At 29.5% G+C, this 57,671-nt stretch carries 49 protein-coding genes (2 of these 49 only partly in view); 44 read left to right on the top strand and 5 right to left on the bottom strand.

The window, feature by feature from the left end:
- From ACTG47_RS15735 to ACTG47_RS15575, 33 genes are all read left to right on the top strand, one after another.
- A protein-coding gene (locus ACTG47_RS15735; protein ID WP_479925246.1) for a sigma-54 interaction domain-containing protein crosses the window boundary here: on the top strand, nucleotides 1-1,519 show its 3' portion. Its footprint begins 527 nt before the window's first position; only the last 1,519 of its 2,046 coding nucleotides appear in the window; the start codon falls outside the window, past its left edge; its stop codon occupies nucleotides 1,517-1,519.
- 259 nt (nucleotides 1,520-1,778) lie between these two features.
- Nucleotides 1,779-2,978 (top strand): dipeptidase, encoded by a 1,200-nt coding sequence (locus tag ACTG47_RS15730; protein ID WP_479925245.1) that lies wholly within the window; start codon nucleotides 1,779-1,781, stop codon nucleotides 2,976-2,978.
- A gap of 55 nt (nucleotides 2,979-3,033) precedes the next feature.
- Nucleotides 3,034-3,729, top strand: a complete 696-nt coding sequence (locus ACTG47_RS15725) for a DUF5058 family protein (RefSeq protein WP_479925244.1) — start codon at nucleotides 3,034-3,036, stop codon at nucleotides 3,727-3,729.
- A 13-nt stretch (nucleotides 3,730-3,742) separates the two neighbouring features.
- Nucleotides 3,743-4,420 carry a hypothetical protein gene (locus ACTG47_RS15720; protein ID WP_169465139.1) on the top strand — a complete coding sequence of 226 codons (678 nt, stop codon included), beginning with the start codon at nucleotides 3,743-3,745 and terminating at the stop codon, nucleotides 4,418-4,420.
- Nucleotides 4,421-4,525: 105 nt separating this feature from the next.
- Nucleotides 4,526-6,127, top strand: a complete 1,602-nt coding sequence (locus ACTG47_RS15715) for an N-acyl-D-amino-acid deacylase family protein (protein ID WP_479925243.1) — start codon at nucleotides 4,526-4,528, stop codon at nucleotides 6,125-6,127.
- A 1,034-nt stretch (nucleotides 6,128-7,161) separates the two neighbouring features.
- A complete protein-coding gene (locus ACTG47_RS15710) occupies nucleotides 7,162-8,487 on the top strand; it encodes a solute carrier family 23 protein (RefSeq protein ID WP_169465135.1) in 1,326 nt (441 codons plus the stop codon).
- A gap of 385 nt (nucleotides 8,488-8,872) precedes the next feature.
- Entirely contained in the window at nucleotides 8,873-9,352 is a 480-nt protein-coding gene (locus tag ACTG47_RS15705; RefSeq protein ID WP_479925242.1) for a (2Fe-2S)-binding protein, read from the top strand.
- Entirely contained in the window at nucleotides 9,345-11,597 is a 2,253-nt protein-coding gene (locus tag ACTG47_RS15700) for a xanthine dehydrogenase family protein molybdopterin-binding subunit (protein ID WP_479925241.1), read from the top strand. The genes ACTG47_RS15705 and ACTG47_RS15700 overlap by 8 nt, the downstream gene beginning before the upstream one ends.
- Nucleotides 11,598-11,645: 48 nt before the next feature.
- Nucleotides 11,646-12,437: an SDR family NAD(P)-dependent oxidoreductase gene (locus tag ACTG47_RS15695; RefSeq protein WP_479925240.1), complete on the top strand. Its 792-nt coding sequence runs from the start codon at nucleotides 11,646-11,648 to the stop codon at nucleotides 12,435-12,437.
- A gap of 25 nt (nucleotides 12,438-12,462) precedes the next feature.
- Nucleotides 12,463-13,422 (top strand): methenyltetrahydromethanopterin cyclohydrolase, encoded by a 960-nt coding sequence (mch, locus tag ACTG47_RS15690; RefSeq protein ID WP_479925239.1) that lies wholly within the window; start codon nucleotides 12,463-12,465, stop codon nucleotides 13,420-13,422.
- Between the two features lie 35 nt (nucleotides 13,423-13,457).
- A complete protein-coding gene (locus ACTG47_RS15685; RefSeq protein ID WP_479925238.1) occupies nucleotides 13,458-14,438 on the top strand; it encodes a thiamine pyrophosphate-dependent dehydrogenase E1 component subunit alpha in 981 nt (326 codons plus the stop codon).
- Nucleotides 14,438-15,415 (top strand): alpha-ketoacid dehydrogenase subunit beta, encoded by a 978-nt coding sequence (locus tag ACTG47_RS15680; RefSeq protein WP_021385857.1) that lies wholly within the window; start codon nucleotides 14,438-14,440, stop codon nucleotides 15,413-15,415. Before ACTG47_RS15685 ends, ACTG47_RS15680 begins: the two co-directional genes overlap by 1 nt.
- A 17-nt stretch (nucleotides 15,416-15,432) precedes the next feature.
- Entirely contained in the window at nucleotides 15,433-16,698 is a 1,266-nt protein-coding gene (locus ACTG47_RS15675) for a dihydrolipoamide acetyltransferase family protein (protein ID WP_479925237.1), read from the top strand.
- Between the two features lie 123 nt (nucleotides 16,699-16,821).
- Nucleotides 16,822-18,219, top strand: coding sequence for an amidohydrolase family protein (locus ACTG47_RS15670; protein WP_479925236.1), 1,398 nt, complete (start codon nucleotides 16,822-16,824; stop codon nucleotides 18,217-18,219).
- Nucleotides 18,220-18,245: 26 nt separating this feature from the next.
- Complete coding sequence (locus tag ACTG47_RS15665; protein WP_479925235.1) at nucleotides 18,246-19,253, top strand: dihydrofolate reductase family protein; 1,008 nt, start codon at nucleotides 18,246-18,248, stop codon at nucleotides 19,251-19,253.
- A 59-nt stretch (nucleotides 19,254-19,312) separates the two neighbouring features.
- The gene (gene lpdA / locus ACTG47_RS15660) at nucleotides 19,313-20,713 is read left to right on the top strand and encodes a dihydrolipoyl dehydrogenase (protein WP_479925234.1); all 1,401 of its coding nucleotides are present in this window, start codon (nucleotides 19,313-19,315) and stop codon (nucleotides 20,711-20,713) included.
- A 108-nt stretch (nucleotides 20,714-20,821) separates the two neighbouring features.
- A complete protein-coding gene (locus tag ACTG47_RS15655) occupies nucleotides 20,822-21,172 on the top strand; it encodes a TIGR03792 family protein (RefSeq protein WP_479925233.1) in 351 nt (116 codons plus the stop codon).
- A gap of 156 nt (nucleotides 21,173-21,328) precedes the next feature.
- Nucleotides 21,329-22,672, top strand: a complete 1,344-nt coding sequence (locus ACTG47_RS15650; RefSeq protein WP_169465117.1) for a solute carrier family 23 protein — start codon at nucleotides 21,329-21,331, stop codon at nucleotides 22,670-22,672.
- Nucleotides 22,673-22,697: 25 nt separating this feature from the next.
- Nucleotides 22,698-23,372 (top strand): flavodoxin family protein, encoded by a 675-nt coding sequence (locus tag ACTG47_RS15645; protein ID WP_479925232.1) that lies wholly within the window; start codon nucleotides 22,698-22,700, stop codon nucleotides 23,370-23,372.
- 222 nt (nucleotides 23,373-23,594) lie between these two features.
- Nucleotides 23,595-24,884 (top strand): hemolysin family protein, encoded by a 1,290-nt coding sequence (locus tag ACTG47_RS15640; protein ID WP_479925231.1) that lies wholly within the window; start codon nucleotides 23,595-23,597, stop codon nucleotides 24,882-24,884.
- Nucleotides 24,885-24,912: 28 nt separating this feature from the next.
- Nucleotides 24,913-25,593: an HAD family hydrolase gene (locus ACTG47_RS15635; protein ID WP_479925230.1), complete on the top strand. Its 681-nt coding sequence runs from the start codon at nucleotides 24,913-24,915 to the stop codon at nucleotides 25,591-25,593.
- Between the two features lie 101 nt (nucleotides 25,594-25,694).
- Entirely contained in the window at nucleotides 25,695-26,234 is a 540-nt protein-coding gene (locus ACTG47_RS15630; RefSeq protein WP_479925229.1) for a putative ABC transporter permease, read from the top strand.
- A 178-nt stretch (nucleotides 26,235-26,412) separates the two neighbouring features.
- Nucleotides 26,413-27,429: a Gfo/Idh/MocA family protein gene (locus ACTG47_RS15625; protein ID WP_479925228.1), complete on the top strand. Its 1,017-nt coding sequence runs from the start codon at nucleotides 26,413-26,415 to the stop codon at nucleotides 27,427-27,429.
- Between the two features lie 48 nt (nucleotides 27,430-27,477).
- A complete protein-coding gene (locus ACTG47_RS15620) occupies nucleotides 27,478-28,449 on the top strand; it encodes a Gfo/Idh/MocA family protein (RefSeq protein WP_479925227.1) in 972 nt (323 codons plus the stop codon).
- Between the two features lie 243 nt (nucleotides 28,450-28,692).
- Nucleotides 28,693-29,883 carry a D-alanyl-lipoteichoic acid biosynthesis protein DltD gene (gene dltD / locus ACTG47_RS15615; protein ID WP_479925226.1) on the top strand — a complete coding sequence of 397 codons (1,191 nt, stop codon included), beginning with the start codon at nucleotides 28,693-28,695 and terminating at the stop codon, nucleotides 29,881-29,883.
- Nucleotides 29,884-30,003: 120 nt separating this feature from the next.
- A complete protein-coding gene (locus ACTG47_RS15610) occupies nucleotides 30,004-31,518 on the top strand; it encodes a D-alanine--poly(phosphoribitol) ligase (RefSeq protein WP_479925225.1) in 1,515 nt (504 codons plus the stop codon).
- Nucleotides 31,518-32,666 (top strand): D-alanyl-lipoteichoic acid biosynthesis protein DltB, encoded by a 1,149-nt coding sequence (dltB, locus tag ACTG47_RS15605; protein ID WP_479925224.1) that lies wholly within the window; start codon nucleotides 31,518-31,520, stop codon nucleotides 32,664-32,666. Before ACTG47_RS15610 ends, dltB begins: the two co-directional genes overlap by 1 nt.
- A gap of 18 nt (nucleotides 32,667-32,684) precedes the next feature.
- Nucleotides 32,685-32,915 (top strand): D-alanine--poly(phosphoribitol) ligase subunit DltC, encoded by a 231-nt coding sequence (dltC, locus tag ACTG47_RS15600; RefSeq protein ID WP_003422749.1) that lies wholly within the window; start codon nucleotides 32,685-32,687, stop codon nucleotides 32,913-32,915.
- Between the two features lie 215 nt (nucleotides 32,916-33,130).
- Complete coding sequence (locus tag ACTG47_RS15595) at nucleotides 33,131-33,916, top strand: DeoR/GlpR family DNA-binding transcription regulator (protein WP_479925223.1); 786 nt, start codon at nucleotides 33,131-33,133, stop codon at nucleotides 33,914-33,916.
- Nucleotides 33,917-34,165: 249 nt separating this feature from the next.
- Entirely contained in the window at nucleotides 34,166-36,076 is a 1,911-nt protein-coding gene (gene phnW, locus ACTG47_RS15590; RefSeq protein WP_479925222.1) for a 2-aminoethylphosphonate--pyruvate transaminase, read from the top strand.
- Between the two features lie 292 nt (nucleotides 36,077-36,368).
- The gene (locus ACTG47_RS15585) at nucleotides 36,369-37,190 is read left to right on the top strand and encodes a hypothetical protein (protein ID WP_479925221.1); all 822 of its coding nucleotides are present in this window, start codon (nucleotides 36,369-36,371) and stop codon (nucleotides 37,188-37,190) included.
- 40 nt (nucleotides 37,191-37,230) lie between these two features.
- Complete coding sequence (locus ACTG47_RS15580; RefSeq protein WP_479925220.1) at nucleotides 37,231-37,998, top strand: polymer-forming cytoskeletal protein; 768 nt, start codon at nucleotides 37,231-37,233, stop codon at nucleotides 37,996-37,998.
- Between the two features lie 7 nt (nucleotides 37,999-38,005).
- Nucleotides 38,006-38,626 (top strand): YhbD family protein, encoded by a 621-nt coding sequence (locus tag ACTG47_RS15575; RefSeq protein WP_169465090.1) that lies wholly within the window; start codon nucleotides 38,006-38,008, stop codon nucleotides 38,624-38,626.
- A 201-nt stretch (nucleotides 38,627-38,827) separates the two neighbouring features.
- Here the strand turns inward: ACTG47_RS15575 and ACTG47_RS15570 are convergent, their stop codons facing one another.
- The 3 genes from ACTG47_RS15570 to ACTG47_RS15560 form a co-directional block, all read right to left on the bottom strand.
- On the bottom strand, nucleotides 38,828-39,040 hold the full coding sequence (locus ACTG47_RS15570; RefSeq protein ID WP_479925219.1) for a nucleotidyltransferase domain-containing protein: 213 nt from the start codon (nucleotides 39,038-39,040) through the stop codon (nucleotides 38,828-38,830).
- Between the two features lie 179 nt (nucleotides 39,041-39,219).
- On the bottom strand, nucleotides 39,220-39,807 hold the full coding sequence (gene rbr, locus ACTG47_RS15565; RefSeq protein WP_479925218.1) for a rubrerythrin: 588 nt from the start codon (nucleotides 39,805-39,807) through the stop codon (nucleotides 39,220-39,222).
- Nucleotides 39,808-39,886: 79 nt separating this feature from the next.
- Nucleotides 39,887-40,330, bottom strand: a complete 444-nt coding sequence (locus ACTG47_RS15560) for a MarR family winged helix-turn-helix transcriptional regulator (RefSeq protein ID WP_479925217.1) — start codon at nucleotides 40,328-40,330, stop codon at nucleotides 39,887-39,889.
- A 103-nt stretch (nucleotides 40,331-40,433) separates the two neighbouring features.
- On the opposite strand from ACTG47_RS15560, the gene ACTG47_RS15555 reads away from it, so the two are divergent.
- The gene (locus ACTG47_RS15555) at nucleotides 40,434-41,432 is read left to right on the top strand and encodes a YhdH/YhfP family quinone oxidoreductase (RefSeq protein ID WP_479925216.1); all 999 of its coding nucleotides are present in this window, start codon (nucleotides 40,434-40,436) and stop codon (nucleotides 41,430-41,432) included.
- Nucleotides 41,433-41,534: 102 nt separating this feature from the next.
- On the opposite strand, the gene ACTG47_RS15550 is transcribed toward ACTG47_RS15555, so the two are convergent.
- The gene (locus ACTG47_RS15550) at nucleotides 41,535-42,461 is read right to left on the bottom strand and encodes a carbon-nitrogen hydrolase family protein (protein WP_169465079.1); all 927 of its coding nucleotides are present in this window, start codon (nucleotides 42,459-42,461) and stop codon (nucleotides 41,535-41,537) included.
- Between the two features lie 381 nt (nucleotides 42,462-42,842).
- Between ACTG47_RS15550 and ACTG47_RS15545 the strand changes: the two genes are divergently transcribed.
- Nucleotides 42,843-44,447: an amidohydrolase gene (locus ACTG47_RS15545; RefSeq protein WP_479925215.1), complete on the top strand. Its 1,605-nt coding sequence runs from the start codon at nucleotides 42,843-42,845 to the stop codon at nucleotides 44,445-44,447.
- A gap of 200 nt (nucleotides 44,448-44,647) precedes the next feature.
- On the opposite strand, the gene ACTG47_RS15540 is transcribed toward ACTG47_RS15545, so the two are convergent.
- Nucleotides 44,648-45,190 (bottom strand): helix-turn-helix domain-containing protein, encoded by a 543-nt coding sequence (locus tag ACTG47_RS15540; protein ID WP_479925214.1) that lies wholly within the window; start codon nucleotides 45,188-45,190, stop codon nucleotides 44,648-44,650.
- A 369-nt stretch (nucleotides 45,191-45,559) separates the two neighbouring features.
- On the opposite strand from ACTG47_RS15540, the gene serS reads away from it, so the two are divergent.
- The 9 genes from serS to ACTG47_RS15495 all read left to right on the top strand — a co-directional run.
- Nucleotides 45,560-46,831, top strand: a complete 1,272-nt coding sequence (gene serS, locus ACTG47_RS15535) for a serine--tRNA ligase (protein WP_479925213.1) — start codon at nucleotides 45,560-45,562, stop codon at nucleotides 46,829-46,831.
- Nucleotides 46,832-47,025: 194 nt separating this feature from the next.
- Nucleotides 47,026-48,531, top strand: coding sequence for a histidine kinase (locus ACTG47_RS15530; RefSeq protein WP_479925212.1), 1,506 nt, complete (start codon nucleotides 47,026-47,028; stop codon nucleotides 48,529-48,531).
- Nucleotides 48,532-48,644: 113 nt separating this feature from the next.
- Nucleotides 48,645-49,343 carry a response regulator transcription factor gene (locus ACTG47_RS15525; RefSeq protein WP_479925211.1) on the top strand — a complete coding sequence of 233 codons (699 nt, stop codon included), beginning with the start codon at nucleotides 48,645-48,647 and terminating at the stop codon, nucleotides 49,341-49,343.
- A gap of 283 nt (nucleotides 49,344-49,626) precedes the next feature.
- Entirely contained in the window at nucleotides 49,627-50,715 is a 1,089-nt protein-coding gene (locus ACTG47_RS15520) for a YkvI family membrane protein (RefSeq protein ID WP_479925210.1), read from the top strand.
- Nucleotides 50,716-50,960: 245 nt separating this feature from the next.
- Complete coding sequence (locus ACTG47_RS15515) at nucleotides 50,961-52,145, top strand: M20 family metallopeptidase (protein WP_479925209.1); 1,185 nt, start codon at nucleotides 50,961-50,963, stop codon at nucleotides 52,143-52,145.
- 40 nt (nucleotides 52,146-52,185) lie between these two features.
- Nucleotides 52,186-53,745, top strand: a complete 1,560-nt coding sequence (locus tag ACTG47_RS15510) for an AbgT family transporter (RefSeq protein ID WP_479927092.1) — start codon at nucleotides 52,186-52,188, stop codon at nucleotides 53,743-53,745.
- 71 nt (nucleotides 53,746-53,816) lie between these two features.
- The gene (locus ACTG47_RS15505) at nucleotides 53,817-55,073 is read left to right on the top strand and encodes a serine hydroxymethyltransferase (protein WP_479925208.1); all 1,257 of its coding nucleotides are present in this window, start codon (nucleotides 53,817-53,819) and stop codon (nucleotides 55,071-55,073) included.
- Between the two features lie 338 nt (nucleotides 55,074-55,411).
- A complete protein-coding gene (locus ACTG47_RS15500; protein ID WP_479925207.1) occupies nucleotides 55,412-57,013 on the top strand; it encodes a GGDEF domain-containing protein in 1,602 nt (533 codons plus the stop codon).
- On the top strand, nucleotides 57,006-57,671 hold the beginning of the coding sequence (locus tag ACTG47_RS15495) for a tetratricopeptide repeat-containing diguanylate cyclase (RefSeq protein ID WP_479925206.1). It continues 909 nt past the right edge of the window; the window shows 666 of its 1,575 coding nt (coding positions 1-666); the start codon lies at nucleotides 57,006-57,008; its stop codon lies off the right edge, out of view. Before ACTG47_RS15500 ends, ACTG47_RS15495 begins: the two co-directional genes overlap by 8 nt.

The raw sequence follows: 57,671 nt of genomic DNA, 5'->3' as shown, positions 1-57,671 counted from the left end.
CATATCTATAGATAAACTACATATCATTAAAGAAAAATATAATGAAGATACAGTAAGTGGATATAGGTATTATACAACTATGAATAAAACTATGAAAAGTTTTTTGGAGATTATTGATGAAGGTATTGCTTCTATTGATAAATTAGGTAAATTTATATATTGCAATAAAGTATTTTCTAATCTAGTTGGGATAGACCAAAATGAGATTATATCTAATAATTTTATGGATTTATTTAGTGATAAAACTATCAAAAAAATATTTTTTCAAGAGGATGAAGTTAGCGATGAAGTAGTGAGTTTAAATAATAAAAAACTCATAATTAATAAAGTAAATGTGTATGAAAATAATGAGCGTATAAAAAGCATTATAAGTATTAAAGATATAAGTGCAATTCAGATGCTTGAAGATAAGATTCAAAATAAATTTCAGACAAAAGGATTTGTATCAAAGTACACATTTGATAATGTTGTAGGAGAAAGTAAGATAATAAAAGAAAAGATTAATATTGCAAGAAAAATAGCATCTACAAATTTTTCGGTGTTGATACTTGGAGAAAATGGAACAGGAAAGGAAATATTTGCTCAGGCAATACATAATGAATCTCTAAGAAAAGACAAGCCGTTTGTTGCAGTAAATCTATCTTCTTTATCAGATACACTCATTGAAAGTGAACTTTTTGGTTATGAAGAGGGAAGTTTTACAGGAGCTATAAAAGGTGGAAAAATAGGGATATTTGAAAGAGCACATACAGGAACAATTTTTTTGGATGAGATAGGTGATATCTCCTTGGATGTACAGCAAAGATTGTTAAGAGTTTTACAAGAAAAAGAAGTCATGAGAATGGGTGGAAGTAAAATTATACCTGTGGATGTTAGAATTATAGCTGCAACAAATAAGGATTTAAAGAAAAAAATCAAAGAAGGTTCCTTTAGAGAAGATTTGTATTATAGGATTAATGTATTGAATATAGAAATACCTAGGCTTAGGGCACGTAAGGAAGATATACCCCTTATAAGTAAGTATTTCCTGGATGAAATAAATAGTAATAAATGTTTTACAGAAAAGTCGATGCAGGTATTAAAACTGTATAAGTGGCCAGGTAATGTAAGAGAACTTAAAAATTTGATTTATTATATAGACACCATAGTAGAGGAAGACATGGTAGACTATGAGCATTTGCCAGAACAATTCAAATTTGAAAATAACAATACTTTAGTTAATGAAAATTTTGATTCAATTATACTAGATTTCAAACAATCAAATTTCTTTAATGAGAGTATTTGTATATTGATGAGTATAGAAACTTGGAATAATAAAAATATATCTTTAGGAAGAAATAAATTACAAGAAATTTTAAAAGAAAAAAGTATAAAATTAAGTGTAGACCAAATTAGAAAAAGAATAGATAAGTTAAAAAATCATGGATTACTATCTTCTGGAGTAAAAAAACAAGGGAGCTTTATAACTGATGAAGGAAAGAATTTTATATCATATGCAAAATTTAAGGGGGAAATATAGGGGACTAGAAATAGATACTCCCCTAAAAACTCCCTATAATAGTCTTAAATAAATAAAATTATTTTAAATATTAAGATAATTTTAAAAATATTGAATTATAAACAAAAAATATTATTTCTAATAAACAGTAGTAAATCGTCATTTTACTACCGTTTTTATTTTTTGAAAGATTTAATGTGCAATTAAAACTTATATTTTGGCATATCAATTGCTATATAGTGAAAATATAAAAAAATTGTAAAATTTGGAGGATGTTGTTATGAAGTCAGCTTATAAAGGATATGAAGCTTATAGTTATTTAGAAAAGGGAAAAGATATCTCATCTATTGAGATGTGTAAAGGAGATAAGAGAGTAGAAGAGTATCTTATCGAATTAGATGATGTTCAAGAAGCTAAAGTTAAAAATATAGTAGATGAAAAAGTATTTATATCTCTACATGAACATCCAGTTTTATTTCCAGAGCACTTAGAAAGAGATATATTTGAATACAACAGAGAAGGTAAACAAAGATGTGCTTATGAAGCACTATCAAGAGGATATTACGATGCTATATTTGATAACCTAATGGATGGTGTGTGCACAATAACATCAAATGCAGGATGGAAATGGGATGACATATTAATTGATTTAGGCATGAGGTTATGTGATTTAGCACACCAAGATTTTGTTATAAAGTGTGAAAAAGTGGAAGACATATATAGAGCTAAAAGTGAAGGTAAAGTGGCATTGATACCAACACTAGAAGGAGCAGCACCAATAGAGAATGAACTTGATAGAATAGATATATTATATGGATTTGGTATAAGGTTAATGGGTATCACATACAGTGAATCCAACGCGTTAGGTTCTGGGTTAAAAGAAGAAAAAGACGGAGGTCTTACTAATTTTGGTAGAAAAGCTGTTGAAAGAATGAATAAGATTGGTATGGCAATAGATTGTTCTCATGTTGGAGCACAAACAACACTTGATGTTATAGAGTATAGTAAAGACCCAATAATATTAAGTCATGTTGGGGCAAGAGGCTTGTGGGATACGAAAAGATTGACTCCAGACGAAGTGCTAATAGCATGTGCTAAAAAAGGAGGCGTTATAGGTGTAGAAGCTGCACCTCATACGACAATAACTGAGAAAAATAAAGAACATTCAATAGATTCATTTATGGAGCATTTTGAGTATATCAAAAACTTAGTAGGAATAGACCATGTAGCATTTGGACCAGATACAGTATATGGTGACCATGTAAAATTACACTCAGTATTAGCTGCTAAATTTGATATAAAAAAAATAACAGGTACAAAAGAACATCCTAAAGTAGAATATGTAAAAGGGCTTGAGAATCCAACTGAGACTTCAAAAAATATTGTTAGATATTTAGTGAAAAATGGATACAGTGATGAGGAAATAGAAAAGGTACTGGGAGGAAATATACTTAGAGTATTAAAGCAGATATGGAAATAAGTAAATAGAGTAGAAGTATTAATAAAAGTTGAGGATTTATAGGGAGGTTTTATAAATGGATTATTTAAAATTAGCCAATCACCCACTCTTGTGGATAGCAAGTACAGTAGCAGTATCAATAGTAGTGGTACAATCTCTTATATTTGCTATAAAATCATGTAAAGTTGGTAAAACAATGGGAATAACAGATAAACAAATAAAATCGGCTGTTAAAAGTAGTGCTATTTCAGCTATAGGACCTTCAATGACTATATTTGCTGGAATGGTATCACTTATAGTCACTATGGGTGGACCCATAGCATGGATGAGATTATCGTTTATAGGTTCTGTAATTTTTGAATCTATGTCAGCAGGGTTTGGAACAGATGCGTTAGGTATAACTTTGGGTTCTTCTGAAATGACAAAATTGGCATTTACAAATGCGGTTTGGACTATGATACTTGGTTCTTTAGGATGGATAATATTCACGTTACTGTTTGGACATAAATTGGATAAGATAACTAATGTCATATCTAGTGGTAAGAAATCATTTATACCAATAATATCTTTAGGAGCTATGCTAGGTTCATTTGCATATCTAAATGCTGATAGGGTGTTACGTTTTGATAATGGAACAATTGCATGTATAAGTGGGATGGCTATAATGATAATATTATGTATGATTGAAAAGAAGAAAAATATAAAATGGTTAAGAGAGTGGGGGCTTACAATATCAATGTTCAGTGGAATGATAATAGCTTCAGTAATATAAAGGGGGAAGTTTTATGAGTAAAGTAAAATCTATATACAATGAAGAGTACTTACCTTTTATGATAAGGTATGGAAGATTGACTTTATCTTTGGGTATTATAGCAGCTTTGGTTCCTGGAATAATTTTGAGTTTTGGATTTGGTCTTATGCCTCCAATATCAGCATTATTGGCAAGTACGATGGCAATTGTTAGTATGAGTGCTCCAAACTACATAATAGAGCCAGTTTCTTATTCTCCAATTTTAGGTATACCAGGAACTTATATGAGTTTTCTTTCTGGAAATATATCTAATATGAGACTACCATGTTCAATAGCAGCTCAAAAGGCAGCAGAAGTTGAATCAGGGACAGAAGAAGGTTCAATAATATCTACAATAGGTATAGCTGTATCTATTTTAGTGAATATAAGTATATTAACTATAGGAGTAATTCTAGGAGGAAGTGTATTATCTAAGATTCCAGCTGAAGTAGTAGAAAAACTAAATTTAATATTACCAGCTCTATTTGGGTCAGTATTTGGACAAGTATTTTTACAGGATAAAAAATTAGGTATAGTAGCAATCGTAATATCTGTATTAACGATTACACTATCAAAGCAAGGTATAATACCACAATCTTTAGTAGTTCTTATATGTGTATTTGGGACTATATTAATTGCAAGAGCTATGTATAAAGATAAACTTAGTGATTAATAACATTGAAATAATAATAAACTCTTAAGTATTATAATTTAGTTTTAATGTACAAAAAATTGCAGAAAAAATTACTTAAAAGTACGATTTTAGGGAGGGAATATCTTGATATACGATTTAATATTAAAAAATGGATTTATAGTAGATGGGACTGGAGATGTTGGTTTTTATGGAGACATAGCAGTTAAAGATAATTTAATAGTTAAAATAGATTCTGAGATAAATGACGACACAAATAAAAAAATTGATTGCCTTGGGAAAGCTATAACCCCTGGATTTATTGACCCTCATGTTCATGAAGAGATAGTGGCAATACTAGATGGTAAATTTGAAAAATTCCTAAAACAAGGAGTTACAACAACTATAAATGGTAATTGTGGACATTCTATAACACCATATTCTTCTGAAAATGTATATGAATATATGTATAAAAATGGTTTATTACTTGAAGAAGAAAAAAAGTATCTTATAGATAAAAATAAATATTGGAATAATTTAACAGAATATTGTGACCTTATATCTAAAAGTGGTATTTCTATTAATATGGGATTTTTGTTGGGGCATGGGACTATAAGATGGAGTGTTATGGGAGGGTCAAAAGATAGACCACCTACAGAAGACGAAAAAAAAGAAATTACAAATATAATAAATGATGGTATGAAAAGTGGGGCTTTTGGAATATCTACTGGATTAGCATATATACCAAGTAAGTATGCTGATATTGAGGAACTGGTTGACATTGCAAAGTTGATTAAAGAACATGATGGTATATATACATCTCATATTAGAGATTATATAGGGAGATATAATGCAGTAAAAGAAACTATAGAGGTTGGTCAAAAAAGTGGGGCTAGAGTACAAGTATCTCACTTAAGTCCAGTTGAAATAGAAGCCTTTGATGAGATATTAAAAGCTAGATACAATGGTGTTGATATAATGGTTGATACAGTACCTAGAAGTTCTGGGCATTGTATGAAAAAGAAAAGAGTAATTCAGTTTATTATGGCAATATCGTCTAGCCTATTTGAATTAGGTATGGATGGAGTGATGGATGCTCTTAGAAATGAAGAGGGAAGAGCACTTATATTAAAAGAGGCATTTATACTTGGAGATAGAGGAAGTATAATACTTTTAAATACTAAAGATATTGATATGGAAAAAAAATCAATACGTGAAATAGCTATTCAAAAAGGTGTGGATGAGGATACATTATTACTTGATTTACTTTTATATGGAGATGAAGAGCTTATCTTTTGTTTAGGGGGGATGTATAGAGCTGATTTCCCAGATAAATTGCATGACAATAAAATAATTGATAATCCATTTGTTATGGTTGGTTCAGATTGTTTGTTTAGTGTAGGTGGAGATATGTCATGGTTTGAACTACAAAGAAGAGGAGCCTTTCCAATTTTCTTCAGTATGTACAGAAAATCAGGTGTAAGGTTAGAAGAAATTGTAAGAAGAGTTACTTCGTTGCCAGCCAGACAATTTAAAATAAAAAATAGAGGTATTCTTAAAGAAGGAAAAATAGCTGATATAGCTGTTATTGATATAGAAAACTATAGTTATCCTAGGTCAGAAGATATTGATTTCTCAAAACCACAATTATTAGCTAAAGGTGTTGAGTATGTAATTGTAAATGGGAAAATCGCATTGGAGGAGGGCAAAGTTACTGAGACTCAATGTGGTGAAGTATTAAAAAAATAAATGCCAAATAAGTAAAGACGGAATATGAAATTTATTTATATAAAAATCAGATTTCGTTTTTACTAATAGTAATAAAATCATATTTATTTTAATAATAGTGAATATGTATATAAAAAAGATAAAAAAATATTTTCGTTTTATGGTAAAAAAATAATATTTTTAATCGTTAAATTATGTAGAAAAATTGGATAAATAAGAAATTATATAGTTTTGGAAAAAATATTTTATAAACAAAAAATGATAAAATTATAACAAATATATAAAAATTATATTAAAGAAAAGATTATATATTTCATTACTTAAAAGTCATAGAAATAATTTAAATTAGGTTATATATATTAAAATGATATAACATATAATTACGATTCTAAATATATTCTATTATTGGTTGTGAGTATATGAAAAATATAGTCTTTATCATCATATGACAGTCGTTTAATAAAGAAAAATTCTAACTGTTCAAGAAGAAGTTTTCTATATATTAGTTAATATAATTTACTTACATGAAATATGATAAATGTAATATAGATGAGCATTATATATTATGGTTGTTATAAGAAGATAACATGTAAAATTACTTTAGATTGACTTGTAATTCTTTATATATATCTTATAAAGTTAAATAAAAATGATAAAAAAATAACTATAATTTAAACATTAAAGAATTTTAATGCTGACTTTATTCTACAAAACAAGTACTATTTTTATTTTAAGAAATTCGAATAAAGGCGAAATTAAATTGTCAGAATAATCTTGACAGTCTAAAATCGTGACTGTATAATACAATTAAAAATCGGATTAATTACCTAGTTTACAAAAAATAAAAATAATGCAAAAGCAAACGTTTTATTTTTTTAGTAAGTAATCCTCCGCCACTCCTTAAATTAGAGCTTTTCTAATTTCAAAATGTATCACTAAAACTTCATAATTTAACTGTGCAATATTTATTAGGCTCTAACTTTTAAGGTTACTAATAATTTATTACATAGCTCCATACATTTGGCGGCAATGGCGGGAGCGATAAGGGGTAAGATATGGAAAATTACAAGTATGGATTCAATGACAAGCCAAAGTTTCTAACAGCAATACCGCTTAGTATGCAACACGTTTTTTCTGCTTTTGCGGGTACTATGTCGGGCGCTATTTTAGTAGCTGTTGGCATGGGTCTCTCACTAAGTGAGACTGCATTTTTGATTCAATGTTCGATGTTGATTGCAGGAGTGAGCACCATACTGCAATCTATGGGGATTGGGCCAGTAGGGTCACGGTTGCCGATTGTTACTGGTGGTAGTTTCACCTTTGTAGCACCATTAATTGCCTTAAGTACGAATAATGATGTTGGTATTGCTGGAGCTTTTGGGGCAGTACTTGTAGGAAGTTTAGTTTTAACTTTAGTAGGACCTTATGCAGTAAAATATTTGCATAGATATTTTACACCTACAGTTACAGGAAGTGTTGTTTTAGCAGTTGGTTTATCACTTATGAGTTCTTCATTTGACTATGCAGTATCATTTGACGTTCATAGCCCTGATGTAGTTGCTAATTTTTCTTTAGCTGTATTTACATTATTGTTGACACTCATTTTAAATCAGTTTGGAAAAGGTTTTCTAAAGGTAGCATCCATAATAATTTCAATAGTGATAGGGTATATAGTAGCAGTGATATTTGGTATGGTTGACTTTTCTAGTATGGCACAAGCAAATTGGTTTGCAATGCCGAAACCTGTGTTTTGGGGACTGGAGTTTAACTTAGGGGCTATTATAACCATATGTACAATTCATATTGTAACAGTTATGGAGATAATAGGAGATACTACAGGTGTTGTCAGTTCTGTTGAAAATAGACTGCCTACACAAAAAGAATTGATGAGGGCAGTAAGAGCAGATGGAGTTGGAAGTTGCTTTGCAGCTTTGTTCAATGGACTTCCAGTCATATCAGGTAGCCCAAACATAGGAATAATTTGTATGACAGGTGTTGCAAGTAGGTACATAGTAGCACTTGGAGGAGTAATATTAGGTATTTTAGCATTTTTCCCAAAGTTTGCACAAATATTAGCTTTAACACCAAATCCAGTTATTGGAGGAACATTAGTTATGATGTTTGGAACAATTGCATCATCAGGTATTAAAGTTATTGGAATGGGTAAAATGACAAATCGTAACATAACAATTTTAGCAGTTTCATTAGGTATTGGTATGGGTGGTTATTTTAATCAAGCTGCATTAGCATTTTTGCCAAGTATAGTAGTCACTTTAATGACTGGTATATCTGGAACAGCTTTATTATCTTTAATACTAAATGTCATATTACCTAAGGAAAAAGAAGATGTAGTTGAGAGTGAAGGAAGTTGTAAAGCTTAGAGAACGTAATTCTAAAGGATATCCAAGAAGGAGCGCCTTGCTTCTATTTTTTTTACCAAAAATAGGATTGAACTTTGAAGGAAACCTAATAGCTTATAAATACAATCTGAAAGGATATCCAAGAAGGAGCGCCTTGCTTCTATTTTTTTTACCCAAAAACCTTAAAAACTTGAATAATCAAAAGATATGATACTCATTTTAATAAAAGTATAATCTGAAAGGATATCCAAGAGGAGCGCCTTGCTCCTCTTTTTTTATCTATAATTAGAGGATTTTGTGTAAAAAAGAGTTGAAAAAAGAACTTAAATAATACAGACAAATTAATTAAATTTTAAATTTCATAGAGATATACATAATTAAATTCTGTAGGTGGAAGGTGAAGGTTATGGAGGTTATTGAACTTGATATAAATGGCAGAGTGAGAGAGGTAGCCATAGAAAATAAGTGGACTTTACTTTATGTCTTAAGAGAAAAATTCAATCTAACTGGAAGTAAATGTGGATGTAGTACAGGTGATTGTGGAGCTTGTAAAATAATTTTAAATGGAGAAGCAGTGAATTCATGTTTGATTTTAGCAAGAAACGCAGTGGGTAAAAAAATCCTGACAATTGAAGGATTATCAGATGGAATCAATATACATCCAATCCAACAGGCCTTTATTGATTGTGGAGCTGTACAATGTGGATATTGTACTCCAGGTATGATAATGTCAGCAAAAGCTTTACTGGATAAAAATCCAAATCCTTCTGAAATGGATGTTAGAAAGTCCATAGACAATAATCTTTGTAGATGTACAGGATATGTAAAAATTGTCGAGGCTATACTTTTATCAGCAAAAAGAATGGGAGGTGCAGTATATGAGTAGTGAACTGAATGTTATAGGTGAAAGAGTTCCAATAAGGGATGCTGTGCTTAAAGCTACTGGTCAACTTAAATATACTGCAGATATGAAAATCCCAAATATGCTATATGCCAAGGTATTATTTAGCCCTGTAGCACATGCAAAGATTAAGAGAATAGACACATCAAAAGCAGAAAAATTAGAAGGAGTAAAAGCTATAGCTACATATAAAAATTCACCAAGAATAGCTTTTAACAGCGCAATGAGGTTTTATGAACATGAATTGCCTGAAGTTGAATACATTTTTGATGATATTGTTCGTTTTGTGGGGGATAAAGTTGCAGCGGTTGCAGCTGAAGATTTAAAAACAGCTGAAAAGGCGTTGAAACTTATTGAGGTTGAGTATGAAGAGTTACCTTCAGTATTCGACCCAGAAGAAGCAATAAAAGAAAATGCTTATCCAATACATAAAGGTGGTAATAAACTTCCAAAAAATGTGCAAGAATGTGGAAATGTAGAAGAAGCCATGAAAAAAGCTGATTATATTTTTAAAGATAAATATACGCTCCCAGCTATACATCATGGGGCTATAGAAACTCATGTTGCTATTGCAGACTATGATTATAGTGGAAAACTTACAGTTTATAGTCCTAACCAAAATACTTTTGCTTTTAGGGTAATATTATCTAAAATATTTGAATTACCAATGAATAAGGTAAGACTGGTAAGTCCAGCTATTGGAGGTGCTTTTGGAGGAAAATTGGAAATTACCATTGAGCCAATAGTGGCTTTACTGGCAAAACTATCAGGTAGACCTGTAAAACTAGAGCTTAACAGGAGAGAAACTATGGCTTCAACAAGAACTAGACATGGTGCAGTTGTATACCTAAAAACAGGTGTTATGAAAAATGGCAAAATTATAGCACAAGATATGAAAGTTATTACAAATACAGGGGCATACACCTCAAGTGCTCTAAATGTAATAGGAGCTATGAGCCATAAGGTTTTTAAAGCATATAAAATTGAAAATATGAGATACACTGGGATTCCAGTGTATACAAATACTCCAATTGCGGGAGCTATGAGAGGATATGGTTCTCCACAAGCTTTCTTTGGTCAACAATCACAATTAAATAAGATTGCGAAGAAACTCAACATGGATATTTTAGATTTGCAACTTAAGAACTTAGTTGAGCCTGATGGAATAGACCAAAGATTTAAAAGTCCTCATGGTAATCCAAGACCAATAGACTGTATCAAAAAAGGGATGGAAATATTTGAATGGAAAAAACAGGTTAAACAACAAAATGATTCAAGTGGGAGATTCTTAATCGGTATAGGCATGGCAGTTGGCTCACATGGAAATGGATGTTTTGGAGCACATAGAGATATAACCGCTTTGATGCTTAAGATGAATGAAGATGGTTCAGCTGTATTATATACAGGTACTCATGATATGGGAAATGCATCTGTAAGTGTTCAAGTGCAGATTATATCTGAAATACTTGGAATAAGCCAAGAAAAAATAGAGTGTATACAAGCAGATACAGAAGCATCACCATGGAATCTAGGTGACTATGCAAGTAGAGGAGTATTCGTATCTGGAAATGCAGCTTTAAAAGTTGCTAACTCAGTAAAAAAACAACTTTTAAAAGAAGCATCGCAACTTCTCGAAGAGGATGAAGAATGGATAGAATTAAAAAAAGATAGAGTTTATTCTATTAAAAATGCTGATAAACATGCTACATTGTGTGATGTTATGATACATGCACAAAGAGTAAATTTAAGAGAAATTATTGGAGTCGAGACATTTGCTTCAGACACTGGCGCAAGTTCATATGGTGCACATTTTGCTAAAGTTGAAGTTGATACAAAATTAGGTGATGTAAAGGTACTAGAATATGTGGCAGTACATGATGTAGGAAAAGCACTAAATCCAATGTCTGTAGAAGGTCAGATTGAAGGGGCAATTCAGATGGGAATCGGATATGCTTTGACAGAGGCACTTGAATTTGATGATAGAGGAAGAATAAAGACTAATTCATTTCGCTCATACCATATGATAAAAGCAAGTGAAATGCCTAAGGTAAAAGTAGGCATGATAGAATGTGGAGAACCTGGTGGTCCATTTGGTGCGAAGAGTATAGGGGAGTGTTCAGTGGTACCCTCAGCACCAGCTGTTTCAAATGCTGTAGCTAATGCACTAAATTGTGATTTTTATAGTTTACCATTAAAGAGAGATATTTTACTAGAAAATATAAGTATTTAATCTTTTCTTACGAGAAAGAACTATTTAAGAAATTTTAGATACTGTAGTGTGGCACTTTTTCTAGATGTAAGTATAAATTCTGTGAATGTAAAGGGTGTGGTGGTTATGGATTTAAGATTTAGAGATAAGGTTGTTGTGATAACAGGAGCAGGTCAAGGATTAGGAGCAGGTTTTGCTTTAGATTTTGGAATAGAAGGTGCAATTGTAATTTTGATTGGAAGAACTAAAAATAAGTTGGATAATATTGCGAACAAAATTATCAAATCAGGAGGGAGAGCATTCGTTGCAGTTTGTGATGTAAGTAAATCGGAAGATGTGGATAATTGCTTTAAAAACTTAATAGAAAAATTTGGGACTGTAGATGTCTTGATTAATAATGTTGCTATTCATAAATCATGTCCAGTAATTGATACTACAATTGAAGAATGGGATGCTCAGATAAAGACAAATTTGAGTGGAACTTTCTATTGTACTAAGGCTGTTCTACAAACAATGATAGATAAGAAATATGGAAAAATAATAAATATTAGTTCAACAGCAGCAAAACATTTTTTTCCAGGATTTGGTGCATATGCTGCTTCTAAAGGAGGTGTGGTAAGTTTTACTCAAACTCTATCTGAAGAAGTGAAAGAATATGGGATTAATGTAAATGCAATATATTTAGGAATGACAAATACAGAATATACAAGAAAAAGATTCGATTATGATGATGCAGTTACAATACCACTTGAAGAAATGTTGCAAGTAGAAGAAGTATCAAAAATTGTGACTTTTCTAGCATCTGATGAAGCTAGTCCAATAATGGGAGCGGCAATTGATGTCTGTGGAAAAAAGGCATAAATAAAATATATTGAGAGGTATAAAAATGATAAGTTTAAATAAAAAGGCGATGGTAGTAGTAAGAGAAATACTGGAAGATGCAGAATCTTTAGGATGTGAGGTTATTAAGACAAATTGTGGAGCAACTATAATTGATATGGGTCTAAATTGTAGTGGAAGTTGGAAAGCAGGTGTTTTGTTTACCAGAGCTTCTATAGGTGATTTAGGAATAGTGACACTGGGAGATTTTAAATTAAATGAAGAATATTCTTTTTCATCTGTTGAAGTATTCATAGATAAGCCTTTAATCGCATGTATGGGTTCACAGATTGCAGGGTGGAAACTAGGTGAAGGAGAGTTTGCGACTATAGGGTCAGGTCCAGCAAGAGCTTTAGCAAGGGTTAAATCAGATTGGTATTTTGAAATGACTCCATATAAAGATGATTATCATGAAGCAGTCTTATGCATTCAAGATATAAAATACCCTGATGATAAAACTATTTTAGAAGTTGCAAATGCTTGTAAAGTAAAACCTGAAGACACATATATATTGATTTCACCTAGTACGTGTATCGTAGCATCAATGCAGGTATCAGCAAGAATCATTGAGCAAGTATGCCATAAAATGTTTGAAAAAAATTTTGATGCAAGTCAAATCGTACTTGCAAGAGGGAAAGCGCCAATAGCGCCAATAGTAAAAGATGAAATTAAGACTATGGGAAGAATAAACGATGCATTAATTTATGGAAGTGAAACTGAGTTTTGGGTAGATTCAACTGATACTGCTATTGCCAAGACTATACATCAATTGGCAGGGAAAACTTCGTCTCCAAATTATGGAGAATTATTTGAGGATGTATTTGAAAAAGCAGGAAGAGATTTTTTCTATGTAGACCATGATGTACATTCAATTGGAAAAATACAGATACACAATATAAATACTGGAAAATCATTTTCATCAGGAGAGATAAATTATTCAGCTCTTGAAAGAAGTTTTTTAAAATAAATGATTTAAATTCTATTAATTTAGGGGGATACAAAATGGTGTTAGATAAAACAAGATTAGAAAAATTATACCGTGATATGGTTATGATTCGAAGATTTGAAGAAGTAATAGAAGAGTATGCTGCAAATGGAACTATACCAGGATTTGTACATTTAAGTATAGGGCAGGAGGCTTGTCAAGCAGGTGTAGTAGATGCACTTAGAAAAACAGATTATAAATTTCCAGACCATAGAGGACATGGAACTATAGCACTTTGTGGAACCGACCCAAAACTTGTAATGGCTGAAATATTTGCTAAAGCTACAGGTATAAATGGTGGCAGAGGTGGTTCAATGCATATAAACGATATTGAATGTAGAAATATGGGATTCAATGGAATACAAGGTTCTACTATGGTAACTTGCTTAGGTACAGCTTTTGCATCTGTATATAAAGAAACTGATGATGTAACAGCAGTATTTTTAGGGGATGGAACTTTAGGAGAAGGTACTTGTCATGAAAGTCTCAATATGTCAGCTACATGGAAATTACCAATAATATACTGTTTACTTAATAATCAGTATGCTATATCTACACACTATACAGATTCTCATCCTCAAAAAGAATTAAAAACATGGGGTGAAGGATACGAGATTCCAAGTTATAGAGTGGATGGGAATGATGTAGAAGCAGTAATTGAGATAGTAGAAAAAGCAGCAGATAGAGCAAGAAAAGGTGAAGGTCCAACATTAATAGAGTTTCTTACTTATCGTTGGCAAGGTCATTTTGCAGGAGACCCTGCAGCGTATAGACCAGAGGAAGAAGTTAAGTATTGGAAAGACAGAGACCCAATAAAGCTAACTAGAAAAGTACTTATTGAGAGAGAATGTATGTCAGAAAATGTACTTAAAAATATTGAAGAAGAAATAGAGGCTGATGTTCAAGAAATGCTAAGATTCTCATTGGAGAGTCCATCACCAGATGTTAAAGATGCAGTTACACACACATATGTTGATAGAGAGGTGGAAATAAGATAATGGGAAGAAAACTTTCGTATGGAATGGCAATAAATGAAGCACTTCATCAAGCTATGGAAAATGATGATAGAGTTTTTATATTAGGTGAAGATGTTGCTAAGATGGGTGGAGATTTTGGAATTACTAAGGGGATAATGGCTAAATGGCCAAATAGAATCAAGGATACAGCTTTATCAGAGTCAGCTATATTAGGATTATCAAATGGAGCAGCTCTTTGTGGATTAAGACCCGTACCTGAGATAATGTTTGCAGATTTTTTAGGTGTTTGTTTTGACCAACTTGTAAATAATGCAGCAAAGCTTAATTTTATGTTTCAAGGGAAAGCTCATTGTCCAATTACTGTCCGTGCAGTGCAGGGGGCTGGTATACGCTGTGCATATCATCACTCAGTTTGTGCAGAATCATGGTTTATGAATACTCCAGGACTTGTAGTGGTTTCACCAACAACACCTTATGAAGCTAAGGGGATGTTATTATCAGCTATAAAGAACGATAATCCAGTGTTATTTTTGGAACATAAAATGCTGTATAACGTTAAGGGCGAAGTACCAGTTGAACCATATGAGATACCTTTGTATGAGGCTGAGATTGAGAGAGTTGGTAGTGATGTTACAATAGTAGCTACTCAAATGATGTTAGGTCTAGCACATAAAGCTGCAAATGAACTTCAAAAAGAAGGAATTAATGTAGAAATAATTGACCTTAGAACTGTTTTTCCTTATGACAAAAAAACCATAGTAGAATCAGTAGCAAAAACTAGCAGATTGGTTATTGCTCAAGAAGGACCAAGAGTAGGAGGATGGGCGGCTGAAATATCTGCCATGATAAATGAAGATGTATTTGAGTATCTAAGTGCACCAATAAAAAGAGTTACATCAATTGATGCTCCAGTGGCATATGCACCAGTTTTAGAAGACTTTGTTTTGCCAAAATTAGAAAATCTAATTAAAGCTTGTAGAGAAGTTATGCAATATTAATCAAGGGAGGATAAGTCATGATTACAGAGGTTAAAATGCCAAAGTTTGGTCTTTCTATGGAAGATGGGACAATTGGTACATGGTTGATTGAAGAAGGTGCCATTGTAAATAAGGGAGATGAACTCTTAGAAATTGAAACGGATAAGATAACTAATACAGTTGAAGCAACAGAAGGTGGAGTACTAAGAAAGATACTGTTTGAAGAGGGTGAAGTCGTAAATTGTGGGGAAATAATCTGTATAATTGCAGATGCAAATGAAGATATTAGTGGACTTAATCTAACAGTTAAAACAGATATAGAAAAAGAAGAAGATACTCCAAGTTTAGAGCAGATAACAGAGGAGAAAAATTTGGAGAAGGAGAAGAAAATAACTCCAAGAGCTAAAAAAATAGCTGAAGAGAAAGGTATTAACTATTCAAATATAGATGGGACAGGAATACATGGAGCAATAACAATTGATGATTTGAAAAACTTCATGAATAAAAATCTAGAAGAAAAGGTAATGGAAACTAATCAAAGCAAAGTATCTGAAAAGAGTGTACGGCAAGATGCTACATCTATTCCTCAAATTAAGAACACTAAAACAACTATAGGGGAAAATGATGTGGTAATTAAAATGACTCAAATGCAAAATGTTATAGCAAAAAAAATGCATGAAAGTTTATTGACAACAGCTCAAACGACGATTGCTACTGAACTAGAAATTACAAATCTAACTAAAGTATATAAAAGTTTAAAAGAAAAATATAAAAACGCAGGTATTAAACTGAGTTATACAGCTCTTATAATAAAAGCTGTAGCCCAGGCTCTTGAAAATCATCCTAAACTTAGAACACAAGTATTTGATGAAAATCATTTTAAAATAAATGATGAGATTAATGTAGGTGTGGCTGTAGACATTCCAAATGGATTAGTAGTTCCTGTAATAAAGAATGTAAATTTAAAAGACTTAAGAACTATATGTATAGAGTTGAGTGATTTAAGTGAAAGAGCTAAAAATAATCAATTAAATCAAGATGAAATGAGTAATGGAACTATTACTATAACTAATTTAGGTATGTTTGGAATAACTTATTTTACTCCAGTATTAAATACACCAGAAAGTGCCATTTTAGGTATTGGAAGTATAATAGAGAAGGTTCTTGTAAAAGATGGCGCATTTTATGCGGGTTCTGTAATGAATATGAGCTTGACTCATGACCATAGAGTTGTGGATGGAGCTCCTGGAGCACGTTTTCTTCAAGAAGTCACTCAAAACCTTTTAGATTTTAGATGGATGTAAAATAATTTTATAGAACCACAGTAATCTGGCAGATAGTTTGTTATGCGTTTCTCGAAAGATTTTTTCTCTCCAAACTATCTGTCAAAATTAAAGTATGGCGAAAATTTATATGGAGGTTACTGCATGAGAAAAGTAGATTTGATAATTAAAAACGCTTATCTAATTTCAATGAATACTGAGAGGGAAATATTAAAAGATGCTTGTATAATAATTGAAAAGAGCAAGATAATTGATATAGGAAAGGCTACTTTACTAGAAAAATATGTTTCAGAAAAAACTATAGATGCTAAAGATAAAGTTGTTTTTCCTGGATTTATAAGTACTCATTCTCACCTATTTCAGACTTTATTAAAGGGATTAGGAAGAGATAAATTATTACTAGACTGGCTTGATAGTTCTGTTAGAAGAACTATCCATAAGATAGATGAGGAGTGTTGCTATTATGCAGCATTAACAGGGTGTATAGAAGCAATTAAAACAGGTACAACTACCATACTCGATTATATGTATTGCCATGGAAAAGAAGGACTTGATGATAGCATAATACAAGCATTTGAAGACTTAGGAATAAGAGGGATACTTGGCAGAGGTTTTACAGATACAAGTAAATTTCCTGAGGAATTTGGTTGTACTTATCATGATACAGAACAAAAATTCTTTGATGATGTTAGAAGATTAGATAAAAAATATAAGAATCATTCAAGAATTAGTATGGCATTGGCACCTGGGATTATATGGGATAACACAGAAGATGGTTATAAAGAGATAAGAAAGATAGCTGATGAACTTAATATACCAATAACAATGCATTTACTTGAAACTGAAGATGATGATAAATATTGTTTAGATGATAGAGGTATGAGAACTGTACCATATCTTGAAAAGATGGGGATTTTAGGTCCTGATTTTATTGCAGTTCATTGTATACACATGTCAGATGAAGACATAGAGCTATTTAAAAAGTATGATGTTAAAATATCTCACAACCCTGTATCTAATATGGTTCTAGCAGCAGGAGTGGCACCAATTCCAAGATTTATAGAAGAAGGTTTAACTATAAGTCTTGCATGCGATGGCTCTGCTAGTAATGATACTCAAAATATGCTAGAAGTGATGAAAATGACTACATTATTACAAAAGGTTACTCATAGAGATGCAAAACTTTTACCTTCATCAAGTGTACTTGAAATGGCAACCTTGGGGGGAGCAAAATCTATAAATAAATTGGACTCACTAGGTTCAATAGAGGTAGGAAAAAACGCCGATATTGTAATTTATAACCCATACAAAAGTTCAATTTCTATACCAATTCACGATCCAATTAGTTCACTAATATATTCATCTACTCCAAATAATATAGAAACATCTATTATAGATGGGAAAGTGGTTATGGAGAATAATCAGATAACTACTATAGATGAAGAAAAGGTTCTATATAAAACTCAACAAATAGCAAATAAATTAATATCTGACGTTGGTCTAGGTAATGTACAGTGGGGAAAAAGAATTTATGGATTGTAAAACAATTAAGAGAGGGTGGTAAGAGTATGAATAACCTTGAATTTTTTAGTATACCAAGAGGTAATTTAAAAATAGATGTATTGAATAGAAATGAAAAGCTATTAAGTGCAATAAAAGCAAATTCTAAAGAAGATGTATGTATACCAGATGTTGTAGAGTATTATACAGAATTATTTTTTCCTCAAGCAAGTGAAAAAAGACCATATACATTTTCTTCTATGGTTTTATCTTCTGATGGAAAGATGGCATATGAAGATAATAAGGCAGGTCCTTTAATTGGAAAAAATAATTTTATAGACCCAGATGGTGCTCTAGCAGATTTTTGGGTTTTAAATGTATTAAGAACATGTTCAGATGCTGTGATTATTGGAGCTAAAACTTTACAAAATGAACCTGGAATAACATGTCATGTATATGATGAAGGTCTGACACAACAAAGAAAAGATTGTTTAAATAAAAAATATCAACCATGTGGAGTAGTAGTTTCCTTTGATGCTACAGATATTCCATTTAATCACTACACATTTAAAGTTGATAAAAGCCAAGAATACAAAATGGTCATAGCTACATCTCCAAATGGTTGGGAATATATAAAAGAAAACTCTCCTCTGAAACATGTGTGTATAGGAAGTTTTAGTTCAATTGAAGATGTTGATGATTGTACATTTGAAGAATTATATAAAGATTTTGATGTTTTTCCTGTAATAGTCACTGGAAAAGATAGTATGCCAGATTCTGAGGTATTACTTTATGTACTTAAAAATTTAGGAATAGAGAAAGTCTGTGTAGAATCTCCTTCATATTGCACACACTTGATAGAAAATAAGTTATTGGATGAATATTTTATAAATTATTCGATGGTATTTGTAGGTGGAAGGATGACTCCGGGTTGTACAATAGCTTATAGCCATTTAGAACATCCACATTCAGAATTATTGACAATAGGAATTCATAAAAATAATTTTATTTTTACACGTCAAAAACTCCATTATGATATTAAAAGTCAAATAGATTTAACTGGATATAAATATTGATAGCAAAATTTTGGTCATAGTGAATTAACCATTATGATTTAAAAGGGGGAATAGTGAAGATGAACATTGACTTAATAGTAATTGGTGGTGGACCAGGTGGATATGTCGCAGCAATTAGAGGAGCTCAACTTGGATTAAATGTTGTAATTATAGAAAAAAATGAACTTGGAGGTACTTGCTTGAATACAGGTTGTATTCCTACAAAGACATTGTTTAAGGATGCCCAAGTTTTAAATTATTTTAATCATGCTGAAGAATATGGTATAAAAGTTGAACAATATAGGCTGGACTTAGAAAAAGTACAAGAAAGAAAGAAAAAGGTAGTAAAGACTTTAACTAGTGGTGTAAAAGGATTGTTGAAGGCTAATAAAGTAGTAATAGAAAAGGGTGAAGCAAAACTAATAAGTAAAGATTCTGTAGAAATAAAATTGGAGGATGGGTCTAAGAAAATAATTAAAGGTAAAAATATTTTAATTGCATCTGGCTCAAAATCTTCTAAGCCACCGATAAAAGGAGCTAATTTAGAAGGAGTAATAACGAGTAAAGAAGCCTTAGAAATAGACACTTTGCCTAAGCAAATTGTAATCGTTGGAGGAGGAGTTATAGGAATTGAGTTTGCAGGAATCTTAAACGAATTTGGTTCAGATGTGACTATTGTTGAATTTTTGGATACTATAATTCCTATGGTTGATAAAGAGGTATCTTCTAGATTAAGTAAATTACTAAATAAAAGAGGGATAAAAATAATAATTTCATCAAAAGTAGAAGAAATATATAAGAATGGTGAAGGATTAGTTGCAAAGGTAAGTAAGGATGGAGAAAAAATAAAGCTACCTTGTGACAATGTACTTATATCTACAGGAAGAGAGCTTGATGTAGATGGGTTAAACCTAGAAGGTCTAGGTATAAGCTATGACAAAAAAGGAATAAAAGTTGATGAAAATTATTGCACTTCTGTACCAGGAATATATGCAATTGGAGATGTGATTGGAGGAGTAATGCTTGCACATGTCGCATCTGAAGAAGGTAAAGTTGCTGTTGAACGAATGGTAGGAGAAAAAACGAGTGTAGATTATAATCTAGTGCCAAATTCAATTTTTACTTTCCCAGAGGTGTCTACAGTTGGATTATCTGAGGAAGAAGTTAAGGATAAAAAATTAGATTATGTTGTCAGTAAGTTTCAGTTTTCTGGTAACGGGAAAGCACTTACAATGAATGATTCAGAGGGCATGGTCAAGATAATTGCCTCAAAGGATAAAACTACAATATATGGGGTTCATATTATAGGGCCTAATGCTAGTGATTTAATCCATGAGGCTGTGGTTGCAATGAAAGCTATGTTGACAGTTGAAGAAGTTGCAAGTGTTATGCATGGACATCCAACCTTATCAGAAGCTTTTTTAGAAGCATCTATGGGAATATTAGATAAATCAATACATATGCCACCTGTCAGAAAATGATATTGTAAGAAATAAATATAAGAATAAGAAGTGGTTATATATAGGTGGATTAAGTTGAAAACAATTGTATAGAAAAGTAGTTAAATATTAAAAAAGGAAGTATATAATATGAAATTAAAAGTATTTGAAAAACCTTTATTTGTTGAAGAATTAACTTTTAGGGTAGATACTGAATTAATAGAAAAGTACTTACAATTAGACTATGAAATTTGGGTTAAAGGTCTTGAATTATTAGAGGGGTTTGCTGGTTCTGAGATATGGATTAGTGAAAGTAATCCAGGAGAAATAACATCAATAATATATTGGACTGATTATAAGTACTATAAAAATATTGATAAAAACTGGCTCTATGATAGAAAGAAAAAAATGTCTGAATTGATGGGTGAGGGAAACTTAGAATTCATAAAGGCAGAGCATGAAATCAATAAAAGATATAAGCTTAGAGAGTACAAGGAATAAGATTTAGTATTACTAACTATACATAAATAATATTGTGGTCAAAATAAATAGCATTCAAGTTATAAATTAACTATATTAAGGTGTGTATAGCTCAAAATTGATTGTTAATAAATTCATGGTCGTAAAGAAAATAAAATTTATGGGAGGATTTATTTTATGAAAGAGCACGATACATCAAAATTTCATTTAGAGGGAAGACCACCATTAAAAGAAGCATTACCTTTAGGATTACAGCATTTTGTTTCAATGATAGCAGGTAATATGGTTCCAGCTATGCTTATATCAAGTATAGTAGGACTTGATAAACAGATGTCAACTATGCTTATGCAAGGAGCTATGTTGGTAGCTGGAATAGCAACCTTACTACAATTGTATCCAATACCATTATTTAAAGGATATAGGTTGGGTTCAAAGCTTCCTGTAATAATGGGTACCAATTATGTATTTTTAGGAGCCTGTCTTTCGGTAGCTGGAAAATATGGACTTAAAGCTCTTTTTGGAGCACAAATTGGTGGAGCAATAGTAGTGTTTTTTATAGCTTTTGGAATTAAGAAGATAAGACATTTATTTACTCCAATTATAGCAGGTACAATGATTGCCTGTATGGGTATTAGCCTATTTCCAACTGCTGTAAAAAATTTAGCTGGAGGAGAAGGTTCAGCAACATTTGGAGAACCTATAAATTTCATGATAGGGCTTATAGTCGTTATAGCAATAATTTTGCTTATGAAATTTGGTAAGGGATTGGTTCAAGATGCTGCCATTTTAATAGGTATAATATTTGGCTATTTAGTGTCACTTGTATTTGGATTGGTTGATTTTTCAGCAATTCAAGGAACTCCAATATTTTCATTTCCAAAGCCATTAGCATTTGGTTTAGAATTTAGACTTGATTTAGTATTGATGTTTGCTATTTTATTTATGGTAGCCATAGCTGATATGATGGGAGCTGCAACAATTGCTACTATGGGAGCTATGAATAGAGAAGTTACAGATAAAGAATTAGAGTCTGCTACTATGGGAAATGCCTTGACATCTATAATAGCATCTATATTTAGTTCAATACCGACTGGAGTATTTGGTCAAAATGCTGCAATTGTGGCTATAAACAAGGTTACTAGTAGATTTGTATTGGCAATTACAGGTGTTGTATTGATTTTAGTTGGATTTTCGCCACTATTGGGAGCAATAATAACAACTATACCTTCGTGCATAATAGGAGGAGTTACTTTAATAGTATTTTCATCAATTGCTATGGCTGGTTATGATATGATAAGTCAATCTGGGTTCACATCAGATAACAATCTTATAGCTGGAGTATCAATTACCTTAAGTATAGGTATAACTTCAGTTCCTCAGACTTTGGAAAAGTTTCCAGAGATTATTAGAACTTTAGTTGGAAACTCTTGTATAGTATCAGTATTCATTGTAGCAATGATAATTAAGTATATATTATCAATAAAATCGAATAAGTCTAATGATATAAAAATAGAGGCTTAAATTAAAATTTATAGGAGGTATAGTTATGGCTAAAATATTGGGAATATGTGGAAGTCCAAGAAAGGGAGCAACTGAATATGCAATACTCCAAGCATTAGAAGAAGCTAAAAAGATACCAGGTATAGAAATTGATTTTTGGACTGTAAGAGGGAAAAATATAGGTCCATGTATACATTGTGATGCTTGTATGAGAAAAGCAGAAAAATGTACAATACAAGATGACATGGGAGAACTAGAAAAAAAATTACTAGAGGCAGATGGATTTATAATTGGTTCTCCTGTTTATGATATGGGTATAACTGCTCAACTGACTGCTGTATTAAATAGATTGAGACACATGTATTTAGTACATGGATGTAATTTACAAAACAAAGTAGGTGCAGCCATAACTACTGGAGGGACTAGATATGGTGGTCAAGAAATGGCTAGGTTACCAATTATAAATTTCTTTTTAATGCATGAAGTATTGGTAACAGGAGGTCTTATTGGAGGATATACTGGTGCTAGTATTTGGAGTAAGGATGCAAAGGAACAAGGTGCAAAAGAAGATGAGGTAGGTATGAATACTATAAAAAGACTTGGCAGAGGCATAGCTGAAGCTGTTAAGGTATCTAAATATGGACTTGAAAAGTGGAATACAGAAAAAGAAGAATTAGGAATATTAAGTGAAGATGAAAAGAGTCCAGTGAAAGATCACTAGAATCTATTTGATGATGTATAATTTAAATAACCCCTTTCAATATTTATTAGATAGCGTATCATAAATATTAAAAGGGGTTATTTGGTATATAAAAATTATTTGTAATAAAGTAAGATATATTAATAAATATGATAGAATATATATTATAAATTAAATTTTAGAAATATAAGGGGGGAACTTTGAGTTCTTATAAATTTCCTATATTATAAGAACCAATACTTTATGCGGGATTTATTAAATGTAACACTTATAGCAATACTTGTTTTGATAAATGCTTTTTTTGTGGCTTGTGAATTTGCTATGGTAAAGCTTCGTAGTTCTAGAATAGATACTATGATAGCTGAAGGCAATAATAATGCAATAAGATGTAAAACAATAAAAGATAATTTAAATTCCTATCTTTCTGCATGTCAACTTGGGATAACACTCTGTTCACTTGCATTAGGTTGGATGGGAGAATCTACAGTTAAAGAGTTAATTTTACCAATAATAAGTATCTTTAATCTTAGTGAAAGTATTATATATACTATATCAATTTCTATTTCCTTTTTAATTATAACGATGGTAGAAGTTGTAATAGGAGAATTGGTTCCTAAAGCTTTAGCGCTTTATAATACAGAAAAGATAATGTTAAGTACATCTTTTTTATTAACAGGATTTTATAAGTTAACATATCCAGTAATATATTTTTTCAACCTAAGTACTGATTTATTTCTTAAACCATTTGGATATTCACAAGGTGATGAGGTTGATGAGCCACATACAGGTGATGAAATAAGGTTATTGGTAGAAGAAAGTTATAAAAGTGGTCTTATAGATGAATCAGAACAAAGATTTGTTGATAATATTTTTGAATTTGAGGAAAAGAAAATTAGAGAGATAATGGTACCTAGAACTGATATGGTATGTATATATGAAAGTGATTCAGAAGAAAAGATATTATCTATTTTAAAAGAAGAAGGTGTAACAAGATACCCAGTATGTAGAAAAAATAAAGATGATATATTAGGTTTTGTACATATAAGAGATTTATATAATCAAAAGATAAATGAAAATAAAATTGAACTAGAACAGATATTGAGAGATATTATATACATATCTGAAAACTTGACTATAGATAAGGCTCTTGAGAGAATAAGAAAAGAGAAGCTTCAACTTGCGATAGTAGTGGATGAATATGGTGGTACATCTGGAGTGGTTACAATAGAAGATATATTAGAAGAGATAGTTGGAGAAATTCAAGATGAATTTGACAAAGAAGAGACTCATATTAAGAAAATAGGAGCAGGTTCTTATTTGGTTGATGGAACAGAGTCGATTAACTATATTAACAAGTATTTTGGGCTTGATATAGAACATGATGGATTTGACAGTATAGGTGGATGGATATCCTATATGCTTGGTTCAAATATTAAAGTAAATCAAAGTGTTACTTTTGAAAACTATAATTTTACAATATTAGAATTGGATAAATTGAGGGTTGTAAAATTAATCATAAAAAGTGTAATATAATTATATCAAAAAATGTTGGAGGAATTGTATGCAAAAAGTAGAAGGAATTATTTTTGATATGGATGGAGTTTTATTTGATTCAGAGAGAATATCTCTTGAATTTTGGATAGAGACATTTGAAAAGTATGGATATACTATGACTAAAGAAATATACACATCGGTTATGGGAAGAAATCGTAAGGGGATAATAGAAGGTCTTACAAATATATACGATAAGTCTGTGCCAATAATAGATTTGTATGATGAAAAAACTAAAAATATGATTGAATTTATGGATAGAGAAGGAGCCCCTATTAAATTAGGAGTCAATGAATTAATCTCTTTCTTAAAGGAAAGTGGATATAAAATGGCTGTTGCAACATCTACGAAAAGAGAAAGAGCTGTAAAGAGATTAGCTAAAGCAAACTTAAAAGAGTACTTTGATGCTATAGTATGTGGGGATGATGTTGTAAATTCTAAGCCAAATCCAGAAATATTCTTAAAAGCAGCTAAAAAAATAAATATAGAACCACAAAATTGTATTGTTATAGAGGATTCCCCTATGGGTGTGGAAGCTGCATATAATGGTGGTATAAGATGTATAAATGTACCAGATTTAAAAGAACCAGATGAACAGATTAAAGCACAATCACATAAGATACTTGAAAATTTATTAGAAGTTAGAGAATACCTAAAAAGTTTGAATTCTAAAACATGTAATAACCTATAATATAAAATATTAAATTAAATAAATTAAATATAATTTCTTTGATTTAGAATAAATCCATGAATATGAGAAAAAATAATTATAAACAACTAGGAGGAATATTCATGGATAATGTAGGTTCTCTATTATATTTTTTATTTAATTTTTTCTTGTATGGTTTTATAGGTTGGATAATTGAAAACTTATATAGTTATTATACACAAGGGCATTTTCAAGAGGATGGATTTTTAAATGGTCCCTTTAAGCCAATGTATGCAATTGCAATGTCGATTATAATAGAGGTCTCAAGATTTATTGACCCAAATAATATATTTGCATTGCTTTTATTATGTTTAGTAGTACCAACAACAGTAGAATATATTACAGGTATACTTATGAAAATATATTTTAATAAGGTATATTGGGATTATTCTGATTACAAGTACAATCGTAGTGGAATAGTATGTCTAAAGTTTTCTATGTACTGGACTATACTGACTTTTATTGGAGTAAGATATTTTCAAGTATATATAGTTGATAATTTGTATCAACTTATAATTCCTTATTGGCCAATTCTTGTAACTGTATTGTTGATAGCACTATTTGTAGATGAAGTTTTTACTATAAAACTATTGAGAGGAAATAGAGATATAGTGGAAAGGTAACTTAAAAAGTATAGATTAAACTTAGATTGTAGTAGAAAGAAAGCTATGTTAAAATGATGAAATCATTTAAAATTAGCTTTCTTTTTTATTTGATGAATTTATTTGAGAATATTATAATAGGTTATAAAGTTTTCTATTTAAATCAAAATAAAATATAGAAAATAGGGAGTGATTGATAATGGGTAAAGTAAGATTTGGTATTATTGGGACTAGTAATATATCAAAGATATTTCTAAAAGCTGCTTCTAGGATTCAAGAATTTGAATTGATTGCTGTATATTCGAGGGATTTAGAAAAAGCTAAGGAATTTGGAGAACCATATGGAGCAAGTATTTTTTTTGATAATTTAGAACAAATGGCTAAATCAAATGATATAGATGCTATATACATAGCTTCTCCAAATGCTATACATTCAAAACAAGCTCTTACTTGTTTAAAATACAAAAAACATGTACTTTGTGAGAAATCATTAGCATCTAATTTAAGAGAATTAAGACTAATGATAGAAACAGCTAGAGATAATAATGTACTTCTTATGGAAGCTATGAGGATTACATGTGTTCCAAACTTTAAGGCAGTTAAAGAAAACTTATATAAAATAGGAAAGATAAGAAGATACTTTGGAAGTTATTGTCAGTATTCTTCGAGATATGATAAATATAAGAATGGAATTATAGAAAATGCTTTTAAAAAAGAGTTATCGAATGGTGCATTGATGGACATAGGAGTGTATTGTATACATCCAATGGTAAATCTATTTGGAGCTCCAAAATCAGTAAAGGCAATTTCTCATATACTTCAAACTGGCGTTGATGGAGAAGGTTCAGCTATATTTCAATATGATGACATGGATGCAATAATTCAGTATTCAAAAATAGCTGATTCTCATATACCATCTGAGATACAAGGAGAAGAGGGGAGTATAATAATTGAAAGGCTTAATCTATTTGAAAAAGCTATTATAAAGTATAGAGATGGAAGAGAAGAAGATATATCTATTTTAAAAGAAAAAGAAGAGGAAAAACCTAGAGAAATAGAAGGTATGTATTATGAACTTATGGAGTTTATAAGTCTTATAAATAATAATAAAATGGAATCTAGTATAAACTCTCATGAAAATTCAACAATCGTAATGGAACTTATGGATGAAATAAGAAGACAATGTAATATTGTTTATCCAGCTGATAGTATATAATTTATGTTATAAAATATATAGTAATATAACAAGTATGAGGTGATGTGTATGTGTAATATAAAGTGGGCTATATTGGGACCTGGAACTATTGCGTCAGAGTTTGCACAAGCTATGACTGAGTTAAGCTGTAATGTGTATGCAGTTGCTTCAAGAAGTTTTGAAAGAGCTGAGAACTTTGCGAATAAGTTTGGAATAAAAAAAGTATATGATGATTATGATAAAATGTTAAAGAATAAGGAAATAGATGTAGTGTATATATCTACTCCACATTGTAATCATTATGAATATATAATGAAAAGCTTAGAAAATGGAAAACATGTTTTTTGTGAAAAAGCTATAACAGTAAATGGAAGACAACTAAAAAAGATTGTAACTTTAGCTAATGAAAAAAACTTAATAGTGGCAGAGGCAATGACTATTTATTATATGCCTTTATATAAAAAATTAAAAGATATATTAGAGTCTGGAAGTTTAGGAAAAATTAAAATGATACAAGTATCTTTTGGAAGTTGTAAAGAGTATGATGTTAATAATAGATTTTTTAGTCAAGATTTAGCTGGAGGAGCATTGCTTGATATTGGTACATATGCGCTTTCTTTTACTAGATACTTTATGTCAACTCAACCAAGTGAGATTTTAACAACTGTTAAAAACTTTGAAACAGGTGTGGATGAACAATCTGGAATAATTTTAAAAAATTCCAATGATGAGATGGCTGTAATATCATTAACTATGAGGGCAAAAATGCCTAAAAAAGGTGTTGTTGCAGGTGAATTAGGATTTATAACCATAGAGAATTTTCCACGAGCATCAAAAGCTACAATAACTTATACAGATGATGGAAGAGTTGAAGATATAGAGTGTGGATATACAGAAAAAGCTTTAAAATATGAAATTGAATATATTAATAATTGTATCTTAAATAAAATAAAAGCTGATACCATAGAATTGTCTATAGATGTCATGACTTTAATGGATGAGATAAGAAAACAATGGGGATTAAGGTATACTTTTGAATAAATTTAATTTTATATTAAGTTAAAATGTATACATAGTTAAGTATTAAAATGTCAAATTATAAGTATAAAAAGGTACTAAGAAGAAACTCTATTTTAGTACTTTTTTTCTATTTTTTTTACAATTTTGTAACAGTATTAAAAAAAGTTTTGGCGATTTTATTACAATTTTGTAGTTGAATATATACATCAAAACTAATATGATTAATAATAACATAAATTTGAATATTTTTAGAGGAGAGAAAATATGAGAAAATTGGTATACTTTATTACTCCGTTTATAATAGGCGTAGTATTTTTATTTGGGCTAGACAAATTTCTTGATTCTAAAACTGATGAACTTTTGAGGGAGAAAAATCTGCTTCCAATTATGGATGATACTTTAAGTGATATAAAGGACAAAGGTGTTACAGCAAATAATCATTTTTTGAGAGAAAAAGATATTATGATTTTGGGGTCATCAGAACTTGGTAATTCAACAAAACAACATCCGAAGTACTATTTTAATACGGATAGGAGTAAAAACAAGGTTTTTGCAATTGGGAGAGCTTATACTCAGACATTACAAGATGCTGCAATATTAGGAAGTATGAATCCTAATGTTGATAACAAAAAGGTTGTCTTGTTAGTTTCTATGCAATGGTTTATGGAGAAAGATGGGGTAACAAGCCATCATTATCAGTCCAGATTTTCACCAATACAATTTTATAGATTTTTAGATAATCCAAAAATATCTAAAGAAAATAAGAGTGAATATGCAAAAAAATCAAGCAAACTATTATGGGGAAGTGACGAGTATAAAGCAGAAGCACTATATGCAAAGCTATATGAACCTAAGACCTTGTCGGAAAAAGCTGAGAAGGCGATTTTAGAGCCTTATTTTCAAGGAAGAAAGTATTGTATAGCTCTTAAAGAAAAAGGGATACTTTATAAAAAATTAATTAGACTAGATGAAAAAAGAAAAGAAAAAAGAAAAAGACCAATAAATTGGTCACATGAGAGAAAGAAAGCTATTGAAGATGCTAAAAAAAGAGTTGGTAAAAATCCACTAAATATTGATAAGTATTATTATCAAATGCATTTTAAGGATGGTATAGAACAATTTAAAGGAAGAGATAAAGACATAGATTTGTTAACTTCTAAGGAGTTTGAAAGTTACAAACTTATGTTAAATGTCTGTACTGACTTAGATATTAAGCCAGTTGTTGTACTAATCCCAAGTATGGGTAAATTTTATGATTTGACTGGGATATCTGAAAAGGAAAGAGACCAATACTATGATAAAGCACAAAAAATAGCAGAAAGTAAGGGCTTTGAAGTTTTAAATCTTAAAGATAAAGGGTCAGATAAATATTATTTAAGAGATGTAATGCATCTTGGTACGAAAGGATGGGTAGATGTCTGTGAGAGATTATTTAAGATATTTAAAGAGCAATAAGGAATTGGTAACTAGCATTTGTTTAACTATGGTTATAATATTGGCGATAGGAGTTCTAACATTTATTCCATTTAAAGAATTGCCATTTATTTATAACGGATTTTAAAGGAGCATTTTTATATGAAGATTATTGAAGGAATAAAAAAATATTCAAATACAGATAGAATAGCATTAATGTGTAATGGAAATAAACTTTCTTATAAAGATTTAAATCAGTACTCTGATGCTATATCAGTTTTTCTAAAAGATGTATACAAAGAAGAAGACACTCCGATAGTGATTTATGGAAATAAAGAAAATATGATAATGGCATGTATGATAGGAGCTTTAAAATCAGGAAGAGCATATGTACCTCTTGACATTAGTTTTCCAATAGATAGAGTTTTTGAAGTTACTAAAGAAATAAAACCAAAAGTACTATTTAATTTTAGTGATGAAAAAGATTTTGGAGATATCAATGTAATTGATATGAACAAACTAAATGACATAATAAATGAATATCAAGGAAAATCATTACATAAAGAAAACTGGGTAAAAGATGATGAAAATGCATATGTACTATTTACTTCAGGAAGTACAGGAAAACCAAAAGGAGTTCAAATAAGTTCAAACAATTTAGATAGTTTTTCAGATTGGATAAGTCCGTATCTAAATATAGATGGAAGTGAAAAAGTAATAATGAATCAAGCAGCATATTCTTTTGACCTTTCAGTTACAACAATATATCCTGGTCTTATTCATGGAGCGACATTATTTTCAATATCAAAAGATGTATTGGCAGATTATAAAGAACTATTTAGACAGTTTAGTATGTCAGATATAGCTGTATGGGTGTCAACTCCTTCTTTTGCAGGTGTATGTGTGACAGAAAAAGAATTTAATAGTAAAATGCTTCCTAAACTTGAATCAATGATATTCATAGGAGAAGCACTTTCAAAAAATCTTACTAGAGAACTCATGAGTAGATTTCCAAATACAAGAGTCATCAATGGTTATGGTCCAACTGAAGCAACTGTTGGTGTGAGTGTAAATGATATGACTCAAGAAGCTATCAATGATGAAAAAAGTCTTCCAGTTGGATATCCTATGCCAAACTGTAAAATAAAAATACTTGATGAAGATGGAAATGAGCTTAAAGAAAATGAAAAAGGTGAAATTATAATAATTGGACCATCAGTTTCTAAAGGTTACTTTAATAATAAAGAAAAAACTGATGAAGTATTCTTCTATGATGAAATAGATGGTGTAAAATGGAGAGCTTATAAAACTGGAGATATGGGATATCTTCTAGATGGAAATATATACTATTGTGGAAGAAAAGACTTCCAAATAAAACTAAATGGATTTAGAATTGAAATAGAAGATATAGAGAATAACTTAAGAAAAGTACATAATGTAAAAAATGCAGTAGTTTTACCAATATATAAGGACGAAAAAATTGCTTACTTAAAAGGTATTGTTGAGTTAAATGAAAAGAATGATTTAAGCAATATTAAAAATGGGATGATAATAAAAAAGGAATTGGGAAAATATATACCTTCATATATGATTCCAAGAAATATTTCAATAATATCTGAGTTTCCAACAAATATCAATGGTAAAATAGACAGAAAGAAACTTATGGAGGAAATTTAATGATTTTTTCACAGTATGGAGATTATTTTTATCTTTATATATTATTATTAACATCAATACCAGCAGTGATTTTAGGTCTAATGGGTAAGAATATAAAATATTATGGTATGTTGGCAAGTTTATTTATGATATTCTTAATTGTAGGTATGGATGTCCAACTAAAATATCTAGTAATATTTATTATTCTTGAAGTGATAATAGTTAAGGGATATGAATATGTAAGAAGAAAAACTAAAAATAAATACATATATTGGGGATTCTTGTTTGCATCAATGCTCCCAATAATAATCAATAAAATATCTCCAGTTACTTCTTTTGGAATAATTGGATTTATTGGAATATCATACTTAAATTTCAGAACTATACAAATGGTTATTGAAATTTATGATGGAGCTATAAAAGAAGTTAAAATTTCAAAAATGCTTTATTTTATGCTATTTTTTCCAACATTAAGTTCTGGTCCTATTGATAGGTCAAGACGTTTTGAGCAAGATTTGGAAAAACAAATATCTAGAAAAGAGTATCTAGAAGAATACTTACTGCCTGGAATAAAAAATATTGTTATGGGTGTAGGTTATAAGTTTGTTATAGCGTTTTTGATAAATACATATTGGGTATCAAGAATACCTAAAGATATGAGTTTTATAAATATTTTAAGTTACATGTATGCATACAGTTTGTATTTATTCTTTGACTTTGCAGGTTATAGTTTGTTTGCTATAGGTACAGGATATATCTTTGGAATACAAGTACCTATAAACTTTGACAAGCCATTTATAAGTAAAGATATGAAGGAATTCTGGACAAGATGGCATATAAGTCTTTCAAGATGGTTTGGAGATTATATTTTTTCAAGATTTGTTATGTCATCAATGAGAAAGAAAAGATTTAAGAAAAGAACTACTGCTGCTCATGTAGCTCAAATGATAACCATGATAACGATGGGATTTTGGCATGGTCTAACTTGGTATTACGTTGCTTATGGCGTATATCAGGGGTTGGCACTTGTTTTAACTGATATATACCAGAGAAAATCTAAGTTTTATAAAAAACATAAAAAAGAAAAATGGTTCGAGAGAGTTCAAATTTTCATTACATTCCATATTGTATGTTTTGGATTACTGATATTCTCAGGTTATTTAGCTTAATTTTAAGGAGGCAAATTTATGCAAGAAACAGTTATAGAAATATTTGAAGATGTATTAGGAACTGATGAGATAAGAGAAGATTTAGACCTTAATTTATTTGAGACAGAGCTTTTAGACTCATTAGCTATAATTGAAGTTTTACTTGAAATTGAAAATAGACTAGGAATAGAACTTCAACCAACTGATTTAGAGAGAAAAGATATGTCTACTGTAAATAATTTAGTAAAATTCTTGGAAACAAGAAAATAAATTAATAATTAAGTTTTAAATATTAATTTATAAAACAAAGCTTTACAAAGTCCATCTGATATTAATATTTGATGGACTTTTTTTATTATAATATAAGTTATTTTAAATTGAATTTCAATTTAGTGAAAATGTTTAGTTTGTAATAATAATTTTGTAAAAGTAGGTATTATTGTAATATTATAGGAGCAAAATATACATATTTAGGAGGAAAAGCGATGTCTTTAAATTCAATAGATAGAAAAAAAGAAATACTTAAATTATTAGATTCAAAAGGTAAGGTAAATACAAAAGAGTTAGTGAAGAAACTAGAGGTCTCATCAGAGACAATAAGAAGATATTTAGAAGAATTAGAAAATGAAAATAAATTAAAAAAGGTCTATGGTGGTGCTATAAAAATAAATTATGGAGTGATTGAACCAGCACATATAAAGAGAAATAGTACTAATTTGGATAAAAAACAAAGTATTGCTAAATATGCAGCTAAATTTGTGAATGACAATGAGTCAATAGCAATAGATGAAGGGACTACTAATTTACAGATTGTGGATTATATAGTATCTGTAAAAAACTTGAAAGTAATTACAAACTCTTATCCTGTACTGTCAAAATTGATTTCTTATGAAAATCAAGGATTATTTGATGGAGAGGTTATCTTTATTGGGGGAAAAGTAAATTTAAAGCATCAAAGAACAGCATGCCCAATGTCAATAGATACTATGAAAAACTTATATGTAGATAAAGCTTTTATATCTAGTGAAGGTATACTTGATAGTTTTGGAATCAGCAGTATAGACCAAAACAAAGCATTATTATCAAAAGAATATATAAAAAATTCAAAAGAGAGCTTTGTATTGTGTGATAGTTCTAAAATTGGAATTGTCAGTATGTATAAAATAGCAGATTTAGAAGAATTAGACTTTGTAATTTGTGATACAGAACCTCCAAACGAATGGAGAGATAAATTAAACGAAATAAACATAACATGGATAGAAGCAAAATAAATACAATAAAATATAACTAGCTCATAGATTTAGATGAAAAAATGAATTTTAACTTATAATTTAGAGTTTTGTGAAGTTTTGTTATAGAATAGTAAAAACAAGTATAGCCAATTAAAAACAACTAAAAGCATAAATTTAATATACATTTAACCTAAATATGATGTATAATTAACATGTAAAAGCTATACTTTAAAAGTAAAAACAAATAAAAACACAAAAATTCTAAAAGAATCTATGGAGGCTATAAATATGAAAAAGATATATGGAGAAAAAATAAAGGCAGTAGTATTTGATTGGGCTGGAACAACAGTTGATTATGGATGTTTTGCACCTCTTAATGTATTTATAGAGATATTTAAAAGAAGAGGCATAGATGTAACAATGGAAGAAGCAAGAAAACCTATGGGAAAATTAAAGATAGACCATATAAGAGAAATGTGTGAAATGGATAGAATAAAAAACCTTTGGTCAGAAAAATTTGGTAAAGCACCAACTGAAGAAGATGTAAATGAGCTTTATGCTGAATTTGAGCCAATGTTATTTGAAACATTAGAAGAATATACAACTCCAATTCCTCATGTTGTTGAAACTGTTGAGAAATTAAGAAAAAATGGATTAAAAATAGGCTCTACAACAGGTTATACAAGAGAAATGATGAACATAGTTGAACCAAACGCAGCAAAAAAAGGATATTCACCAGATTTTCTTGTAACTCCATCAGAAGTATCTCAAGGAAGACCATATCCTTGGATGTGTTATAAAAATGCTGAAGCTCTAGGAGTATCTCCTATGAGTTCTATGGTAAAGGTAGGAGATACAATCAGTGATGTAAAAGAAGGCGTAAATGCAGGAATGTGGAGTGTTGCTGTAATAAAAGGTTCAAGCGAATTAGGACTTACACAAGAAGAAGTAGATAACATGGATAAAGAAGAACTAAAAGTTAAGATGGATATTGTTTCAAAGAAATTTAAAGAAGCAGGTGCACATTTTGTAATAGAAACTATGGCTCAATTAGAAGATGTTTTAGTAAAAATAGAAAATGAAACTATTAAGTCAGACTTTGTACCAGAAAATGATTACATATTGCTTACACCAGGACCACTATCTACCACTAAATCAGTAAGAGCATCTATGTTAAAGGACTGGTGTACTTGGGATGTTGAATATAATGACTTAGTTCAAGATGTTAGAAGAAGATTAGTATCTCTAGGAACAAAAAATACAGATAAATACACAAGTGTATTAATGCAAGGAAGTGGAACTTTCTCAGTAGAGGCTACAATAGGAAGTGCTATTCCAAAAGATGGTAAACTTCTTGTAATTGCAAATGGGGCATACGGAAAGAGAATGAAAGATATATGTAATTATTTAAATATAGAATTTGTTGATTGTACATTTAAAGATGTAGAGGCAGTTGATTTAAATGTAGTAGAAAATTTATTGAAAGAAAATAAAGATATAACACATATATCAATGGTTCACTGTGAAACTACTACAGGTAGATTAAATCCTATACAAGAAGTAGGAAAACTTGCAAAAGAATATAATAAGATTTATATAGTTGATGCTATGAGTAGTTTTGGAGGAATTGAGATTGATGTTGAAGACTTTAATATAGATTTTCTAGTTAGTAGTTCTAATAAGTGTATACAAGGAGTACCTGGATTTGGTTTTATAATAGCTAATAAAGAAGAATTGGCTAAATGTAAAGGTATATCTAAGTCATTATCTCTTGATGTATATGCACAATGGGATACTATGGAGAAGAATAATGGTAAATGGAGATTTACTTCACCTACACATGTTGTAAGAGCTTTTTATCAAGCGTTATTGGAGTTAGAAGAAGAAGGGTCTGTTGAAAAAAGATACGCTAGATATAAAGAAAATCAGTTTACAATAGCGTCAAGATTAAAATCTTTAGGCTTTGACACTTTGGTAAATGATGGTGCTCAATCACCTGTAATAACAACTTTCTTATATCCTAAAAATGCAAATTTCGAATTTATGGAATTCTATACTCATCTAAAAGAGAATGGATTTGTTATTTATCCAGGTAAATTGACTGATATAGATACATTTAGAATAGGTAGTATAGGAGAAGTTTATCCAACTGATATGGAGAGATTGGCTGATGTAATCGAAAAATTCATCAATATGTAGAAGCTGTCAGATTGTAAATTATTATAGAGTTTAGAGACTAATATTTTAGAAGTTTATATAACAAATATATATTGAGTAATAGGGATGTATTTTACTTAATCTATAAATCTAAGAAAATTGGATTTATAGTTTGGATATAATATTTCCCTATTATTTTTTTATTACTTATATAAATTAAAATAGAGATTAAATGAGGAGTGTTTTATTGAATATAATTATTATGCTTGACAACGTAACAATGTTTTGTTATATTATTTTCAAGGATAAAATACGTTAAAGAAAGGATACCATTATGAATGAAGGATTAAATTCACTAAGCTTTAATGGAGTTGGGAAGTGTAAAGGTGGGATTTTTGATAATGTTAATATAGCAGGAACAGGAAAGATAGAAGGAAGTATAAAATGTAGTAAATTTGATTCTTCTGGTTCAGCAAAGGTGTTTGGGACAACAGAATGTAATGAATTTTTTACATCAGGTCTAAGTAAAGTAGAAGGAAATATATTGGCTTCAAAAGTGGATATATCTGGACTTCTTAAATGTACAGGAAATATTAATTCTATTGAAATTGATACTGGTGGAATTATTAATGTTGAGGGAAATATAAAGTCAGATACTATTCATGGAAACGGATATTTAAAAGCCAGTAATAATATAGATTGTGAAAATATCAATTTAAGTGGAATTTTAAATTGTAATGGATTTTTAAACTGTGAAGAAATTAATATTAGTTTGAATGGAATTTCTAATTTTAATGAAGTTGGAGCAAGTAGGATAAATATAAAAAAAGGTCATGGAGATTATTGCAAAAAGTTTCGTATGTTGGAAAAAAAACCTATAAATTTTGAAAAAGTATCTTCAAATTTAATAGGTCTAGGTCTATTGTCAATTAGAACATATACAGAAAGTAAGTTATTTGCAAATATTATAGAGGCAGATGAAATAAGTTTAGAAAATAGTGAAATCAAAGTTGTAAGAGGCAAAAACATTAAAGTAGGTAAAGGATGTTATATAGAAAGTTTGGAGTACAGTGAAAGTATAGAGATTGATGAAGATTCAATAGTTGCTGAAATAAAGAATATAAATGAGACAGTAAACTTAAAGAAAGATAAGTAATAAATAGTTTTAAAAATAAAATTTAAAATGAGGTAATAGTATGGAAAAAGCGTCTATAAAAATACTTGGAGAAGGATTTATAAGTAGTGGAGAATATGAAAGCATAAAAATCATGGGAAGTGCTAAATCAAAAGGAAATGTAACAAGTGATGAAGTAAAAGTGTTTGGAGATGCAAAGTTTGAAGGTGATATAAATATAAAAAACTTTGTTGTAAATGGAAAAGCTGTTATAAGAGGGAATCTTAAAGCCGAACGTGTAAGGGTAAATGGGCAACTTAGTATAGATGGAGATGCAGAAATAGATGACTTGGTTATAACTGCACAACAGAAAGTCGATGGTAAACTGAAATGCAATAATGTTACAATAAAAGGACAATTAAGTGTAAATGAAAATATGTATGCACAAGATATAAAAATATATGGTGAAATGAGAAATAAAGCAAATATAGAATGTGAAGATATAAAGGTATACGGAGCTATAAAATGTGATGGTCTTTTAAATGGAGAAAATATATATGTTTATTCAGGAGGAGGCTCTTATTGTAAGGAGATAGGTGCAACTAATATAAAAATAGGAAGAAGTAAAAATGCTTTTCAACTGATTAAAATTATTAATATTTTTTCTGGAAAATTTAAATGTGATTTGATAGAGGGAGATACTATTGAATTAGAAGATGCATCAATAAAAGATATACGTGGGAAAAATATATCTTTAGTAGATAATTGTGATGTTGGAAATATTGAATACAGTGATAATTTATCAGTTTCAGATAATTCTACTGTAAAAAACAGTATAAAGGTGGGCTAGAGAAGTTATGGAAGAATTAATATCTAAGAAAGATTTACTGAGTAAAACTAATATATCTTATGGACAATTATATAGATGGAAAAGAAAAAATATTATACCAGAAGAATGGTTTATAAAAAAATCAGCTTTTACAGGTCAAGAAACTTTCTTTCCAAGAGATAAAATACTAGAGAGAATAGAACTAATATTATCTATGAAAGAAGAGACTTCTCTTGATGATATTGCAAATATGTTTATGAAAAAAGATACTAATAAAGAGTTTGATATTGATTTTATTCTCAGTAAAGAAGTTATATGTAATTATACAAAGGAAATATTTCAAAACTTATATAAGAAAGAGCAGAGTATAGGTAAAAAAGAACTACTTATATTAAATATAATAGAGAAATTTTTAGTTAAATCTACAATAACTTTTGAAGAATTAAAACTGATAGTGAACATAATAGAAGAGAACTTTACAGTAATATATAATGAAAATGGTAAAATTTATTTATTTAGAAAGTTTGGAGTTCCATTTGTAGTAGGTTGTTTAGATTATAAAAAAGTAAGATTTGAAAAAGATGTAGTCAAAATTATTGAAATCGATTTGATGAAAGAAATAAACGATATCAGTATAAGATTGTCATAGTAGATTATCTTATCTAAATTATCTCAGATAAATTTAGCTGGTGTATAGTTTTAAGGGAATAATAAAATGAACCATAATGAATTACTATAAATTATATTCAAAGGATATTTTATATCTATAGTAATCTTTATGGTTTATTTTAATGTTATAAATACACTTTTTTATTCATGTTAATCTTGAAATCTAGGATTTAAAGATTATCTAAAGTTTACTTATAATATTTGCTGTAAAGCCTTTACCAAGTATATAGTCGATGAGATGTTTTCTATCTTCAGAAAATAAGGTTATATCTACATCTGAATGAGTACGTGTTTTTATGTTTGTAAATAATTCGATTGCATATCCACCACAAAAAGCATAAGTCAAGTTACAATCTTTTATAAATTCATAACATTCGGTTATAAGGTGTTTCATAATTCCACCTCCAAATTCTAATAAATTGATTTGTATCTTTATTATCAATATCTATGTACAGATTATGAGTAAAATTATATCATTTAAGATTACCCAATACAATTGATTATATGAGAGTATGAAAAAAGCAGCGTTCCTATCTTCCCGCGCGGAGATTAGTAAACGCCACTTATATTGTCTTATTCAAATAATGAGTTTTTAAAATCTAAGAAATATCCTTGTGGATGAAGACATACAGGACAAGCTTTTGGAGCTTCCTTACCTACATGTATATGTCCACAATTTGTACATATCCATTGAATATCTTCATTTCTTCTGAATAAAGTACCTTCTTCTAAATCAGTAGCATATCTACCAAATCTATCACCATGAACTTTTTCTATTTCAGCTATGTTTTCAAATAATTTTGCTATAGCTTCAAATCCTTCTTCACGTGCTGTCTTTCCAAAGTTTTTATATACATCATCCCATTCTTGAAGTTCATTATGTTGTGCAGCTTTAAGATGTTGTTCTGTTTTGTCATATAAATCTACAGGGTATGCTCCTGATATACTTATATTTTCACCAGAAAATTCTTTTAATTTAGTAAAGAATTGTTTTGCATGTGATTTTTCTTGGTCAGCAGTATAATTAAATAAAGATTCTATTATATACAACCCTTCTTTTTTTGCTACAGATGCAGAAATATTATATCTATTTCTGGCTTGACTCTCTCCTGCGAAAGCTCTCAATAAATTTTCTTTAGTTTTACTATCTTTTAAATTCATATTCTACCTCTCTATCACAATAAATTTTTACAATATTTAAATCTTTTTATTTATTATTCCAATAGAAGATATAATTATGCTAAATTTGGTCAGCATTTTTAAAATTATCGTTGATTTTTTTTAAAATTCTAAGAAATTCTTGTTTCTCATTTTCTGTAACATTATGGTATGCTGTTTCTTTCACTTGTGTTGAAATACTGTTAAAAGTATCTTCTATAAGTAATGCTTTTTTTGTAAGGTTTATATATGTAATACGCTTGTCATTGGCACATTTTTGTCTTTCTATATATCCTAGATTTATGAGTTTATTAACTAACACTGTAACAGTGGATTTATCCTTTCCTATTTTAGTTGCAATTTCCTTCATTGTAAGTATTCCATTGTTTTCATAAAGTGCAGTTAAAATATTTCCATGAGTAGGTATCAATTCATCCAGACCATTTTGACTAAGTTTATTTTCAATGAATTTAACCATATTAGCTTTTGTTTTACTTATGAAATGTATAATATATTTATCTTCCATAAATTAATCTCCAATCTTTAATTTATTTAAATTAGTTTGACATAAAACTATTTATAAACTATAATTAGTTTAACATAAAACTAATTGTATTGGGAGGAAATTTATGAATAAAAAATTTAAATCATTATATATTACAGAAGAAGAAGGCAGTTTTAAGAGAAATATAATTGAAAGAGAAATAGATTCATTACCAGAAGGAGAAGTTATAATAAAGGTAAAATATTCTTCTCTAAATTATAAAGATGCACTTTCTGCAAATGGAAATAAAGGTGTTACTAGAAAATATCCTCATACACCAGGAATTGACGCATCTGGAATAGTAGAATCTAGTAGCTGTGATGATTTTAAAATTGGAGATGAAGTTTTAGTAACAGGTTATGATTTAGGTATGAATACTTCTGGCGGTTTTTCAGAATATATAAGAGTTCCCTCTAATTGGGTAGTGAAACTTCCAAAAAATCTTTCATTGAAAGAAGCAATGGATTATGGTACAGCAGGATTTACAGCAGCTTTATCTGTATACAAATTTATAAACTCTGTAGATAAGGATATGGGAGATGTATTAGTTACTGGTGGTACAGGAGGAGTTGCAGTAATTGCAGCTAAAATATTGATTAAATTAGGTTATTCAGTTGTAGTTTCAACAGGAAAATTAGAAGAACAAAAAGAAGTATTATTGAATTTAGGTGTTAAAGATGTTATACATAGAACAGAAGCGGATGATAACTCAGGTAGACCTCTACTTAGACCGAGATGGGCTGGAGTAATAGATACAGTAGGAGGTAATACTTTATCAACAGCAATAAAGACAACTAAGTATTGTGGAGCAGTGACAACTTGTGGTAATGCAGGTGGAATTGAGTTTACAAGTTCAGTGTATCCATTTATTTTAAAGGGAGTTACTTTATATGGTATAGATTCTGTAGAATGCCCAATGGATGTAAGATTAAAGATATGGGATTTATTATCTAATGAATGGAAATTAGATGATTTAGAAGATATGGTAAATGTAGTATCATTAGAGGAATTAAATAATAGTATAGATTTAATAATGGCAGGAAAGCATGTAGGAAGAACAGTAGTTGATTTAGAAAAAATGTAGATAGTTAAATTAAATTTATAAATTTAATTTTAGAATATTAGGAAAAAATGAGATACCTTAAATTTATTTAAGGGTATCTCATTTTGATTTTTATGTAAAAGATTATTCATGAACAATTAATTCAAATACATCAGGTCTTGAATAGTGGCCTTCTGAGTCAAAATCTAGTCTACTAAGAACTATCTTTTCTAGGTCTAAATCAGCTATTAACATATCTTCCTTATTGAAAATAGGTCCTGCTACATATTTTCCAAATGGGTCAACTATACAGCTTCCTCCTGGACACATAATTTCTGGTTCTACATCTAATTCTTTATAGTAATTAAGGTCAGTTGGATACATATTTTTTTCAACATATTGATTACATCCAATAACATAACATCTTCCTTCTAAAGCAATATGTTTCATAGTTGATTGCCATTCTTCTCTTGAGTCTGCAGTAGGAGCTATATAAAGTTTTACTCCCTTAGCATAAAGAGCTGTTCTAGCTAATGGCATATAGTTTTCCCAACAAATCAAGCCCCCCATTTTTCCATATGGAGTATCAACTACTGTAAGAGTACTTCCATCTCCTTCGCCCCAAATACATCTTTCTGTTCCTGTAGGTTTAAGTTTTCTATGTCTACCGATAAGTTTACCTTCTGGAGAGAAAAATAAGTTTGTGCAATAAAGAGTACAGTTTATATCATTGCCATCTCTTTCTGTTATACCCATTGATAAGTATACTCCTGCTTCTTGAGCTGCTTTTCCTAATAAATCTGTTGTAGCACTGGGAACTGGCACAGAATTATCATAGTATCTTTTCCAATCTTCTCTACCTTCCATTGTTCTACTTCCAACAACAAATCCAAATGAAAGACCTCTTGGATATGCAGGTATGAATGCTTCTGGAAAAACTACAATATTTGCCCCTTTTTTACCAGCTTCTTTAATTAATCCCAATGCTTTTTCAACTGTTTTTTCTAAATCCATTATGACTGGTGATGCTTGAACTACAGCAATTCTTACATTTTTATTTTCTTTGTTCATAAAAAACCTCCTGAGAATATTTAAATTTATTGATTTGAACAGACTACATCAAATGATTTTGATAAATAAAGTATTTATATTCTGAATAATGATGTAACTGTATACTTAAAATGATACATCATGATTTGAAAAATTACAATTGTGCAAAAACAATCAAGTGCAAATATTTAATCTCACTATTTTATAAAGCTTTTTAGCAATATAAAGACTGTTGAATTGTCTTATTTATAATGAATAGTATTTATTTCTTAGCGAACAATAATTAAAAATAAAACTTTTGAGTGAATAAAGTCTAAAGAAACAAATTTAATACAACATAATATAATTAAAAAGAAAACAATGAAGAAAATTTATAAAAATAGATAGCTTAAGGAGAATTTTATGAAAGAAAAAATTTATTACAATGGAAATATAATCACAATGGAAGATTCAATATGTGGAGATGCTATTCTCATAAAAGATAAAATAATAAAAAAGATAGGAACAAAGGAAGATATACTTGCTTTAAAAAATAAAGATACAGAAGTTATAGATTTAAAAGGTAAGACATTGATGCCTTCTTTTATTGATTCACACAGTCACTTGATAGCTTTTGCTACTACACTAAAGTTAATTCCTTTAGAAGATGCAACTAGTTTTAAAGACATAATAAAAAAAATACAGGATTTCAAAGAGAAAAATAATATAAAAAAAGGTGAATGGATAATTGGATTTTCATATGATAATAATTTTTTAGAAGAAAATAGACATCCAGACAAAGATGTACTTGATAGTGCATCTTCGGAAAATCCAATACTAATTTCACATGCTTCTGGTCACATGGGAGTTGCAAACACTCTAGGATTAAAGCAACTTGGTGTTACTCATGAAACACTGGACCCAGAAGGTGGACATATTGGAAGAGTAGAAGGAAGTAAAGAACCAAATGGATATTTAGAGGAAAATGCCTTTTTTAATGTATCATCTAAAATAAAACAACCATCACCAGATGAGATTTTTAAATCAATTGAAAAAGCTCAGGACATATATCTAAGCTATGGTATTACAACAGCCCAAGAAGGTTTAATGGCAGAGAATCAATTTAACCTTCTAAAAGCAATGGCGAGTCAAAAAAAATTAAAGATGGATATTGTAGGATATGTGGATTTGAAAAAAAGTAAGTCTGTAGCAGATGAAAATAGAGGTTTTATAAAAAAATATACGAATAGATTTAAAATAGGTGGATATAAGATATTTTTAGATGGTTCTCCACAAGGTAAGACAGCATGGTTAACTAGACCATATGAAAATTCAGATGATGATTATTGTGGATATCCTATATATAAAAATGAAGAAGTAGAGAAATTTATAAATACTTCATTAGAAGAAAAAATGCAACTTTTAACTCATTGTAATGGAGATGCAGCAGCAGACCAGTTGATAGATTCATTTGAAAAGGTTTTAAGCTTAAAAGAAGAAAATAGTAAAAATGATGTAAGACCAGTTATGATACATGCTCAAACAGTAAGAGAAGACCAAATTGATGATATGAAGAGAATAAATATGATACCTTCATACTTTGTAGCTCACACATACTACTGGGGTGATATCCATATCAAAAACCTTGGAGAAGATAGAGCTTTTAAGATTAGTCCACTTAAAACAACTATAGAAAAAGGTTTAATTTACACTCTACATCAAGATACACCAGTGATAGCTCCTAATATGCTTGAAACAGTATGGTGTGCTGTTAATAGAATTACAAAAAGAGGTGTGCAAATAGGAGAAAATGAAAAGATAAGTCCATTAGATGCTTTGAAGGGTATTACTATAAATGCAGCATATCAATATTTTGAAGAAGATAAAAAAGGTTCAATTAAAGAAGGTAAATTAGCTAATTTGATAATATTAGATGAAAATCCACTTACAATCGACCCTACGAAAATAAAAGATATTAAAGTACTAAAGACTATAAGAGAAGGAGAAGTATTATATTCTTTAGAATAGAGGAAATTCATATGAGATTGTTACTATATAAAAATAGACTTAAATAATAAAGAGGTAGAACTAAATAAAATTATGGTTAAATCAACGATTTATTAGATTAAAAATTTAGCAGTGTAATTTTATTAATTCTACCTTCTTAAACAAATATCAATCTATTGAGCTATCTATGTAGTAGGTCAGATAATCAAGTAAATAATAGTTTATGAAACAACTATGTATATTACTTTACTTTCAATTTCATTAGGATTTCCCCATTGATGTCTCATGCCAAAGGGAATTTTGACACTATCCCCTTCATTTAGCTGGAATATATCATCTTCTAAGCTAAGTTGGACACTTCCTTTAAGAATATATGCAACTTCATCTCCATCATGGCCATTTTTTTCTTTACAATAAGATTTAGGAGCTAAGTTCATAATGGCAAACTCAAATTCATTAAGTGGATTGTTTGACAACATTTCATATAAAATATCTTTTGAGTCTGGCATAATTAATATTCTTCTTTGATTATTTCTCACAATTAGCTCTAAATTATCTATAGAAGGAATAAAAAAATTGACTAATGGTACATCTAAAGCATTTGAAATTGATTTTAAAAAACTTATAGATGGATTTACACTTCCTTTTTCAATTTGACTTATTAATGAAGGTGTAACTTTAATTAGTTTAGACAAGTCTTTTATACTGAGATTCTTTTTTTTTCTACATAAAGTCAATTTATTACCTATACTTGAATCGTTCATTTAAATCCTCCTATCAAAATAAATGATATATAGAAAATTATATCATAAGGCAAAAAAATTTATATAAAAGCGAATAATTATATAAGATTGATAAATAAAAAGTCAAAATAGATAATTGATTAGCAAAATTGATATAATTATAATGAAGTTAATTATAGAAATGGTGAATAAAAGTTAAATTATATTAATTTAATTAAATATAATTTGACAATGTATAAAAAAGTGAGTAAAATATAACTAAATAAATGAAAAAAATAAATAGGTTCGGATAAAACAAAAAAAGATTTCTTAACCTCAGACAGAAATATATTATCAAAGTTATTTGAGATTAAGAGACAACATCCAATCTTAAGTACTGAGGAGGAAAAAATGCTTGATATAAAAAGAATAAGAGAAAATTTAGATTGTATAAAAAAAGCTATGGAAAGAAGAGGTGAAAAAGCCTTTAGTCTTGATGAAGTAGTTAAGTTAGATGATGAAAGAAGAAAAATACTTCAAGAAGTTGAAGTCATGAAAAATGAATTAAATACATCATCTAAAAATATACCAAATCTTATAAAAGAAGGTAAAGATGTAGAAAACGAAAAGGCTAAGTTAAAAGAGTTATCTGATAAGATTAAAGTTATAGACCAAAATCTCAAAGAAGTAGAAGATAAGATGGAATATCTATTGATGAGAATCCCAAATGTGCCACATCCAGAAGTTCCACAAGGTGAAACTGATGAAGATAATGTTGAGGTAAGAACTTGGGGAGATACTACTAATTTTGACTTTAAATCTAAAGCTCATTGGGAAATAGGAACAGAACTAGGTATACTTGACTTTGAAACAGCAGGTAAAATAACTGGTTCAAGATTTACTCTTTATAGAGGATTAGGAGCTAGATTAGAAAGAGCTTTATTAAATTTTTATTTAGATACAAATACAACCGTTAATGGATATACAGAAGTTATTCCACCATTTATGGCAAATAGAAATAGTTTTCTAGGTACAGGACAATTACCTAAGTTTGAAGAAGATATGTTTAAAATAGAAGGACTTGACTATTTTCTAATTCCAACATCAGAAGTTCCTTTGACCAATATACATGCTAATGAGATACTTAGATTTGAACAATTACCAATAAATTATACAGCCTATACTCCATGCTTTAGGTCAGAAGCTGGTTCTGCTGGAAGAGATACAAGAGGATTGGTAAGACAACATCAATTTAACAAAGTAGAAATGGTTAAAATAGTAGCACCAGAAGAATCTTACAATGAGTTAGAAAAGCTTACTAATAATGCCGAAACAATGCTACAATTGTTGAAATTACCATATAGAGTAGTGAAGATATGTACAGGTGATTTAGGATTTACGGCTTCTTTTAAATATGATGTAGAAGTTTGGATGCCAAGCTATAATAGATATGTTGAGATTTCATCTTGTTCAAACTGTGAAGATTTTCAAGCTAGAAGAGCAGGAATAAGATTTAAAAGAGATAAAGATTCTAAAGCTGAATATGCACATACATTAAATGGATCTGGATTAGCTATTGGAAGAAGTGTCGCAGCTATATTGGAAAATTATCAACAAGAAGATGGCTCTGTAGTTGTTCCAGAAGTTTTGAGAACATATATGGGAGTTTCTATTATTAGATAAGGGTCAAATTATGTACTTTTGAATAATACAATAAACTAGAATCAATTAAAAAATAATAATGAATATAAAAAAGTGTACAAACTAATGAATATTGATATAGTAAGCTATCATATGAAAGAGTATGTACACTTTTTTATTTACTATATTTATTGAGAAATAAATATAAATAATTTACAAGCAGAAAGGAATCTTTTATGAAAATTCAAAAGACAGAGTGGGGATATATTGAATGGAAACATACTTATGATGAAAATAATCCGAAGCAGGCTATGAATATATATATTGCAGTAACTATGCAAGGGAAAAAACACTTTAATCATGTTCATTATGGTCAAGAACAGATGATATATATTTTAGAAGGGGAAGGTTTGTATATCATAAATGGAGTATGGAAGCCATTTTATCAAGGGATGATTTTTTATATAGAATCTGGTAGTACACATGAAACTATAAATACAGGTGATAGACCAATAAAAGAACTTATTGTTTCAAATAATGTAAATGATGTAGGAGAAAGTGAAGTTATAGATATTAATCCTAATAATTATCTGAAGAAAACTTTAATAAATTATAGCGAAAGCACTTTAAATTTATATGCAGCAATAGAATCAATTCGTGGTCAATTTATAGACCCATTCAAAATTCCATTAATTATATATGATGACTCATGGAATATAGTTTTAAAAAATCCTTATTTCCCTCTATTTTGTTTTGAAAAATGTAATCCTATGAAATTTCCTCAAAACTGTGATTGTATGAATCAAAAAAGTAGTAACCAATTTGTATGTAAATATGGGATAACAATATATAATATTCCAATACTATATAAAAATAATAGTATAGGTGTTATAAGGGGTGGTTATGTATTATTATCTGATTTAAATTTAGATACAACACATAGTAATTTATATGATATACCAGAGGGTGCTGCTAGAAGTATAAAGCGTCTCTTAAAGCAAATATCTAAAAATATAATAAATTTTTGTTCATTCAATGACATAAGAAAGGATTTACAAGAAAAAGAGAAGACTATTGCAAGAACATATCATTATGGAGAGCAACTTGAAATGAATTTAAAGGTAGCTCAAGACATGGTTACTAACTTAAGAATAAATCATCATTTTTTATTTAATACCCTAAATTCAATGGCAAGTATAGCACTTGATGATGGTAGTTATGATTTATATAGTGCAATAATAGATTTATCTAAAATGTTTAGATATACAATGAGGTCTGATTTACGCTTTGTGGAACTAGAATCAGAAATATTATATATTAAAAATTATTTAAACTTACAGAAATTACGCTATGGAGATGCACTTAAAGTAAATTATCTTATTCCTAAGGAGTTATATAATATTTCTGTACCTTTTAACTTTATTCAGCCTATTGTAGAAAATGCCTTTACACATGGATTTAGAGATATTGATACAGAAAAAAGAGTCGAAATAATTGCAAGACTAGATTCTGATTATGCTATTATAGAAATTCATAATAATGGAACTATTTTAGATGAAAATAGTATAGACAAAATAAAGGCGGGTATTCATAGTAATAATGGTCATGGATTGTCTTTAATATATACAAAATTTATGTCTGCGTATGGGAATGATTTTGACATGGATATAAAATCAAGTGATAAAGAGGGGATTTACATAATGATTAAAATTCCTATTGAAAATTGTAAGGAATATGTATAGAGCTTATTTAAAATTAATAAGTTTTATAAATGTTAAGAAATATATTAGATATTTTTATGTTGTTTTATATATCTTACTTTTTTATATTATTAAGCTAAAAGGGAGGAATTCTCATGAGAAGAGCACTAATAATAGATGATGAAGAAGCTGTTTTAAAAATAATAACACACTTTATAGAAATGAAAGATATGCCAATAAAGATTGTTGGTAAAGCAACATCTGGTGACGAAGCAGTAGATAAAATAATTGATTTAGAGCCAGACATAGTGTTTATAGATATTCAAATGCCAATATATAATGGGTTAGAAGTGATAGAAAAAACATCTCATCTATCTAAAAAAATAAACTTTGTGGTAATAACTGCTTTTAATTATTTTGAATATGCACAAAAAGCCTTGAGATTAAATGTGAAAGATATACTCCTTAAACCATTAGACATGAACGAGTTTAATAAGTCTGTAGAAAATATTATTGGTTATCAATATACGAATAATAATTTATTGAATGAAATCCTAGAGTATATAAACTTAAATTATAGTAAGGATTTAAAGCTAAATGATTGTGCCAAATTGTTTTTAACTAATCCATCCAATATATCTAGGATTTTTAAAAGTAATTTGAATACAACTTTTATATCATATTTAAATCATATAAGAATAGAAAAATCAATTGAGTTACTTGAAAATACTACAAAAAGTATAAATGAGATTGCAGAAATGGTTGGTTACAATAGTCTAAATAATTTTTACAAAAACTTTAAGATAGAAAAAGGAATGACTCCCAAAGTATATAAATTGAATACTAAAAATTGAAATTGATAAATAAAAAGTCAATATAGATAATTGTTTGAGTGTGTCTGAATAAGTATACTTTAATTATAGAAAAAATTAAAGCGCTTTAAACATATTTAATAACATTAAACCTTATAAAAGCTGTACCTATTTATATAAAAAAATATATATAAATAAAAATAAAAAGATATACAAAATAAAAAAAGTAAATCAAATACTATTCAAAAAAGACAGAATTTTCATTTAATTTACTGGGAATTTATATTTGTTAAGGAAGGTAACTTTATAATGGAGGTAATTTAATATGTCAGACAAAGTGAATGTGAAAAATATTATCTATATTGCAGGGGCTTATTTAGCAACAGCAATTGGTTCTGGCTTTGCTACAGGTCAAGAAATACTCCAATTTTTCGCCTCCCAAGGTTATATGGGTCTAGTTGGAGCATTAATATCAATGGTGTTATTTTCATTTCTTGGTGCTGAAGTTATAACTAGAGGTAGAGAATTAAAACTTAAAGAACCAACAAGAATTTATACCTTTTATTGTGGAAAGATTTTAGGAAAATTTTATGAATGGTTTAGCCCAATCTTTTTATTTGGAATTCTTATAGTAATGATTTCAGGAGCAGGCTCAACTTTAACTGAATATTATGGCATAAATCCTTATTTGGGAAGAGTTTTAATGGCTATTGCTACACTAATTACAGTGTCTATGGGTCTAGAAAAATTAGTAGGTATACTTGGGCGTATTGGACCAGTAATAGCAGTATTTACAATTGCTGTTGGGTTAATAAGCTTATTCAAGCATTTAGATGGATTATCCATGGTTGGAGAAGCTATGAAGAATATTGAAGTTACAAAAGCATCAGGAAGTCCAATAGTTTCAGGTGTAATATACAATACATTAAATATTATTGTAATGATTGTCTTTTTAACAGGTATGGGAGCTTCGATTGAAAGTAAAAAGGATGCTTTCTGGGGAGGCCTATTAGGTGGAGTAGTATTTATGACTGCTGGAATAGTTATGTATCTGGCTATGATTTCAGATATAGGAAATCTATATATGAAAGAAATACCATCACTTTATTTAGCAGATAATATAGCTCCTATTGTAGGTGTATTTTTCTCAGTTGCACTTATATTAGGTATTTATACAACAGCTGTTCCACTTTTATGGTCTGTAACTAATAGAATAGTTGAAGATGAACACCCTAAATTTAAACTTGTAACAACAGTAATAGCTATTTTGGCTTGTATAGGTGGCTTTTTACCATTTGGTAAACTAGTAAATGTTTTATATCCATATACAGGTTATATGGGACTTTTAATTTTAGTTTGTATGGTGTATAAAGCAATTACATGTAGAGAAAAATCAACACAAAGTCAGGAATAGAGGAACTCATTAATAGTTTCTAGTTAAAGAAATTTTTCATATAATCTTAATTGAAAAAGTCAAAATAGTTAAATAAATTGCAAGATATGATAATATATTTAATTAAAATAATGTAGTAAAATATAAATATAAACAAAGTTAAATTAAATTTATAAAAAATATCTTTATAAATATTAGTAACTTATATAATTTGTAGTTAAATTAACAAAAAAATTAAAAAAATAAAATTTTGGAGAGGTGTTAGTATGCATGAACTTATTTTAATCTCAGAAAAGTATAAAGAAGATATTTTAGATTTTTTTACAGATATTCATATGCACCCCGAATTAAGTTTTAAAGAATTTAGGACTACAAAAGCTATAAAAGATTTGTTAGTAAGTTTAGGTATAGAGATATTAGACCTAGGAATGGAGACAGGAGTAGTAGGATTATTAAAAGGAAAATATGATGGTCCTACAGTAGCATTAAGAGGAGATATTGATGCTTTACCAATATATGAAGAGGTTGATATTGGATACAAATCAAAATATGATGGTATAATGCATGCTTGTGGACATGATATACATACGTCTTGTCTTGTAGGATGTGCATATGTATTGTCTCACATTAAAGATAGTCTTCATGGAAATGTAAAGTTTATATTTCAACCAGCAGAAGAAGTCAATAAAGGTGCGAAGATGCTAGTTGAAAGAGGAGTAATGGAAAATCCAAAAGTTGATGCTATATTTGGTCTTCATAATCACCCAGATATACCTTGTGGAAAAGTAGGAGTTAAGTTAGGTGGATTAATGGCAGCAGTAGATACTATTAGGATAGAAGTAAATGGCTTTGGAGGTCATGGAGGTATACCAAATAGAACAATAGATCCTATAGTAGCATCAAGTGCAATTATAATGGGTATTCAAACTATAGTAAGCAGAAACATAAGTCCATTAGAATCAGCTGTTATATCAATAGGTACTATAAATGGAGGAACTGCAAATAATGTAATTTCAGAAAAAGTAGATATGACAGGTACATGTAGAAGCTTTAGTAATGAAGTACGAAAGAAAATATCTGAAAATTTGGAAAATATAGTTTGTGAGATAGCTCGTGGATATCAAGCAACTGCAAAGTTAGATTATTTATTTGATCTACCAGCTGTTATAAACAGTAAAGAGATGTACACAATAGCTTATAAGTCTGTATGTGATTTGTATTCAGAAGATGCTATAGTTGATCCAATACCTTCCACAGGAGGAGAAGATTTTTCTATATTTATGGAAAAAGCACCAGGATTTTTTTACTGGTTAGGAGTAGGTAACAAAGAACAAGATTGTATGTATCAATGGCATAATCCTAAATTTAAAGCTGATAAAAATTCTATATTAGTAGGTACAAATGTACTATGTCAGTCTGTTATAAATTATATGGATAAATTTAAAAAATAAAATTTAAGATAGAATGTTTCTGGAGATAAAGTTTATGGGGGTGATTAGTTTGAGTAAAATTAATTCACAGGAAAAAAACAAAGATAGTGGATTATTGATGAGAGCATTAAATGTTGTAGAGAGAGCAGGAAATAAACTTCCAGACCCAGTAACCATATTTTTATTACTATGCATAATTGTTTTAATATTGTCAGCGGTTATATCTAATTTAGGAGTAGAAGAAATACATCCTTCTACAAAAGAAGTTGTAAAAGTAGTAAATCTATTAGAAAAAGAGCAGATTCAATCCTATTTAGGTAGTATAGTTACAAACTTCCAGTCATTTGCTCCATTAGGATTAGTATTAGTTACAATGCTTGGAGCAGGTGTTGCTGAGAAATCTGGATTTATGGAAGTGTTAATGAAAAAGGGGATAAGTAAAGTTCCACAAAAACTTGTAACTGTAGCAATTGTATTTGCAGGTATGTTATCACATACAGCAGCAGATGTAGGATTTATAATATTACCACCACTTGCAGCACTTGTGTTTTTAGGGATTGGAAGACATCCTCTTGTAGGTATGTTCGCAGCTTTTGCAGGTGTTGCAGGAGGATTTGCAGCAAATGTTATGCTTAGCACTACAGATGTATTGCTAGCTGGATTTACAATACCAGCAGCTCAAATGATGGACCCATCTTACCAAGGTAATCCAGCAATGAACCTTTATTTTGCTTTTATATCAGCAATAGTTTTAACTTTTGCAGGAGCATTTGTAACTGAGAAATTTATAGCTCCTCGTTTTTCAAAATATAATGATTCAACAAATGATAAGGATGTGCAAGAATTAAGTGAACTTGAAAATAAAGGTATAAAATATGCTTTATTATCATTGTTAGTTGTTGTGGTAGTGATAGTTGCCCTATGCATAGGTGAAAATGCATTTATGAAAGATCCAGAGAATGGTTCTATACTATCTAGTAATGCACCTTTAATGAAAGGCATAGTCCCTATAATCACTATCATATTTTTAACTCCAGGATTAGTGTATGGAAAAGTAAGTAAGAAGATAAAAAATGACAAAGAATTAGTATCTATGATGGGTAGTAGCATGAGTGATATGGGTGGATATATAGTCCTAGCATTTATAGCATCTCAGTTTATTAATTTATTTAATCTTAGTAACTTAGGTACAATTTTATCAATAACAGGAGCAAAATTACTGGCAGAATCGGGGATACCTAGTTATGGATTGATAATAGGATTTATATTGTTATCCGGATTTATCAACTTATTTGTAGGAAGTGCTTCTGCGAAATGGGCGATTTTAGCACCTATATTTGTTCCTATGTTTATGCTACTAGATTTCAACCCAGCATTAACTCAAATAGCTTATCGTATTGGAGATGCTTCAACAAATCCAATAAGTCCACTTTTCCCATATTTCCCAGTTATATTAGCTTTTGCTAGAAAATATGATAAGGATATAGGTATAGGTACTGTCATATCGAATATGATTCCATACTCAGTAGCATTTACATTAATAGAAATAATAATATTATTGCTATTCATGGGTATTGGCATACCATTAGGACCTGGTGGAGGAATATCTTACATTTTATAGACATTTATAATAAATTTATTAATAAAGATTAAACCAATAAAATATATGCTTTAATTAAGAGGAGGATTAGTATGTTAAAAACAACAAAAATTTCAGACCCAGAGTTATATAACATTGTGGCTGGGGAGTTGGTTAGACAAGAGCATAATATTGAAATGATAGCTTCTGAAAGTACAGCACCAACAGAAGTACTTGAATTAAGTGGATGTGTATTTACAAATAAAACTGAAGAAGGTTATCCAGGGGCTCGTTTTCAGGCAGGTTCTGAAGAAGCAGATAAACTTGAAACTTTAGCAATTAAGCGTGCAAAGGAAGTATTTGGAGCAGAACATGTAAATGTACAGCCGTATTCAGGTTCTACAGCCAACTATTGTGTATACTCATCAATACTAAAACCAAATGATATTGTTTTAAGTATGCGTCTTGACCAAGGTGGACATTTAACACATGGTAGCACAGTTAATTTTTTACATGATATTTATAAATATGAATTTTATGGAGTAGACCCAAGTACTGGGCGCATAGATTATGATGCTCTTGAAGCAAAAGCAAAAGAATGTAAACCAAAACTGATAATTGCAGGAGCAAGTTCATATCCAAGATTAATAGACTATGAAAGAATATCAAAGGTTGCAAAAGAAGTAGGGGCTTACTTCATGGTAGACATGGCACATGTTGCAGGATTGGTAGCAGCAAAAGTAATTCCTAGTCCTGTACCTTATGCAGATTTTGTTTCTTCATCTACAACAAAAACTTTCTGTGGACCAAGAAGTGGTATTGTACTTTGCAAAGCTGAACATGCAAAGAAACTTGATAAAGGTGTTTTCCCAGGAACATTAGGTTCTATACATCTTAATACAGTTGCAGCAAAAGCGTTTTCACTATTATACTTAAGTACAGATAAATTTAAAAAAATAATGGAACAAGTGGTAGTAAATGCTCAGACTTTAGCATCTGAACTTATTTCACATGGTTTTAGTATTGTAAGTGGAGGAACTGATAACCATATAGTTATGGTTGATTTAAGAAGCAAAAATCTTACAGGAAAGCAATTTGAAAAAGCTCTTGAATATGTAGGAATAACTGTTAATAAAAATGTTATACCTGATGACCCACAGTCACCATTTATAACTAGTGGTGTTCGTATAGGTCTTACATCAATATCTCAAAGAGGTCTTAAAGAAAAAGAAGTTATAAAGATAGCAGGAATAATGAATAAGGTAGCAGATAATATTGATAATAAAGAAGTATTAGATGATTGTAAAGTAGAAGCCCAAGAGCTTATATCTAAGTTTCCATTATATCCAGAAGGGTATTTTGAAGATTAAATATATTGATTTATATAACCCACAGCTTATAAATCCTATAACAACCTAATAATATATAATTACTATAAGGGGATGCCTCAAAATAAAAATTTGAATCATCTCCTCTTTTTGTACAAAAAATAAAAAAATAATTTCTAAGAACTTCTAATCTAGATGATACTTGCTCTGTAAAAAAGCAAAAACTAGATTATAATTGTGGCAAAAACAGGTATGTTATTGTCAACAAGAGATAATCATATAATCAACTTAAATACTTATGAAACACAAATTGATATCTCATTGTGGAAAGCCATACTTGCGTGTTATAATGTTATAAAAAATAAATTTGGAGTAATGTCATGATTGAAAACTACGCTTTGTGTGAAATTGAGGAATTAAAGAGAAAAATACATGAAAACATTAATGTAAATGATGATGTTGTTTGTGGGCTTTGTGATAAACTGATTTCGCTTGCAAAAGAAAATAAAGATTGGCAAAGTGTGGCTTTTGGATATGTATGGCGTGCTGATTATTATTTCTATGTAGAACCAAATATGAAATGTGTATCAAAAGAATTGGAGTATGCACAAGGGTATATCAATGAAAAGAATCCAAGTGAATTATTAGAAAAGTTTTATGCACTATATAGTTTACTTTTTTCAAATTCGTATGATAAACAATCTGCATTTAAATACACTTTAAAAGCCTTGGATATTTCCGAAAAATTAGGCATCAAATACCGCATTGGTGTAAATTATGGAAATATTAGTGCTTATTATTTGGATTATGAATTATATGATGAAGCATTATTTTATTTATATAAAGCAATGGATGTATTACGTTCTCTGCCAGATACAAAACCACGTTTTTTGCGAATGCTATTAATTAATTTCGTTAATGTATATTTAAAGTTAGGTAGGCTTGAATTGATGAAATTAACTATTAAAGAACTGAGTTCACTTCCATTTGAAGAGAAAGATTTAAAATTATATGTTGATTATGCATATTTACTTTATTATTCAGAGATGAAGGATGAAGAAAAGAGTTTATTTTATTTACAAGAAATGTTGAATGATGGAATTATGACTTTTCCAAATCGTATTTATATCATAGAGTTTTTGATGAATGCATTGGAATCAATGATACATATTAATAATAAAATAAAATCAAGTGAATTATTACAATTCTTACGAGAGTTAATAAAAGAAGATGAACCAGAGCCTTTATTGAAATTGTGTAAGTTGAACATTCAGTACTCACAGAAATTTGAGACAAAACAAGAATTATATTACCATTATCATGAGTATTACGATTTATATTTAAAAGCACAGGCAAAAGCAAATCTACTAAAAGTAGAAGGTTTACTTGCAAAAATTGAATTAAATGACACTTATACTAAGTATAATCAATCAAAAAAAGTACTAGAAGAATTGTATGACCTTGTAAATTATGATGAATTGACCAATATATACAATCGTTATTATTTTAATATTAAGCAAGATGAAATTCTCAATAGCAACAAATATACAAATATTGGCCTTGCAATATTTGATATTGATTACTTTAAAGAATATAATGATTATTATGGTCATTTAGCAGGTGATGAAATATTAAAACAAGTAGCGAGTATTTTAAAAGAGAAGGCAAATGAACAAATGGCAGTCTTTCGTTATGGTGGTGATGAGTTTGTCTGTCTTAGTTGGGATTTGAACTTTGAACAAATGGATGACTATGTAAATAAGATAAAAGAAACAATAAAAGAAAAAAATATTGAACATATACATTCACGATGTGCAAAAATAGTAACATTGTCAATTGGATATGGTAATAAGATAGTATCAACTAAAGTTGATGTACTTAATTTATTTGATGAAGTAGACAAAGCATTATATATTGTAAAGAATAATGGTAGAAATAACTCTAAATCAATACTTTCTATGGAAGGGGTGCATAATGAATAACTATAATATACTATTTGAACAAATTCAATTGATAATTGAACGAATTCAGCACCATTTCGAACACAATCTTAGATTTAATAAACGTGACTGTGATAGATTATTGATGATATCAGAACAGTTAAACTATTTCTATGGACAAGCATTAGCTCATGTGTATTTAGCACAATATTTTCAAAGAAAATGGAATATAGATGCTTATAATTTTCATTCAGAGAAGGCAAGAGAACTTTCTGAGAATAAAAACTATTTTGATATTTTAATTGAATATTTTAAAATAGAAGGTTTACGGAATATTACTATTTGTGATGAAATAACAGCGCTTACTACATATTTAAAAGGGACTCAAATTGCTTATAAAATTAAAGATAAAAAATCATGCGCTATTTTCTATAACAATATTGCAGAGATATTTTACACAAGTGGGGTATATACAGTTGCAGAGAAATTCTACACAAGAGCATTAGATGTTATAAAAGATGTTCCTGTAAAAAATGTTGTTTTTTATTATAAAACTATACTGATTAACCTATTACACCTTTATTGTGTCCAAGGAGAGCTGGATAAAGCTAGAAAATATCATGAGAAATGTTTAAGTGTAAAATGTGATGTTGGCATTTTACCTTTGTTATTTATAGAAGGGGAAATACGTCTTCTATTA

The organism is Clostridioides sp. LIBA-6622 (assembly GCF_056716095.1).
The sequence above is the reverse complement of the archived record's forward strand: the minus strand, read 5'-3'. Positions and strand labels throughout refer to the sequence as shown.

What these genes read in the sequence shown, in the direction of transcription:
- ACTG47_RS15730 (WP_479925245.1), top strand. Translation starts at nt 1,779, where the DNA reads ATGAAGTCAGCTTATAAAGGATATGAAGCTTATAGTTATTTAGAAAAG.
- ACTG47_RS15725 (WP_479925244.1), top strand. Translation starts at nt 3,034, where the DNA reads ATGGATTATTTAAAATTAGCCAATCACCCACTCTTGTGGATAGCAAGT.
- ACTG47_RS15720 (WP_169465139.1), top strand. Translation starts at nt 3,743, where the DNA reads ATGAGTAAAGTAAAATCTATATACAATGAAGAGTACTTACCTTTTATG.
- ACTG47_RS15710 (WP_169465135.1), top strand. Translation starts at nt 7,162, where the DNA reads ATGGAAAATTACAAGTATGGATTCAATGACAAGCCAAAGTTTCTAACA.
- ACTG47_RS15705 (WP_479925242.1), top strand. Translation starts at nt 8,873, where the DNA reads ATGGAGGTTATTGAACTTGATATAAATGGCAGAGTGAGAGAGGTAGCC.
- ACTG47_RS15700 (WP_479925241.1), top strand. Translation starts at nt 9,345, where the DNA reads ATGAGTAGTGAACTGAATGTTATAGGTGAAAGAGTTCCAATAAGGGAT.
- mch (WP_479925239.1), top strand. Translation starts at nt 12,463, where the DNA reads ATGATAAGTTTAAATAAAAAGGCGATGGTAGTAGTAAGAGAAATACTG.
- ACTG47_RS15685 (WP_479925238.1), top strand. Translation starts at nt 13,458, where the DNA reads ATGGTGTTAGATAAAACAAGATTAGAAAAATTATACCGTGATATGGTT.
- ACTG47_RS15680 (WP_021385857.1), top strand. Translation starts at nt 14,438, where the DNA reads ATGGGAAGAAAACTTTCGTATGGAATGGCAATAAATGAAGCACTTCAT.
- ACTG47_RS15675 (WP_479925237.1), top strand. Translation starts at nt 15,433, where the DNA reads ATGATTACAGAGGTTAAAATGCCAAAGTTTGGTCTTTCTATGGAAGAT.
- ACTG47_RS15670 (WP_479925236.1), top strand. Translation starts at nt 16,822, where the DNA reads ATGAGAAAAGTAGATTTGATAATTAAAAACGCTTATCTAATTTCAATG.
- ACTG47_RS15665 (WP_479925235.1), top strand. Translation starts at nt 18,246, where the DNA reads ATGAATAACCTTGAATTTTTTAGTATACCAAGAGGTAATTTAAAAATA.
- lpdA (WP_479925234.1), top strand. Translation starts at nt 19,313, where the DNA reads ATGAACATTGACTTAATAGTAATTGGTGGTGGACCAGGTGGATATGTC.
- ACTG47_RS15655 (WP_479925233.1), top strand. Translation starts at nt 20,822, where the DNA reads ATGAAATTAAAAGTATTTGAAAAACCTTTATTTGTTGAAGAATTAACT.
- ACTG47_RS15650 (WP_169465117.1), top strand. Translation starts at nt 21,329, where the DNA reads ATGAAAGAGCACGATACATCAAAATTTCATTTAGAGGGAAGACCACCA.
- ACTG47_RS15645 (WP_479925232.1), top strand. Translation starts at nt 22,698, where the DNA reads ATGGCTAAAATATTGGGAATATGTGGAAGTCCAAGAAAGGGAGCAACT.
- ACTG47_RS15640 (WP_479925231.1), top strand. Translation starts at nt 23,595, where the DNA reads ATGCGGGATTTATTAAATGTAACACTTATAGCAATACTTGTTTTGATA.
- ACTG47_RS15635 (WP_479925230.1), top strand. Translation starts at nt 24,913, where the DNA reads ATGCAAAAAGTAGAAGGAATTATTTTTGATATGGATGGAGTTTTATTT.
- ACTG47_RS15630 (WP_479925229.1), top strand. Translation starts at nt 25,695, where the DNA reads ATGGATAATGTAGGTTCTCTATTATATTTTTTATTTAATTTTTTCTTG.
- ACTG47_RS15625 (WP_479925228.1), top strand. Translation starts at nt 26,413, where the DNA reads ATGGGTAAAGTAAGATTTGGTATTATTGGGACTAGTAATATATCAAAG.
- ACTG47_RS15620 (WP_479925227.1), top strand. Translation starts at nt 27,478, where the DNA reads ATGTGTAATATAAAGTGGGCTATATTGGGACCTGGAACTATTGCGTCA.
- dltD (WP_479925226.1), top strand. Translation starts at nt 28,693, where the DNA reads ATGAGAAAATTGGTATACTTTATTACTCCGTTTATAATAGGCGTAGTA.
- ACTG47_RS15610 (WP_479925225.1), top strand. Translation starts at nt 30,004, where the DNA reads ATGAAGATTATTGAAGGAATAAAAAAATATTCAAATACAGATAGAATA.
- dltB (WP_479925224.1), top strand. Translation starts at nt 31,518, where the DNA reads ATGATTTTTTCACAGTATGGAGATTATTTTTATCTTTATATATTATTA.
- dltC (WP_003422749.1), top strand. Translation starts at nt 32,685, where the DNA reads ATGCAAGAAACAGTTATAGAAATATTTGAAGATGTATTAGGAACTGAT.
- ACTG47_RS15595 (WP_479925223.1), top strand. Translation starts at nt 33,131, where the DNA reads ATGTCTTTAAATTCAATAGATAGAAAAAAAGAAATACTTAAATTATTA.
- phnW (WP_479925222.1), top strand. Translation starts at nt 34,166, where the DNA reads ATGAAAAAGATATATGGAGAAAAAATAAAGGCAGTAGTATTTGATTGG.
- ACTG47_RS15585 (WP_479925221.1), top strand. Translation starts at nt 36,369, where the DNA reads ATGAATGAAGGATTAAATTCACTAAGCTTTAATGGAGTTGGGAAGTGT.
- ACTG47_RS15580 (WP_479925220.1), top strand. Translation starts at nt 37,231, where the DNA reads ATGGAAAAAGCGTCTATAAAAATACTTGGAGAAGGATTTATAAGTAGT.
- ACTG47_RS15575 (WP_169465090.1), top strand. Translation starts at nt 38,006, where the DNA reads ATGGAAGAATTAATATCTAAGAAAGATTTACTGAGTAAAACTAATATA.
- ACTG47_RS15570 (WP_479925219.1), bottom strand. Translation starts at nt 39,040, where the DNA reads ATGAAACACCTTATAACCGAATGTTATGAATTTATAAAAGATTGTAAC.
- rbr (WP_479925218.1), bottom strand. Translation starts at nt 39,807, where the DNA reads ATGAATTTAAAAGATAGTAAAACTAAAGAAAATTTATTGAGAGCTTTC.
- ACTG47_RS15560 (WP_479925217.1), bottom strand. Translation starts at nt 40,330, where the DNA reads ATGGAAGATAAATATATTATACATTTCATAAGTAAAACAAAAGCTAAT.
- ACTG47_RS15555 (WP_479925216.1), top strand. Translation starts at nt 40,434, where the DNA reads ATGAATAAAAAATTTAAATCATTATATATTACAGAAGAAGAAGGCAGT.
- ACTG47_RS15550 (WP_169465079.1), bottom strand. Translation starts at nt 42,461, where the DNA reads ATGAACAAAGAAAATAAAAATGTAAGAATTGCTGTAGTTCAAGCATCA.
- ACTG47_RS15545 (WP_479925215.1), top strand. Translation starts at nt 42,843, where the DNA reads ATGAAAGAAAAAATTTATTACAATGGAAATATAATCACAATGGAAGAT.
- ACTG47_RS15540 (WP_479925214.1), bottom strand. Translation starts at nt 45,190, where the DNA reads ATGAACGATTCAAGTATAGGTAATAAATTGACTTTATGTAGAAAAAAA.
- serS (WP_479925213.1), top strand. Translation starts at nt 45,560, where the DNA reads ATGCTTGATATAAAAAGAATAAGAGAAAATTTAGATTGTATAAAAAAA.
- ACTG47_RS15530 (WP_479925212.1), top strand. Translation starts at nt 47,026, where the DNA reads ATGAAAATTCAAAAGACAGAGTGGGGATATATTGAATGGAAACATACT.
- ACTG47_RS15525 (WP_479925211.1), top strand. Translation starts at nt 48,645, where the DNA reads ATGAGAAGAGCACTAATAATAGATGATGAAGAAGCTGTTTTAAAAATA.
- ACTG47_RS15520 (WP_479925210.1), top strand. Translation starts at nt 49,627, where the DNA reads ATGTCAGACAAAGTGAATGTGAAAAATATTATCTATATTGCAGGGGCT.
- ACTG47_RS15515 (WP_479925209.1), top strand. Translation starts at nt 50,961, where the DNA reads ATGCATGAACTTATTTTAATCTCAGAAAAGTATAAAGAAGATATTTTA.
- ACTG47_RS15505 (WP_479925208.1), top strand. Translation starts at nt 53,817, where the DNA reads ATGTTAAAAACAACAAAAATTTCAGACCCAGAGTTATATAACATTGTG.
- ACTG47_RS15500 (WP_479925207.1), top strand. Translation starts at nt 55,412, where the DNA reads ATGATTGAAAACTACGCTTTGTGTGAAATTGAGGAATTAAAGAGAAAA.